We start from the raw sequence: 51,313 nt of genomic DNA on the forward strand, positions 1-51,313 counted from the left end.
CATAAACCATAAACTCATAAACCATAAACTCATAAACCATAAACTCCCCAAAAAACTACTCCAAATTCTGCTCATTGATTCTGGCAATTAAACCTTGTAAAACGGCTTGACGTTCGGGCGTACTTTCTGGGTATTCCATTTTCAATTCTTTCATCTTTTCCAAAATTATACTACTGATAATCAACCGCATATTCTTTTTATCATCGGCAGGAACTACATACCAAGGAGCATTTTTTGAAGCCGTCTCATTCACCATTTCTTCATAAGCTTTCTGATATTTTTTCCAAGAATCTCGCTCTTTTACGTCGCCTTCTTCAAATTTCCAGTTTTTGGTTGGGTCTTGTATCCGTTCAATTAAACGTTCGGCTTGAACTTCTTTCGAGATATTCAAATAGAATTTAAGAATAACCGTTCCGTTTCTTGATAGATATTTTTCGTAGTTATTAATATCTTCATAGCGTTGTTCCCAAACTTTATCTAAATCTTTGGTAAACTCAGCAGGAATCTTTTGGTAATTTGTCAAGATTTCGGGGTGAACTTTCACCACCAATGTTTCTTCATAATACGAGCGGTTATGAATGACTAATTTTCCTCTTTCTGGCATTTTGAGGGTATTTCTCCACATAAAATCATGGGCTAATTCTTGCTCAGACGGGCGTTTAAAACTATGTACCTCCACCCCTGCTGGATTCACGCCTGACAATACTGCTTTGATGGTACCGTCTTTACCCGCTGCATCAGAAGCTTGAAAAATCAGAAGCATCGAGTAACGGTCATGGGCGTACATAAGGCTTTGATATTTATCCATTTTATCATGGAGTTCAGCCATCAGTGTATTATAATCTTCTTCTGATTCATAAAAATCCTTAATTTTAGTATCAGATTTTTTAATATCTAATTTTTTATCACCTGTAAATTCAAAATCTTTAATATCAATTTTCATATTTTTGTTTTATTAAGTTAAATAATAGCGAACGAAAGGCGACTAATGAAAGCAAATCAATTTGCTTTCTATTGAATTTGGCAAATATAGATACATAATCATATCACCACTTTTCATCAATCACATTTCACTTGTTATACATAAAAGCAATTTAACCAAAATTCTTAAACTTTTCTTACAATGACTTTACGAGACATTTTTGCCAATATTTCCGCTAATCCTTCTTTGCTATTATGGTTTCTTTTGTGTGTACCCTTATTGACATTCCTGAGTAGTATTTGGCAAAATCCAAATACGCCTCCGCAACAAAGTCCGAACCGTCATGTCTATGCTATTTTGGCTTATTTGGCGTGTATTCCCGGAATTTTTGCTATTACTTTAAATATGTATCTTTTCCTTTTTGAGCGTCAGAGCATTTGGGATATGAACCTTGTAACACAACTTTTACCAATCGTTACGATGGTCGGAACGCTCATTATTATTAAACGAAATATTCCTTTTGAATACGTACCCGCTTTTGGTAAGTTATCGGGCTTTGTCACTTTGGTTTTTGCCATGATTGGTATCATGTGGTTTGTAGATAGACTGCGTATATATGCCATTACTTACGTTCCCTTTCAGTATATCGCCATTGGTTTTATCGGAATGTTATTACTGATTCGTTTTGGATGGAATAAGATGTTTTAAATATTAACATTTATTAATTTATTTCGGAAAGCAACATTTGTTAAGGTTGAGTTACAAAATTATCTCTTATCTTTAAACGTATAAACTCTAAAGAGATGCCGCCACCTTAATCAATAAATATGCGTTTCCTCTATTCAACTATTGTTACGTTATTGTTATTTCAAAGTATTTTAAATGGTCAGACTAAAAAAGACCATTATATTTTTCATTTTGGGCTTCGTTCTGTTGATGTTCGTAGCGATAATTCCTTGCCCACCAGTTTCAAACCTGTTGTAGATGTGGGTTTTGGCATCAACTATCAACTTAGTAAAAATCTGCAATTTCAACCTGAAGTACGTTATACTCCACGTGGTTATCGAGCAAAAACTAATCTTTCAGATTCTACTTTTATAAGCAATTCCTTATCATTACATTATCTTGATTTGTGTCCAAATTTCAATTATACTTTTGGAAATCCAGCTTATAGTTTTACACATTTATCTGTTTGGGGAGGTCCATATTTAGGTATAGGTATTGTTGGGCAATCTGTTACGTCTGGAACAATCTTGAACAAAACCGAAACAAGAGCAGATAGCACATTTTCACGAACAAACGCTACTTTTGGCAATGGACTAAACAGAATTGATTATGGCTTAAATCTTGGAATTGGCTTACAATTTGACCGTTTGGCTCAAGTTGGTATATCTTACAATATGGGCTTTAATAATGTTTCAAGTTTTGCATCTTCACCACTATACAATCAGTCTTGGGGCGTGTATGTGAGAGTTCTTTTTGATGAAATATTTTAATTCAATTGCTCGATGTTGACAGAATATTAGCCCAACATCGAGCAACTAAAATTATCCTGCCCAATTCTCTCTATCCAAACTTCTATACTGAATAGCTTCTGCGATATGTTCCGTTCTGATGTCTTCTGTCCCTGCCAAATCCGCAATCGTTCGGGCTACTCTCAAAATACGGTCATAAGCACGAGCAGATAATTGTAACCGTTCCATAGCACGTTTCAGCAATAAATTACCAACTTCATTAATTACACAAATTTCTTTTACCATCTGAGAAGGCATCATGGCATTAGAATATATTTCTGGAAAATCTTTAAATCTATTCGTCTGAATTTCACGAGCTTTAATCACTCTTTCTCTAATTTGTTCTGACGATTCCGATTTCCGATTAGAAGATAATTGCTCAAATTTCACAGGCGTAACTTCTACGTGCAAATCAATTCTATCTAAAAGTGGGCCTGAAATTTTATTCAAATATTTTTGAACGACTCCCGGTCCACAAACACATTCTTTATCGGGATGATTATAATATCCACAAGGGCAAGGATTCATACTGGCAATCAGCATAAAACTTGATGGAAATTCAACTGCCCATCTTGCTCTTGAAATTGACACTTTTCTGTCCTCCAAAGGCTGACGCATCACTTCCAATGCCGTCTTTTTAAACTCTGGCAACTCGTCCAAAAACAAAACGCCATTATGTGCCAAAGAGATTTCACCGGGTTGTGGATTACTCCCACCTCCTACCAAAGCAGCATCAGAAATAGTATGATGCGGAGAACGATACGGTCGGGTAGAAACCAAAGTGGCTTTTGTGCCTAATTTTCCAGCAACAGAATGAATTTTAGTTGTCTCTAATGCTTCATGAAGAGTAAGCGGTGGCAAAATAGACGGAATACGCTTCGCCAACATGGTTTTCCCTGCTCCGGGAGGCCCAATCATAATGGCATTATGCCCACCTGCTGCGGCAATTTCTAAGGCTCTTTTTATATTTTCTTGTCCTTGAACGTGAGAAAAATCGGCATCATAATCATTTTGAGAACTGGCAAAAATATCTCGTGTATCCGTAACTAAAGGTTCAATTTTCAGAGAACCTCTTAGAAAATCAATCGCTTCTTTTAAGTTTTTTACGCCGATAATATCCAAATTATTCACAATAGAAGCCTCCATTGCGTTTTCCGTAGGAAGAATAAAACCTTTAAATCCTCTTTTGCGGGCTTCAATAGCTATTGGCAAAACGCCTTTTATTGGGCGAAGCGACCCATCGAGGGCTAATTCTCCCATGATAACGTAATTTTCTAATTCTTTCAAATTAGCTTGTACCGAAGCATGGACAATCCCCAAAGCAATGGGTAAATCATAAGCAGAACCCTCCTTACGAATATCCGCAGGGGCAAGATTTACGACAACTTTTGTTCTTGGAAAGAAATAACCGACTTGTTTAATGGCAGACTCCACTCGTTGTTCAGATTCTTTGACGGCTCCGTCTGGCAGTCCCACGATGTAGAAATGTTGTCCTTGTCCTTCGCTAACTTCCACAGTTATTATTGTAGCATCAACGCCGTGAACGGCACTTCCGAAGGTTTTAGCGAGCATAGTTGCAGTGTTTTAAATGTTAAGAAATTTGTCAAATATACAAAGAAAATCACCTTGTCACAATCATTTTCCAAGAACTCAATCCACCACAATTTGTATTGATATAAGGTAAACCAATCCAACAAAATGCCTATATTTGACTATCAATATCATTCAAAATTACTCGATTGAATCATGCAAGTTGACCATTGGCAGTTTCTTCAAAATTATACTCCTGCACGTATCGCTCGTGGGCGGGCTGGTCATAGTTTTCCAACAAATGAACTCCTAAAATTTCAAGCAGACCACGCCCAAGCTCGTGATGCTGTTTATTCAACCCTTAATATTCCTGCATTATCAGAATCCCTACAATTGACTTTAGATTTACCAATCATTCACCTAAAAAGTGGTATAGAAAATCGTTCTCAATATTTACAAAGACCTGATTTAGGGCGAACATTAAGCCAAGAGTCTCGGGAAGTCTTGCAGACGATGAAAGCAGAGGAGTCAGATGTTTGTTTTGTCGTTACAGACGGACTTTCTGCTGAGGCTATCAATCAAAATATTGGTTCAGTTTTAGAAAATATTATAGCAAAACTCAATAAAATTAATTGGAAAATTGCATCTATTTGTCTTGTAGAACAGGGACGAGTGGCAGTTGCAGACGAGATTGGCTATCTACTAAAATCCAAAATTGTGGTAGTATTTATTGGTGAACGTCCAGGACTGACTTCCCCCAATAGTATGGGAGCGTATATCACTTTTAATCCTCAAGTAGGCATAACTGATGAGAGTAGAAATTGTGTATCCAATATCCGCCCTGAAGGCATGAATCCTGAAACAGCTTCTGATAAAATCATCTACCTTTTAAATGAAATGAAAGTAAAAAAGATAAGTGGAGTGCATTTGAAAGATGAAGCAAATGACTCAAAATACTTGAATTAACTCCTTAATTCTTAGTATTAGACTTTAAAATATTAATAGAAGAGTGTCAAATTGTTAATGTGAAAACAGAAAAAACATACTCATTCTTTTTTATCCTTTTTTTCATGCAACTGAGAAACAGAATTCTTTGCTCATGTAATTTTTGCTAAATTTAGGCAAGTTTTAGTCTTAATTATCTTGCTTTCAAGTGCAGTTTTCCTATTTTTGTCATGCGTTTTAATAACGCAAATTTTTTTGACCTAATAAAGTGGCGGCTTTATTAGGTCTTTTTTTATATCTATACGCACAGAATTACTTCTTTTTGACTAAAATATTTTTGGCAACTTCGTGGCTAATAAAATAATTTGAGTTTCCTCCATTATTTATGGTCATTGATTTATCAAAATCATTGATTTCAATTATGGTAACATTCGCCCCTAAATTCATTCCAATTTTTGCCAAATATTGCAAAAAACTCGTTGAATGTTGTGCCACTCCCATCATCACTACCGTTTGATTAATGGCAATACCAGAGAGATTTTTATAACCTAATTCTGGCATTTTTCCATCTTTATCTGGAATTGGGTCACCGTGTGGGTCAAACTGTGGATAATCTAAAAATTCATCTAAGCGTTGCACCAACTCTTCCGAATTGATATGTTCCAATTCTTCTGCAATTTCGTGTACTTCATCCCAATTGAACCCCAATTTATTCACTAAAAAAACCTCCCAAAGACGGTGCTTTCGGATAACCTTCAAAGCCACTTCTGCCCCTTTTTCAGTTAGTCGAACACCCTGATACTTTTGGTAACTCACCAACTGTTTTTCAGAAAGTTTTCTGAGCATATCAGTCACAGAAGCCGCCTTCGTTTGCGTCAGTTCTGCCACGGCATTGGTACTGATTTCGCTTTCTGTTTCAGCAGACAGTTTATAAATAATCTTTAAGTAGTTTTCTTCAGTAAATGAAATCATGACTTTGTGTTTAGGTAGTAGAAATTAGGTTTTAGGTTTTGGGAATTAGGTTTTAGAAATTAGATACCTAATCTTTAAAACCCTAAAACCTAAAACCCAACCCCTAATCCCAACAATAAACAAAGATATTATTTTTCAACATAATAAATAAATTTTAGACAAGCCTAAAAAAATATTTTGAATTACAAATATTTGAAAATACTTTTGTGTAACTTACAGTAATACAAATTGATTAATGTAAAAATGGAAATACAAGGCAACAATACAAATCATTCATTACCAGAAGTATATGCGTCGATAAATGTCCCTAAAAATGGCTCGTTTTGGCGTAAATTATGGGCTTATACAGGGCCGGGACTGATGGTGGCGGTTGGCTATATGGACCCCGGAAATTGGGCAACAGATATTGCAGGAGGTGCTAAATTTGGTTACACGCTTATTTCGGTTATCCTAATTTCTAATCTTTTTGCGATGTTACTCCAACATCTTTCTTTAAAATTAGGTATTGTCTTGGGGCAAGATTTAGCCCAAGCCTGCCGAAATGCGTATTCTAAACCGACGGCAATTATTCTTTGGGTTTTATGCGAAGTTGCCATTGCAGCTTGCGACTTAGCCGAAGTTATTGGCTCAGCCATTGCCCTTAATTTGTTGTTTGGACTTCCGCTGACGGTTGGCGTTGTGATTACGGTATTGGATGTTTTAGTTTTACTTTATTTTCAAGGAAAAGGATTCAGAGCATTAGAAAGCATTGTTGGTTCATTAATCTTCATGATTTTTTGTTGCTTTGCTTACGAAATTGTTGTTTCTCAACCGTCCGTTTCTCAAATATTTGGTAATCTTTTACCGAAAACAGAAATTGTAACCAATCCAGCAATGCTTTATGTGGCTATCGGGATTTTGGGAGCGACTGTTATGCCTCATAATTTGTATTTACATTCAAGTATTGTACAAACTCGAAATTTTGAGAAAAATGCAGAAGGAAAGCGTTCGGCAATATATTTCGCAACGATTGATTCTACTTTGTCTTTATCACTTGCCTTTTTTATTAATGCTGCTATTTTGATTATGGCAGCCGCAACATTTCATAATTCAGGAAATCAAAATGTTGCTGATATTCATGACGCTTATCATTTGCTCGACCCTGTTTTGGGTGTAAAATTTGCAGGTATTTTCTTTGCCGTTGCTCTTTTAGCATCAGGACAAAACTCCACGCTTACGGGTACGTTGGCAGGGCAAATCGTGATGGAAGGTTTTTTGAATATTCGCCTAAAACCTTGGCTCAGACGTTTAATAACTCGTTTAGTAGCCGTTGTGCCAGCACTTATCGTAACGATTCTTTACGGAGAACAAGGCACAGGCGATTTATTGGTATTGAGTCAGGTTATTTTATCGCTTCAACTGAGTTTTGCGGTAGTGCCGTTGGTTATGTTTACGAGCGATAAATTGAAAATGGGTGAATTTGTAAACTCAAATCTGTTAAAGATTATGTCATGGATTATTGCCGTCATTATCATTAGTTTAAACGGATATTTGCTGTGGGATACGCTTTTTTAATCGGAACAATAAAAGGTTTTTCACAAGACAAACGATAGACCACAGATGAAACGGACTATACTGATTTTCGCTGATTTTTCTTGATTTTATCCGATTGTGTATCCCAGTGTAAATCTATAAAATCTGTTCAATCTATGGTCTAAATTTGTCTGCGACAAATAGTTTATAGTTTCGTTTTTAATTAATTTTATTCCATGAAAATATTAGACCCAAACGGATTGGTTGACAATCTGTACAAATACGTCCAAACCAATATCGAAATTGCCAAGGTAGAGGTTCAAGAAAGAATTGAAGATACCATCAAGAAAGTAGCGATTATTGCTATTTTGGTATTGTCTGGAGCAATGTTTTTCATTTTTGTTTTACTTACATTGGCTTTATTTTTGAATCATGTTTTAGCAAGCAACTATCTCGGTTTTTTGATTGTTACTATCCTATTAGCCATTATTATAGGCATTGCTTTTTTAGTTTTAAAACGCTTTTTACCAACAGCACAACAAGAAGATGATATTCTGAAAGATGAAGAATTCTAATTGTTAAAACCTGTTTAAGAGCGTTAATCGAAACTTTTTTTTCCATCGAAAAGGCAATTTTTGTACTTTTGGGTAGTTTTTATCTTACAAAGAGATTAAAACCATTACAATTATGTTTCCAACCGTAAGCCCGAAAAAGACCTCAGAACGTAAAATACAACTACACAAAGAGGCACAAGCATATAAAAAAACGATTGATGGTCAGGTAAATGACCTCAAATCTGAAGCCGCTCGTATTGGCACAACCGCCCTCATTGTGGGTACGGCATTGGCAGGAGTTTATGTGATTTTTAGTTTATTTACCTCCGATTCTAAAAAGAAAAAAACAACACAAGTTGTCGTTGAAAATCCTAATTTACCTGTTGTTGTAAAGAAGGAAAAAGACAAAGAATCGTGGTTAGTTTCGTCAATCAAAAGCTATATGATTGCGTTTGTAATGGCAGTTGCCAAAGACAAAATCATGGAAGCATTGGCGATTTTAAAAGAAAATAATGACCCAAAATCTACTAAATAACCTTTACGAACGAAAAGCTCAAGGTCAAAAATCTTTTGCCGTTTTGATTGACCCCGACAAAGTAAATCTTGATAACTTTTCTAACTTATTGAATCTCTGCACGGAATATGGTGCTGATTATATCTTCGTGGGTGGCAGTTTGATTACTAATTATGTAATTTCAGAAGTGATTGCCCAAATAAAAAGAGAAACGAATATTCCCGTTATTTTATTTCCGGGAAATAGCCTTCACATTGACGTACAAGCAGATGCCATTTTGTTGTTATCTTTAATTTCGGGTAGAAATCCAGAGTTTTTGATTGGACAACACGTTATTTCAGCCCCTCTTTTACGGAAAAGTGGTTTAGAAATTCTCCCAACAGGTTATATGCTAATTGATAGCGGAAAGCCAACAACGGTTTCTTATATCTCCAACACAACACCCATTCCACACGATAAAGCAGGGATTGCCGCCTGTACCGCAATGGCTGGAGAAATGTTAGGATTAAAATTGACTTATCTTGATGCGGGTTCGGGAGCGATGAATCCTGTTTCGCCAGAAATGATTGCGGCAGTCAGACAATCTGTCGATACGCCAATCATTGTAGGTGGGGGAATCAATACCGCTAAAAAAGCAAAAAATGCCCTTTCAGCGGGTGCTGATGTCATTGTGGTAGGCAATGGTATTGAGCAAAATATTGATTTATTGAAAGAAATAGCTATATCAGTGAACAGTTATCAGTGAACAGTTATCAGTTAACAGTAAGCAGTTATCAGTAGCTTTAATTTGGTAATTGTTCGATGATAATTGATTCATTGAAAGAAATAAATTTGACAGTGAACAGTTATCAGTAGCTTTAATTTGGTAATTGTTCGATGATAATTGATTTATTGAAAAAAATAAATTTGACAGTGAACAGTAAACAGTTATTAGTAATTTTATTGTTCACTGATAACTGTTCACTGATAACTGCCAACTGCTAATATCCTCCTCTAAATTTATAAGTATCCGAAACCTTCTTAATCGCTACGATATACGCTGCAATTCTCATTGGTACGTTAAATTGTTGAGACGTCAAGAAGACTTTATCAAAAGCATCCTTCATAATTCTATCCGAGCGACGGTTTACTCTGTCCAACGTCCATTTATAACCAATTCTATTTTGTACCCACTCGAAATACGAAACCGTTACACCTCCTGCATTTGCCAAAATATCAGGCACAACCAAGATACCTTTGTTGTTGATAATATCATCTGCTGATGCCGAAGTAGGGCCATTTGCCCCTTCAACAATCATTTTAGCTTTGATATAAGGAGCATTTTCATTGTTAATTACGTCTTCTTTTGCCGCAGGAACTAATACGTCCACGTCAAGGGTAAGTAATTCATCATTGGTGATTTTCTCAGCTCCGGGGAAGTTTTCTAAAGTCCCTTTGTTCAAATCACGATATTTGATTGCTCCTTCAATGTCAATTCCATTTTCATTGTAATACGCTCCCGAAATATCGGAAATAGCTTTTACCATCACGCCACGCTCGTGCAACAATACCGCTGCGTGCGAGCCTACATTTCCAAAACCTTGCACCGCAGCCGTTGCTTTATACGGATTGATTTTTAATTTATCCATACCCGCCAAAGCTGAAGTCATTACGCCACGTCCAGTTGCTTCGGTACGTCCCAACGAACCACCCAAAACCAAAGGCTTACCTGTTACTACGGCATTTACCGTCATTCCTTTCGCTTTTGAATATTCGTCCATCAACCAAGCCATTTCACGAGGGCCAGTTCCCATATCGGGAGCAGGAATATCACGGTCAGGACCAAAAACGTCCAACATCGCAACGGTGTAAGCACGCATAAGGCGTTCCATTTCTCCTGCCGACATCTCACGAGGATTACAAGCAATTCCACCCTTTGCTCCGCCATAAGGAATATCCACAACGGCACATTTCCAAGTCATCCATGCTGCCAAAGCACGCACTTCATCTAAATTAACATCTGGGTCAAAACGAATTCCGCCTTTACCCGGTCCTAAAATATTAGAATGTAATACTCGGTGTCCTTCAAAAACTCGAATCGAGCCATTATCCATCGTGATAGGAAGCCCAACTGTAACTTGGCGAGCTGGTACTTTCAAGATATAATACATTTCATCAGAAATTCCCAAAAGTTCAACGGCTTTATCAAAGCGTTGCATCATGGATTCCAATGGATTTTCTTTGTCCTTAATTGGAGCAGGTTCTATGTATGTCATGTTTAAAGAAAACCATCTGCAACTGCCTATTTATATTCTATGAAATGACAAATAGTTTGATTAAAAACATAAATTATCATAATTCATAGAGGCTGTTATCTCTATATTTGTAAATCTCGACTAATTGACCAAAGACTACAAACAAGCAATTTTAGATGTGTTTGTTGATGATTTGCACAAACTTACAACCTTTGAAATGAATAAATCAAGTGTTTTTATTTTAAGTAGAAATACTTGATTTTCAGGCAAAACAGACAAATTTGAAGTGTTTTTGTATTTTACTTTTTAACTTTATTGAAGATTAGCGTTTTCACCAAATAATCATTGGTAAAACATAAGAATTAAGAAATCATAAAATTTTAAAAAAATTTAATTAATTCTTGAAATATTGATATTTAAAACATTTTGATTTTATCTTTGTGAAAATTTTTACGGACAGACGATTCCAAAGTCAATAGAATCCTTATTCTTGAACCCACAAACCCTATTCGAAAGTTAATATGGAGACATTAGTAGAACAAAAAACCAGATACTCGAGTGAAGACCTTAAAGAATTTGAGGTATTAATCACTAAAAAGTTGGATGATATTCGAGCTGAATTAAACTACATTCGTGAAGCACTTCATAAACGTAATGACCCAGGTACTGACGTAACAGGTGGAAGTTCAAAATTGATGGAAGACGGAGCTGATAGTTCAGAAAAAGAAAGTATGAGCCAATTGGCAGCACGCTTACAGAAGTTTGCTACACAGTTAGAAAATGCCCTTATCCGTATCAAAAACGGAACTTATGGCGTGTGTATTGATACAGGAAAATTAATTCCGAAAGAACGCCTCAGAGCAGTTCCTCATACACAACAAACCATTGAAGCGAAATTAATGAAGCAACGATAATAAAAAAGAGTAGCCAACTTCAAAAAGTTGGCTATTTTCATTTTAAAACAAACTCATCTGCTCGACTTTAGGTAAAAATTTAGGCTCTTTAATGGAAAGTCCGCAATGTAAATTGATTTGCTGAATCCAATAATTAGCCATTTCTGGAGCAATCGTATTTTCACAAATATGAACAAAAAGCCAAAGTTCTTCTAAGCCTAAATCCAACCAAGTTTTTATTCTTTGAACCCATTCATCAATTCGTTTATAATCTGATGGATGTTCATTGCCGACCCAACGTATAACAGCCTTCGGTAAAGATAAACTTTGATGGGCAACATCACGCCTGCCCGCCACGTCTGTAATGACCGTTGCGTGTCCCAAACTATTCAATAAAGCTAAAGCATCTTGCCAAGCCTTTTCGTTTTTAAACCAATCTTCATTTCTAAATTCAACAGCAATTTTCAGATTATCAGGCAATTGTCTCAAATATTTCTCAAAAACGGCAAACTGTCTTGGCGAAAAATACGGAGCTAATTGCAAGAAAGGCATCCCTAATTTCTCCTCTAATTTCAAGATTTGGCGACAAAATTCGTCTGTCAAACCTTCAGCATTTTGCAATAATTTATCGTGAGAAATTATTTGTGGAAATTTAGTACAAAAGGTAAAATTGGGGCTTGATTCTACTTTCCAACGCTCAATTGTTTCATCATTTGGGATTTGATAATGCGTTACATTCAGCTCAATTGTATTAAATTGTTGAGAATATAATTTCAGAAAATCGGGCGTTTTTGCATTGTGAGGGTAGATTTTCCCGTTCCAATCTTTATTCGACCAAACAGGACAACCAACTTTAATAACAGGTTTTTCAACCTTTGCCCCCGACAATACTTTTGCATTAAAAGCATTGTCGGGTTTCAAGGTAAAATCTGTTTTTTCTACATCATATTTTGAAAGTTTTCCAAAATCCATTGATTAATTTTAACCGTTTTTAACACTACTCACAAAAGCCTTAATATCACCTGCTAAATCTGTTGACTGACCAATCAATTTGATAAAGGCACTACCAATAATTGCTCCTGCTGCTTGTGAAGACGCCTTTTTAAAGGTTTGATTATCAGAAATTCCAAAGCCAATCAAACGTGGATTTTTCAAATTCATAGCATTTACACGAGCAAAATACGCTTCTTGGTCAGTGGAAATACTTGATTTTGCCCCCGTCGTACTCGCAGAAGAAACCATGTAAATAAAACCATCGGAAATACTATCAATGTGCTTAATTCTCTCTTCTGAAGTTTGTGGCGTAATCAAAAAGGTATTCAAAATACCATATTTATCAAAAGTTGCTTTGTATTCTTCCTCATAAACGCTGGCTGGCATATCTGGCAAAATCAAGCCGTCCACACCAACTTCTTGGCATTTTTGGCAGAAATTTTCAACGCCAAATTGAATCACAGGATTTACATATCCCATCAATAAAATAGGTACAGTAATGCCCGCTTCACGAATTCCTGAAAGTTGTTCAAAAAGTAATTTTACCGTCATTCCATTATCCAAAGCAATTTGGTTCGACTGCTGAATAGTTTCGCCATCCGCCACAGGGTCAGAATACGGCATTCCGATTTCTACTAAATCAGCTCCACCGTCTTGAAGAGCCTTTAAAATCACGGTTGTATCGTCTATTTTTGGAAAACCTGCGGTAAAATAAACGTTAAGAATGTTATTTGTTTTTTCTTGGAAAAGTTGTTTAATACGGTTCATGTTTTTGTTACCCGACGCTTCCGCATCGGAATTTATTTTTAACGAACGAACTGAAAGTTCGTGTTACACACAAGCTACAAGCATATTTACAAAAGGTAAGGTTTTTGAATAATCCATTGTATCATATTCAAAACCAATGCGTTGTAGATTGTGATAATATTCGTTTTTGTTTTGGTAATAATATTTTTCTGAGGGAATTTGCCAAGCTTTATCCCCTAACTTTGAAGCTAAAAACCATTTTTCTAAAAGCCTTGCAGTTCGTCCATTTCCATCATTCAGCGGGTGAATATTTAAGAAAATAAGATGCAATAACGAAGCATAAAAAAAGGTTTCTCGAATGCTTAATTCATTTTTCAAAAGCAGTGATAAATCGGCAAAAAATTTTACAAGCTCCCCCTTCACTTGCTCGGGATTGGTGGCAACGTACAATATTCTTTCTCCACCCATTACAAACATAGGCGAAACTCGCCATCGTCCTCTTTCTGAGGCTCTTAGAAAGTTTTTAGTGATGAATTTATGGGCTTTCAAAATATTCTTTTCATTCAGCATATTATTTCTTGCAAAGGAATATGCTTCAAATAAATCATCGGCTTTTTTGGTATAATCCACCAAAAATTTAACGCCCAATAATTTATGTTTTAAGTACGAATCCAACTCAATTTCAACGCCTTCAATCTTGGAAGAATACACGACCGAACTGGACGTATAAAAAGTAAAATCTTGAATGGTATTCTGAAATTCTTGCAAATCAGCCATGCGTTTCCCCAGCTCATCTTCTTGAATAGAGAAATGAGGTAAAAGGGTATCGGATGGAAGAATTTTGAATTTCATTGTTTGTAACCCGATACTTCCGCATCGGGATTTATTTTTAACGAACTAAAAGTTCGTGTTACATCAAAATTGTTTTAGCTAATTCATTAAAATCCAACCCACCAAAAGTCCCAGAAGACATCATTAATAAATTAGCATTACGCCAAGATTGAGATAACAAAAACGCTTTCAGCGATTCGTTATCGGTAAAAACTTGTAGATTTGGATTATTGAAATGTACTTTAATATCTTCGGGCGTGATGGCAGGCAACTTTTTATGTTCCAGCGTTTTTGGACTAAAATACACTACTGGCACATCCGCTGCATTTAATTTATTAGCGTATTCTCCCAAGAAATCTTTGTTCAAACTACTAAATGTATGCAATTCTAAACAAGCTATTAATTGACGGTTCGGGAACTGAGCTTTTACGGCTTTGGTCGTTGCCTCAACCTTAGAAGGAGCATGAGCAAAGTCTTTATAAATTACTGTTTCGGCATTTTGACCCACTAATTCCAAACGTTTTGCTGCTCCTTTAAATGATGGAATCGCTGCATAAAATTCTTCATCTTCAATGCCAATTTGAGAAAGTACAAACTTTGCACCGTTCAAATTTTTGAGATTATGTTCTCCAAAAACTTCAATTTCAAGTTCTTTTTTATTCGATAAAATCAAGAATGTTTTGCCATCACGTACTTTACTTGGGTGAGCTTGATACGGTAATTTTCTCACGGCTTCACGTTCTACCGAGCCAATTTTAGCGACTAAAGCGTCTGTTTCATCATAGATAAAACTTCCTGCTTTGGGTAATTCATCGGCTAATAATTCAAACTGATGAACGTAATCGTTGAAATCTGGATAAACATTGATATGGTCCCAAGCAATGCCCGACATCAACATGACGTGTGGATGATAATGCAAAAATTTAGGCTGACGGTCGATTGGCGACGATAAATATTCGTCTCCTTCAATCACAATTACAGGTGCGTCCGACAGTTTCGCCATCGTATCAAAACCTTCAATTCTTGCTCCAACCATATAATCAAATTTACGCTTATGGTATTTCAGCACATGTAAAATCATCGAAGTAATGGTTGTTTTCCCATGACTTCCCGCAATGACAACTCTTTGTTTATGAAGACTTTGTGAATAAATAAATTCTGGATAAGAGTAAATTTTTATGCCTAATTCTTGAGCTTTAGCCAATTCAGGATTGTCCACACGAGCGTGCATTCCCAAAATTACACAACTTAAATCAGCCGTGATTTTCTCAGGAAACCACCCCATTTCAGCAGGAAGAAGTCCTTTATCTGCTAATAATGTTCGTGAAGGTTCATAAATTTCATCATCTGAACCCGTAATGACAAAACCTCTATTGTGTAAATCAATAGCTAAATTGTGCATGGCAGCACCGCCAATGGCAATGAAGTGAATTTTTTGCATAAATAAAATTTAGCGAATTAGCGATAAGCGAATGGCGATAAGTTGAGTATAGAATCGCTATCCACTAATTACATTTCGCTATCAATAAACTAATTTGCGTTTCAGAACGTTAAATATAAAATAAATACAATTTATTTACTTGCAAAGGTCATACTTTTATTGCACTTTTGCACGCTTTTTGTAGGAATACTTGGCAATCGATTATCAGTAATCGGGTGTCAATTTCTGAAACAATTTGCCCCAGAAAATTTTTAAAATCCAATAGCCGAAAGCTAAAAGCTGAAAGCTATACTAACAAACAATTTATGCTTTTTAGCTTAGGATGAAGAACTACATTGACCTGATTGACCAAACGATTGAATTCCCAACGTTGGAATTTAACATTGACCAAGATAATGAACTTTTGTTCAATAATGTGCCTTTAATGGACATTATCAAACAGTACGGTACGCCCCTCAAAATAACGTATCTTCCCAAAATTGGTGAGCATATAGAAAATTCAAAACGTCTTTTCAAGAATGCCATCAAAAAGTACAATTACAAAGGAAATTATACTTATTGTTATTGTACAAAATCTTCTCACTTTAAGTTTATCGTCGAAGAGGTTTTGAGCCATAATGTTCACCTCGAAACATCTTCAGCTTTTGATATTTCAATTATTAGAGATTTATATTCAAAAAATAAAATTTCTAAATCAACTTATATTCTTTGCAACGGATATAAATTGCCCCTTTACACACAGTATATCAGCGAATTAATCAACGAAGGCTTTAATTGCGTTCCCATTTTAGATAACCTAAAAGAGATTGACTTCTATGATAAATCGGTAACGGCTGAAACGGTAAATTTAGGAATTCGTATTGCAACAGACGAAGAACCAGACTTTGCTTTTTATACCTCACGTCTTGGACTCAGATATTCTGATGTCATGGATTTGTACAAAAATAAAATCCAGAATAGTGAGCGTTATAAATTAAAAATGTTACATTTCTTCATCAATACGGGTATTAAAGATAGTGCCTATTATTGGTCAGAATTGAGCCGTTTTATTTATAAATATTGCGAAATGAAGAAGGTTTGCCCAGACCTTGATTCTATTGATTTGGGTGGCGGTTTGCCAATTCAAACTTCATTACAATTCAACTATGATTATCAGTCAATGATTGATGAAATCGTTGAATCTATTTCATGGATTTGTAATAAAAATAACGTTCCTGTTCCAAATTTATTTACGGAATTTGGTTCATATACTGTTGGAGAAAGTGGTGCAGTTTTGTATGAAATCATTGACCAAAAATTACAAAACGACAAAGAGCTTTGGTACATGATTGACGGTTCTTTCATTACGCAATTACCCGATTCGTGGGGAATGAACCAAAAATACATCATGTTGCCTGTGAATAACTGGGGAAGTCCATACCAAAAAGTGAATTTAGGAGGTTTGACTTGCGATTCGATGGATTTTTACAATACAGAAGCACACAGTTCAGATTTATATTTACCAATTTACGAAGAAGGTCAAGAGCGTCAATTTGTAGGATTTTTCCATACAGGAGCTTACCAAGAATCTTTAGGTGGTTACGGTGGAATTCAGCACTGTTTGATTCCTGCTCCAAAACACGTAATTGTGGACAGATTAGAAGACGGAACAATCACAACACGTTTATTTGCCGACGAACAAGGTAAAGAAGGTATGATGACGATTTTGGGCTATGGCGACAAAGTTCAAGAGCAAGAAGAAAAAGTATTAGTGATTAGTCAAGAAGATATGGCATTGGCTGAGCAAATGTCATTGGTTGAGCAATAATAAAAGAAATTAAGAAAAACTGAGGAAGGTGCATTTCACTAACCGATTGAAAATTAATTACTTGTAGAACAATAATTAAAAACGTTTTTCGTAATTTTGTTATGTAATTAATCCTTACACAACCCATACTAATACTGAATCATGAAAAAATCGACCATCATTTTTGGATTATTAGCAGTGCTTTCATTGGCATCATGTGCAAGAAAAAACAATTGTCCTGCTTACGGAAGTACAAGCATAGAAAAGCCTGCATATAAAGGTAGAAACTAAGACCTTGACTATAAAAAAGGCGTTAGAAATGATTTTATTCATTTTTAACGCCTTTGATTAACTTCCCGAAAGTTTTAGAACTTTCGGGAAGTTTCATAAATTCTCTTAACTAAACAACATTGGGTTTAACTCTAAAACCTAACACCTGTATTAGTTCGTTTTCAATAACTCAACTTCAAAAATCAAAGTAGCTCCTCCAGGAATATCAGCACCTGCACCACGCTCGCCATAAGCCAAATGATGAGGAATAAACAACTTGTATTTGCTTCCTTCTGGCATTAATTGCAAACCCTCTGTCCAACCCGTAATTACTTGGTTTAAGCCAAAGCTAATAGGTTCGTTACGCAAAACGCTACTATCAAAAATAACGCCATCGATAGTCGTTCCGTGATAGTGCGTCAATACTTTCGCTCTTGGTCCACTTGGTTTCTGTCCTTTTCCTTCTACAATAACTTCATATTGTAAACCGCTTTCTGTTTCAGTAACTTCTGGTCTTTTTTTATTTTCTGCTAAAAAGGCTTGTCCTCTTTCTATTTCAGCTTTTAAGATTTCTCTCATGTGTCCTTGTTGTCTTTCAAAAATATTCATGATAATTGATAAAATAATCGTTCAATTTAAACGTCAAAGATAAGGATTATTCATTCCTTTTTAATCATCAAAGCTTTAATTTATGGTCAGAGAAATCATGGAAATCATCTGTAAAAACCTTAACTTAGAGTAAGTTTAAAAGAGCAAAGCATTTATTTAAAACTATTATTCAATCACGATATGTACGCACTCAAAAATGGCAAAATATTCACTTCTGAAGAAATCATCGAAGACAAAATCATACTAATTGAAGGTAAAAAAATCAGCAAATTCATTGTAGAAGAAGATATTGAAGATATTGACACAGACATACAAGTTATTGATTTAAAACACTTTAATATCGCTCCAGCCTTTATAGACATTCAGATTTATGGCGGTGGTGGAAGTTTATATAATTCAAAAACAACAGAAGAAACGATTAGAAAAACTTACCTTGAAGTTCGTCGTCAGGGAACAACCTATTTTCAAATAACGCTTTCTTCAACGCCTTTAGATAAAATATTAGAAGCCATTAAAGTAGCTAAAGATTATCTGAAAAATGGCGGAAAAGGCTTAATTGGCTTACACCTTGAAGGACCTTTTTTTAGTTTTCCAAAGCGTGGAGCTCACGTAGCGGAGTTTATCAGAAAACCGACCGATGAAGAATTACAAACCATTATTGAGGCTTGCAAAGGTTTACCCACTTACATGACTGTTGCTCCCGAAGAATTTACCGATGAACAATTACAAATGTTGTTGAGCAGCGATATTATTCTTTCGGCGGGTCATAGTTCTGCCACTTACCAACAAGCGATGGGAGCTTTTGAAAAAGGCATCAAACGTGTAACGCATTTGTTTAACGCCATGTCACAATTTCAAAGTCGTGAACCGGGTTTGGTTGGAGCAACTTATGATTCTGACGTTTGGGCAAGTATCATTCCCGATGGCATTCATGTGGATTTTAATAGCGTTAGAATTTCTAAGAAAATGATGGGGAAACGATTATTGATGATAACAGATGCCGTAACCAATGATGTTTCGGGCGACTACAAATTTATTCATGCAGGAACACACTATACAGACACCAAAGGGGTTCTTTCGGGTTCAGCTTTGAGTATGATGCAAGGTGTTAAAAATTGTGTTGAACAAGTAGGAGTTTCATTGGAAGAATCTCTCCGAATGGCATCTACTTATCCCGCAGAAGCAGTAAACGCAGGTCATTATCTCGGAAAAATAAAACCTGACTACCAAGCAAATATGGTCATTTTTGATGATAATTTTGTGGTGAAAGGTATTATTGAACATGGCTGCCTTGAATGGTTTTAACAGAAAAAAATTAGGAATGAACATTACCTCAAAACAACCCAATACAGGAACCACTATTTTTACAGTTATGTCAAAGTTAGCCGCAGATTGCGGTGCATTAAACCTATCGCAAGGTTTTCCTAATTTTGATTGTTCTCCCAAACTGACTGATTTAGTTACGCATTATCTCAAAAAAGGCATGAATCAATATGCTCCAATGGCAGGGATTCAACCATTTCGAGAAGTGATAGCTCAAAAAATTAGTGATGCTTACCAAATCAATTATCATCCAGATACAGAAGTAACCATCGTTTCTGGAGCAACTGAAGCTCTTTACGCTGCCATTGTTGCCGTAGTTCATCAAGGAGACGAAGTGATTTTACTTGAACCTTGTTATGATTCTTACGCTCCCGCCGTTACGCTCAACGGAGGCACGCCTGTTTATGTAACGCTCACGCCCGAAAATGGCTATAAAATTGATTGGAACGTAGTAAAATCTAAAATTACGGAACGGACAAAACTGATAATTTTAAATACTCCACATAATCCAACGGGAACCGTTTTGAGCGAAGATGATTTAACACAATTAGCAGAAATTGTAAGAGATACCAATATTTTCTTGATTGGTGATGAAGTTTACGAACACATTATTTTCGACGGAAGAGAACATTGGTCTTTACTTAGAAATCCTATTTTACAAGAACGTAGTTTTATTTGTGGTTCATTCGGGAAAACCTTTCATGTAACAGGCTGGAAAATTGGTTATTGCCTTGCCCCTAAAGCCCTCACCGAAGAATTCAGAAAAGTACACCAATGGCTAACTTTTAGCACCGTTACACCCATTCAATACGCTTTGGCTGATTTTCTAAAAGAGCCTGATAATTATTTATCCATTCCAAAATTTTATCAAGAGAAACGAGATAAGTTTTTAACATGTATCAAAGACTCTCGTTTTACGTACACGCCCGCACATGGCAGTTTTTTTCAATGTGTTAACTATCAAAATATTACAGACGAAGGAGATTATGATTTAGCCATAAGACTAACCCGTGAAATTGGCGTAGCGAGTATTCCTGTTTCGGTATTTTATAATCAGAAAAATGACTATAAAATTTTGCGTTTTTGTTTTGCCAAAGACGATGAAACCTTAGAACGTGCAGGAGAACATTTATGTAAACTCTAAAAAAAACGATATTTGAGCTTAGATTTATAAAAATTCTTATCTTTACTTATATTTTTTTTATACAATTTAACCAATTATCATTATGAAACTCTTATATAAAATCTGTATTCTTTTCTCAACAGTATTGTTGAGTATGAGTTGTAGTAAACAAAGTGTTACTTCAAGTTCAAATAATAATAACAATTCAGCAATGTATGGAGAAGTCCAACACTCCAGAAATAATACAGGCTCAACGGTAGTAATAGAAGAAAATAATACCATGCAAAATGCCACGATGGACTATTATCTTCAACAAGTTGCGGGCGTAAATATTACAGGAACAGGGGCAAGTGCCAATGTTACTATTAGAGGCATTAACTCATTTGTTTCAAATCTTGAACCCTTATTTTTAATAAATGGTCAGGCAATGAACAACTTCTCTACTGTTTACTATTTATGTAATGCTAATAACATAAAATCAGTCGCAGTTCTAAAAGACGCAGCCAGTTGCAGTATTTATGGAGCTCGTGGGGCTAACGGTGTTATTGCTATTACCCTCAAAAAATAAATACTCCCAAACATTCCTGATGATAAATTGACCTTGTAGAAGCAATCCTCTATTTCATTTACTTAACTTTGTGTAATGTTATAAAATAGACTTCTTGCAAGAAGTCTAATGCAAAATCAAGCAAATGAAAATCAAATACATATTACCCATGTTCTTCTTAGCAACCGCTTGTACCAAACAGCCTAAGTTAGAAGGACTTGACCTCGAAAAATGGAAAGCCGATAAAGGCGGGTGTTCGGGCGAGCGTACCAAAAATATTGAAAAATTAAAATCTTTGAAAGAAGAGATAAAAGGGGTTAGCTCAAACGATATTGATGATTATTTGGGAAGACCAGACGTTCAACAATTAGCCGACCGCAATCAGGAATATTACATTTATTTTCTTGAAAAAGGAAAACATTGCGAAACCCTACAAGAAAAGTCTGATGCACAGTCTATGGTTTTACGTTTTTCAGCAATGGGAATGGCTACCGAAGCAACTTTTCAAAGAGGAGTACCCAAATAAAAGGATTAGAAGCAAAAAAGTCCTCACGTACAATGTACATGAGGACTACAAATATTTATTTAAAGTAAGGATTTTCGACTACTTAGAATTTTATTGGTAAAACATAATAAGATGCTACCTCAATTCCTTGAATTTTTGCTGGATTCCAAGAACCCATCTTTTTCACCACCTTAATGGCTTCAGCACTTAATTGTGGGTCAGAGCTACTGGCTAAAACATGAACTTTACTGATTTCTCCGTAACGTTCAACCATAAATCTAACTAAAACAGTTTCCCCTTTTGAACCTTTCGGGCGAACAATATTTTGACTAATGAATTTCTTCAATCCGTCTTGTCCATCTGGAAAAGATGCTGGCAACTCTACATCATAATACGTTGAATCTCTATCAACAGTCATATTCTTGAAACGACTTGCTCTGGCTTTATCTTTATCAATTAAAAGACCTAATTCACTATCACTATCTAATACACTTGCAATTAACGCTTTATCTTTATCAGAGAAAGTGGTTGGCACTAATACACTCTTTTGTGATTTGCCAGAAAATGCTACAAATAGCATTAACATTAGGGTAAAGTTTTTCATGACTCTTATAAGTTTAAAAATTTCCACAATTAAGCATTGAGAAACGTAACTACTTGAAACGAAAACAAGATTGAATATTTTTAAATTTTAAACAAACTTGGATTCTCGACTTTCATGGCGGTTACGGTCAAGCAATCTTAACGTGAAAATTTTTCTTATACCAAATCATGGCTTATAGGAATAACTTCACAAAGTAAGGATTTTCAAAAAGTATGCCAACTTTTTGTTTGGTGTACAAAGATATAAAATTACAATTCATAACTCCAAACATTTTGCCAAAAATATTTTTCATCTATTTTGTTGAAAAACAGCAAGTTATACCTTTTCACCTAAATTTATTATTTAATATAAAATATCAAAAAGGGGCTGAATAAAAATAAAAAATAGAAATATTCTGTGTTCGTGTAAATAAAAAGCGTGTTAAAAATGACATTAGCTCATTTTTAACACGCTTTTTATTTTAATTTTAATATTTCTATTAGGACTTTTTCAAGAAATTAGTCTTTATCCAAGAACCATCCCAAAACAGTCGATAGAAAAGAAAGTCCAAAACTAAAGATTAATGGAGGAATAAAGCCTTGAACTGTAAAGCCTTGTATAAAATGAGCAACAACGTAAACAACTATTACGTTGATTACCAATAAGAAAAGTCCAAGCGTTAGAAAAGTGATTGGAAAACTTATAAATTTCAAAATTGGCTTTACAAAAGTGTTCGCAAAACCCATTGCTAAAGCTACTAAAACGGAAGTTTGGAAGCTATCAATTTTAATGCCAACAATGTATTTTGTACCAAACATTATTACTACGGCAATAATTAAGTATTTGATAATAAAATTTACCATAACTATTTGAAGGTTTTATTTGTGTCTTTTACGAAGTACGTCAATAATTTCGTCAAAGTCAATGCCTCTTTGTTCCAATAAAACTAAGTAATGAAACAGTAAATCGGCAGCTTCTCCTTTGAATAAATCATCGTTAGAATCCATTGCTTCAATGACTAATTCTACGGCTTCCTCTCCTACTTTCTGAGCAATTTTATTTGTTCCTTTTTCAAAAAGACTTGCAGTATATGATTTCTCAGAAGGATTATTTTTTCTATCACGAATGGTAGATTTTAAATAATTTAACCAGCCTGCTTGTCCTTCATTAATCTTTTCATTCCAACAAGTATCTGCACCTGTATGACACGTTGGACCATCTGGATTAACTTTTATCAGAAGCGTATCTTCATCACAATCGTTTGCGATGCTTACCACATGAAGAAAATTGTTTGACGTTTCACCTTTAGTCCATAAACGTTGTTTAGAACGACTAAAAAAAGTAACGATTCCGTCTTTTTGCGTTTTTTCAAAAGCCTCTTGGTTCATATAACCAAGCATCAGCACCTTGTCTGTTTTGGCATCTTGAATAATGGCAGGGATAAGTCCGCCTTGTTTATTAAAATCTATGTTCATGTTTAATTATAAAATGCTTTCGTCAAAAAAATTGGTGAAGCCTTTCGAAATAAGATGATTTTTCAAAATAACATCTCGTGTCCAAAGTGGTACATTTAATTCGAGTGAGAGAGCAACAAATGGAGTGTCCTTATCATCTACATCTTTGCATAAATAATAAGCATCTATGAAATTTTTAACTGAAATTGTGGATTCATTTACGAAATATAACTTTTCTACAACTTTCTCAAAAAGAGTATGAGTATCTTCTTGAGTGCCTTTTGATTTTTCAAGAATCATATCGTGATGCAAAAATGTTTCATAGACAAACAAATTTGGAGTCAAAAAGCTATAATCTTGTTGAGAAAAGAAGAATCTGGCACTTTTAGCTTGATTTTTATGTAGAAAAGCAAAAACTAAATTTGTATCAATGATTACTTCATTATTCATCTTTTATGAATTTATGCTTATTTCTCTCCCACCAATGTGATTTCATTTCGTTGCCAATTGTTTGAATTGAATCATCGAAATCAACTTCATCAATTAATAATTTTACTTCAAGCCATTCTTTAAATTCTTTAAGAGTAGCTTCTGAAATAGGACGTTTAATTCTAAATAAAACCTCCGTTGGTTGATATTCTATTGTTAAAGCTCCCATATTACTAATATTTTATTTTCGTAAAGATACCAAAATTATCATAATCTTATCGCAACGCCTTTTTCTTTCAAATAGGTCTTTAAATCAATAATGTCTATTTCTTTAAAGTGAAAAATGCTGGCGGCAAGTCCTGCATCGGCTTTTCCTTCTGTAAATACGTCGTAAAAATGTTCCATCGTTCCTGCCCCACCCGAAGCAATAATTGGAATAGATGAATTTGCTGAAATAATAGAAGTTAGCTCATTGGCAAAACCAGCTTTTGTTCCGTCAGTATCCATTGAGGTCAAAAGAATTTCTCCTGCTCCTCTATCTTCTACTTCTTTTGCCCATGCAATGGTACGTAATTCGGTTGGTTTGCGTCCGCCATGTGTATGAACGATATGTTCACCTTCAACAAAACGTGTATCAATGGCAACAATAATACATTGAGAACCAAAATTTAATGCTAATTCGTCAATTAATTCTGGTCTTCTAACTGCCGATGAATTGATAGAAACTTTATCAGCACCTGCATTCAATAAAGCTGAAACGTCTTCAATTGATGAAATACCACCGCCAACAGTAAAAGGAATATTTACGTGTCTGGCTACATTTCTAACTAAATCAATTAATGTTTTACGATTGTCAACGGTAGCGGTTATATCCAAAAATACCAATTCATCAGCTCCTTGTTCAGCGTAAATGGCTCCCAATTCTACGGGGTCACCTGCATCACGAAGATTAACGAAATTAGTGCCTTTTACGGTTCTGCCATCTTTTATATCAAGGCAGGGAATTATTCTTTTTGTAAGCATGATTGCTAATTAATAGTTGATAGAGAATAGTGAACAACTTACCTTAATTAAAGCTTCTGATTCTAATGGATTGTGAAAAATAACGACAAACTCCATTAGCATTAAAACTATTCACTTTTATCTGTTAAACTCTGCCAATTGTTTCAACGTAACTCTACCCTCATAAATGGCTTTCCCGACGATTACTCCGAAAATATTCATTTCGTTCAACTTTACAATATCGTCAAAAACGGCAACGCCACCACTGGCAATTATGTGCAAGTCTGGGAATTTATCTTGCATTTTTTTATATAAATCAAAACTTGGCCCTTGCAAAAGTCCGTCTTTGGCTACATCTGTTGAAATGGTATATTTTGCTCCTTTTTCAATATATCCTCCTACAAAATCATAAACGGAGGCTGTTGTAGCTTCTTCCCAACCCGAAATAGCAATTTTCTCATCTCTGGCATCTGCTCCTAAAATGATTTTTTCACCACCATAACTTTTCAACCAACCTTCAAATAAGGTCGGATTCTTTACCGCAATGCTTCCGCCTGTTACTTGTTTTGCTCCTGAATTGAAAGCAACCGTAATCATTTCGTCTGATTGCACACCACCGCCAAAATCAATGTGTAAATCGGTTTTAGTAGCAATTCTTTCAAGCACTTTATGATTTACGATTTTCTTTTGTTTTGCTCCGTCCAAATCCACTAAATGTAGGCGAGTGATTCCTGCATCTTCAAAAGATTTAGCAACCTCCAAAGGGTCTTCGTTATAAATTGTTTTTTGGGAATAATCGCCTTGTGTAAGACGAACACATTTGCCATCAATAAGGTCAATGGCTGGAATAATTTGTATCATTTGATTTTGAAGGAATTTTATAAAAGCTATTTCCCTCTGTTATAGCTTTCTATCAGTTTTAAGAAAGCGGTAGAAATTTCTACCTTATAAGGATTTTTTTCCTTAAAGATAATTGAGACAGGAAACAATTGATGATTTTCATCTTTAATGATGGCATCCATTTTTAGGAAATCATCATTAGTGAAATACAAAAACCATTGTCTAAATTTTCTATGTCGAACAAGTTGCCTTTCGTCAGAAGAATCACAAATATAAATCGTTAAATATTCATCGCTTTGCTCATAAAAATCTCTAAAAATACCCGCAATTGTATAAGAAGTTCTTGCGTCAAATATTGGGTTTTTACTTGTAGGATTGTCTGCAACGATGATTGAAAACTCATAAGTATTTTCATTAAACAATACTTCGTTAAACAAATAATCTGTTGGGGTAAATCTTACTTCGTAAAAAATTTCTTTATCAGTTTCAAAAAAATAGCTATTACTTCTCCCACCTCTAAATTCAAATTCATATCCTTGGTATGACAATTCCTTTTTTTGCTTTTTTTTCCCGAAGTCTATTTTTTAATTCTTGAAATTCTGGTGTAAGAGCAAATTCTTTACTCTCTTGCTCATTTTGTTTTTTGCGTTCTTTCCATTGTTTAATGAAATTCTTAGCATTTATCGAGGTATTTTTTTGTATCGTTTCCATCTGATTTTACCTTTATTGTTAACTACAACTCTTACAAACACCCTGTACTAAAAGATTGGTTTCAACACGCAGATAACCTTCTGGAAGAATAATACTTGGAATCGTCACGTGGTCTAAACAAGTTGTTAGCCCGCAAGTTGTACATTTAAAATGTACATGGTCATGATGATGTTTGTGGTCTTCTGTATGGCAATTCGCTTTGCAAATGGCATATTTTACGCCACCTTCATCATCTAATACTTTATGGATTATGCCTTTATCTAAAAACGTTTTTAGGGTTCGATAAACGGTTACTCGGTCAAACTGCTCGGTCAATTGCCCTTCCACATCCGCATGAGCGAGTGCATGAGGCTTGCTCATGAATACCTGCAAGATTTCTTCCCGACAATCTGTTTGACGGAGTTTATAGTCTTTGAGTATGGTTTTTATTTCGCTCATTACTTTTCGGCAAAAGGGTGAACGGTACACAGCGAACGGTAGTTTTCAAAACAGAAATACGGAAAATTTACCGTCAAATCCGTTTACCTTTTACCGTTCACCATTCACCGTTTAGAATAATTTATCCCAAGGAATACGACTTAACAAAAGAACAAGTCCTAAACCGAAGAAAATCAAGGCATTTTTATGTCTTACTGCTGAATCGGTTGCTCTTTTATTTTTTGAATAACCCACTGTAATTAAAGCAATGGCAATGATATTTGTAAAAATATGCTCAACTGCAATTTTACGATATTCAGCAATTTTCATTACTTCTGAACCTAATTCTGTAAAGGCTTTTAGTCCAAAAGGGCTTAAAAATAAATATAAAACCAAGCCAATCAATAATTGTGTGTGATTTGAAATCAAGAAGAAAAGACCCAATTTACGGTCTGTTTCAGTAAATTCAGATTTTGAACTAAGTCCCATTGCGGCTTTCACCAAAACAACCAGACCTAATATCATCACAACAAAAAAAAGTGTCTTGTGAATAAGTTGAAAAATTTCGTACATAATCTTGGGATTTTGATTTATTATTTTTCATCAAAGATACAAAACAATGTTTTCAATGACCATGTAATATTGCAAAAACAGTAAAAGTTAGCCTATCAATGACAATAAAGATGAGCCCCGATGTTACCGATTTTCCTTTGAAATATTCAAAATTATCATATCAGGAGAATCTTTCCTGCATTTGTGGTGTTTCTTCAAAACAGGAAAGATTTCTGTGGTATTTCCAATATTAATCTGCCCACTAACGTTCATTCTAAAATGATTATAGAGCGAATTTTAAAATAACTAATTTACGTTCCGTAACTTTGCAGACACAAAAACAACAAGAGAATAGACTCTATTACAATGCAATTTTTCAAAACCACACTGCTTTTTTCTATTTTATTGACATTCAATATTTTAGCACAAAAAAACAAAAATACAGTACCCAGTTCAGCCGAACAATTTCCGATTCCTGCTAAAACTCCAAATCAATTATTTTATATTCAGCGTAGCTCAAACATTAATACTATAATCTACGATGCCAACTTAGGTTCTGACAAAAAATTAGACCCTAAAAATCCTGTTCATACTTACTGGATTCGTTATACAGAAGGCAATAAAAAACAAGAGCTTACGGGTATTCAACGTTCATTGGCTTATGGGTTGCACACCAAACCTGTGGTGGGAGAAGTGAATAGTTATGATGGCTACTTTTTTGCTTACCGTAAACGTAGATTTGTCGTAAAACAAAACGCAAAAGGCGAACCAATTGCTTTATTTCCAATCAATGGGAAAATGCAAATCTTAGAAAAGGTTTTTGTCAAAGTAGATGAAAGCGGTATGATGCCTTCGGTAATTTATATCGAACTTTGGGGACGTGATACCAATACAGACAAAGAAGTTTACGAGAAGTTTAAGCCGTAAAAACCTCCTATCCATTCAATATCCCTTTGAACACATAAAAACAATTTTCAAAACTGAATAATTTATTTTTGAGTTATAAACAATAATTGAATAAGCAGATAAGAGTAAAATCCTACGAGCTATTCTCTTTAATTTGTACAACCAAAACTTAAAAATAATATGTTACAATTTCTGAAATATGTATTTGCAACCATAATAGGGTTACTTCTATTTACAATTATCGGGGTTATCATTCTGGCGGGTATCGGAGCGGCAGTAGGTTCTTCTGAGGAAGCTACATCTTTAAAAGATAAATCTGTTCTAAAATTAGACCTTAATCGTCCAATCGTTGAAAATGCTTCTGATGACAACAATCCTTTCAAAAGCTTAGGAGGTCCTTTTGTAGAAGATACCGAAGAAATGGGTTTAGTTCAAATCAGAGATGGCTTAAAACGTGCTGCTGCTGATAGCCATATCAAAGGAATTTATTTGCAAGCCCATTATCCACAAGCAGGTTATTCAACTTTAGAAGAAATCCGTAATGCTCTGATAGAATTTAAAAAATCAGGAAAATTCGTTTATAGTTATGGCGAAATGTTCTCTGAAAAAGGCTATTACTTAACCTCTGTTGCGGATAAAATCTACTTAAATCCGTCGGGCGGAATGGATTTCAACGGTATCAGTGCTGAAGTTAGTTTCTTTAAAGGAGCGTTAGATAAATTAGATATTAAACCTGTTATTTTCCGTGTGGGCGAGTACAAATCAGCCGTTGAACCGTATTTACGTGAAAATATGAGTGATGCCAACAAAGCACAATATACTTCGCTTTTAGGTTCTTTGAACGACCATATTTACGGTCAAATTGCTAAATCGAGAAATCTTCAAGTTGCAGATTTAAAGAAAGTTGCGGACGACTTAATCGCTTATAAACCACAAGGTGCATTGGCTTCTAAATTGATTAGTAATGTTGGATATTACGATGAATTTGAAACTGCTTTAAAGAAAGAATTGAAAGCGGATGAAGACGATAAAATTGAATTTGTAGGTTTAAGCAAGTTTTTAAAAGCAGAATCAGCTATTCCTTATAATGATTCTGAAAATAAAATTGCGGTAATTGTGGGTGAAGGTGCAATTGTGGGAGCAAAAGCCGACAAAGGAAATATTGGTTCTGACGACTGGGTGGCTGAACTTCGTAAAGCTCGTGATGATAAGAAAATCAAAGCTATTGTTTTAAGAATTGATAGCCCTGGTGGTTCGGCATTGGCTTCTGACGTGATGTGGAGAGAAGTGGAATTAGCGAAAAAAGTAAAACCTGTTATTGCTTCAATGGGTGACTATGCCGCTTCTGGAGGATATTATATGGCAATGGCTGCCGATGAAATTGTGGCTCAACCAACAACGATTACAGGCTCAATCGGGATTTTTGCTCAGTTTTTCAATTTTGAGAATTTCTTGAAAAATAAATTAGGAATCACTCACGACCGTGTAAATACCAACGCTCACTCAGATTTCCCAACGGTTACTCGTGACATGGACGAATTTGAAAAAGCATGGTTTCAGAAAAGTATTGAAGCAGGTTACGAAACCTTTACTTCAAAAGCAGCAAAAGGTCGTAAAATGAGCATTGACAAACTGAAATCGCTTGCAGGCGGACGAGTTTGGTCTGGCATTGAAGCAAAACAAAACGGCTTAGTTGATGAATTAGGAGGTTTGGAAGATGCGGTAAAACTGGCTGCTAAAAAAGCAAAATTGAAAGATGGCGACTTCAAAACAAGATTTTATCCACAACCTAAAAACTTCTTTGAAGAGTTTTTGGATAAAAAAGAAGATGAAGCCGAAGCAAAAATCTTACAAACACAATTTGGAGATTTAGCCCCTTACGTAAAACAATTGAAAGACTTAAAAGCACGTGAAGGCGTAATGATGTTGATGCCAGAAGTGATTGAATTTAAGTAATTTTATACTCGCTTCTTGATATTTTAAATATGGTGATTAGGTATTGGTAATTAGAAAATTGGTAAAATGCTTATTTCTAATTTATCATTCTCTTGAAAATTTATTTAAAATATCAAGAAGCGTTTTTTCTACTATCATCTAAAATTATACTTACATGAATAATTCTATCCAAATTCACAATCAAATTTTTGAAATTGATTACCATCCTGCTACGGTAGTTCAATCAGACAAATATGAAGAAAGTAGTTTTATCACCAACAATTCATGGTCGCATACACCTAAACATGACTTAGCTTTTCGTCTAAAAAATACTGACCAAGAGTTCTTCTTTACAACTGAATATAGTGCAATAAGAGCATACGTTGGGCAAGAGGTACATTTGATAACTTTAAATAAAAAAATCATTGGTTTTCTAAACACTAAAAGCAACGATTATTATTATCTGACCAATAAATTTGCTCGTATTTTGGGCTTTGGAGTTAGTTGGAAATGGATTTTATTGATTGAAATATTATTAGGAATAGCTTTATTTTCTACAAAAGAATATTCTCCAAGAAGTACCATTATACTTGCTCTTTTTATTGTTCCAGCTATCTACTGGATATTGATGCGAATTTATAATTTATATCTTGAAAAGAAGATTGATAAAGTTGTATCAAATGGCTAAACACTCCGTAAAACAATTGTCTAAATCCAATTATATTTCTATCTTTAACATCATTTTATCTCCTATAAACGCATTTACTCAACATGACGGAAACATTAGAATCACCTAAACAAGACTTACAAAGTACGTGGTTTGATAATTTTGTGGCTAAATTGAGAGTCCACGAACTGGCTTTAGAAACCAATACTGCTTCAGAAGAAGTAAGAAGTTTTTATGATACTATATTCTCTGGTAATATTGATTCAATGGCTTTGATGAATAAAACGCATATTCAAAAACATTTTGTTGGTAAAATTATTGTGGATTATGTCAAAATTATCCATCAAAATTCGCCCCTAAAATTAGCATTTGACTATAATGACTCAGAAATATTAGTATGGGCTGAAATTCCAAACGATGATGAAGCTATGGAAAGAAAATTGATTATGGCGGAAGCTAAAATCAATGCAAAATACCATGAGTTTGGGTTTGATATGACTACTACTATTGTTGAAGCTCGTGATTTTATGGCTATTCCAAATCATTATAAAACTTTCATTGATTAACCTAATTAATTCTACTCCAATCATTTGGCTACTTTTGAAGAACACATTAATCAAGCAAAACGAAATCTTGCTTTTTTAGAATCCATTAACCATAATATCAAAGATTGTATTGACTGGCAAGTTACAGTTTGTTTTTATACGGCTTTACACCTCATTAATGCTCATTTGGCTACATTTGACCTTCAATATCGAAAGCACGTTGATGTAAAAGATGCCCTAAATCCTGAGCGAACATTATCCATTTCTAAACTTCCCGAAGATGAATACATAGCTTATGCAGCCTTGCAAATGTTATCACGTAGGTCACGTTATTTAGTCAATGAAAAAGATAGACAAATAGGTGCAACTACTGCATTTTTAACCCATGATATTCATTTGGCAAAATCAATTAAACATTTGGATTGTTTAGTAACATTTTTTCAGAATAAATATAGTGTTTTTCTTCCTTCTGTATCTATCCAATGCCCTGATTTGAAAAGTCAATCATTGAAATATTTTACAAAAAAAGTCTCCTAAAACTTCACCCCAAAATCTAAATAAAACGCTCCATTTTTGGTAACTAAATCGCCAAAGGTGCGACTTCTATTTATTTCAACTAAACCTCTTTGATATTGAATCCCAAAGAAAAAGGCATCTCCTCCTCTACTTATGGACTTTTCGCCACCAATTCCTAATAATAACCCGACATCGCCAAAAGCAAAAATACTTTGTGAACTCGCCAAACGTTCTTGATATTGGAAAAGAGGATTACGGGTTTTATCTAAAGGTTTTTCTGCAATTTTCACATCAACTGTACCGCCGAATTGCAAATAAACTGGAGTGTCATCTAAAATATTATCGCTAAAGATTTTCATCGTCAATGGCAATTGCAAATACTGTAAATTGAAATTAGCTTCCGTTCCTCTAATCTCATCGGCTGTCAGAGGTGTCGTTTTGAAAAGTTCATTATCATAAAAACTCCCGTGCATCGAATAATTTACACTTTTAACGGTGTACCAAAGTCCTGTACTGAAAGCATATTTGTCGGTAATATAAAAATCGGCGATTGGTCCTAAACTCAAACGTACATTTGCTCCGTTCGACTCAAAACCTTTAAAGGCTTTTGAAGCCTCCACGTAATTAATCATAATACCGGGAGAAAACCGAAAACCCATTTTCAGTTTATAAAATCTACTAAAGAAGCCTCCTCCATAATTTGCATCGGAATTATACCGTTGTGAAAAACCTTGAAAACTCACTAAGAGAATAAAAAGGCCTATTAATACGTTATTCTTCATATTTTTGTACAAGTAAGGTTTGCTTTAGGCAAAAGCTTCAAGCCTTAATTTCTTCTAAAATCTCAAATAAAAAATACAATAACTCTTTAAAATTATCGCCAATTGCATACCGCATAAGGCTCAATGCAACCATGAAATATACGTTCCTTTTACTCTTTACGTGCCTTGTATGTGCGTGTACACAAACACAAGACAATCAAACCAGTTCTGACCCCGATGTTAATAACGTAAAAGTTACGGTAAATATTCAACGACTTGATAAAGAATTATTTGCCTGTAAAAGCAAAGCAGAGTTGTTGACGCTCTTCACAAAACAACCTACCTTCTTTTCTAATTACTTTCAAGTTCCTGCCGCTGGTTTCGACAAATTAGCTGACCAACTTTTACCTTTAATTCAAAATCAAGGCTTACGTGATTTTTATAATCAATCGCAAGAAGCAGGATTTTTTGGCAATCAAAACTTGGAAAAAGACTTTCGTACTGCTTTCCAACATCTTAAATATTACTATCCAGATTTTAAAGAACCCAAAATCTATACCATATTTTCGGGTTTCTATGGACAAGGAACTTTACCTAACCGTGAATTGATAGTTTCTGATACGGCTATTTATATTGGTTTGGACTATTTTATGGGCAAAAAGGGGAAATTCATCCCCGATATTTATGATTATCAGTTAAGAAAAGCCACACCAGAAGCCATCGCTCCACTTAGCATACTTTTATTGTCAGAGAAGTATAATCTTACAAATCCGAAAGATAAAACCTTATTGTCTGACATGGTTTGGTACGGTAAAAGTTACGTTTTTGCTCACACAATGTTGCCCGAAAAAGCAGATACTTTATTTATCGGTTACAGTGGCGAACAGTTAGCTGGAAGTTACGAATTTCAGAAAAATATTTGGGCTCATTTTATTGATAGTCAATTACTTTACAATACGCAAGACCCTATTAAAGCCAAATATGTTGGTGAACGACCATTGACTCCAGAAATCGGAAAGGATTGCCCCGGAAGTATTGGCAGATGGTTGGGTTGGAGAATTGTGGGAAAGTATTTTGACGAAAACGAAAAACTAACCATTCAAGACTTAATGAAACAGACAGATGCTCAGAAAATTTTTGAGACATCAAAATACAAAGGTTTGCCTGACGAGGAATAAATAACACAACACATGAAAAAGCACACTATCATTCTATTAATCTCATTTTTAAGCATTAGTTTTCTGTCAAATGCACAATTATATAAATCCGCATTGGGTATCAGATTGGGGCCAACAAACGGAATTACGTATAAAACTTTCGTGAATAGAAATGCCGCTATTGAAGCAATTGGTACATTTCGTTATCGAGGTTTTGGTCTGACGGGACTTTATGAAGTTCATGGCAGAGCCTTTAATTCAAGAGATTTTAATTGGCTAATTGGCGGTGGTGGACATATTTATGTTTGGGGAAATGACCGTCCAAGTTTTTTGGATAATAATCAAAGAACCGTTTTGGGCTTAGATGGAATTTTGGGCTTAGAAGCCAAGTTAAGAAATGTTCCATTAGCCGTTAGTTTAGACTGGAAACCAGCTATTAACATAATCAATTATTCAAGTTTCCTGAACGATGAAATAGCCCTTTCCGTTCGCTATACTTGGTAATATAGAATAGTTTTTGCTTGTATTTTATATGTTTGTTTTCATATTTGTAATACAAGAATATGCTCAAAATAGCCAACTCTTGAAGGGTTGGCTATTTTGCTTTAACATCAAATCTACTCGTATTAAAATGGCAAAAAAAGAACACTATTACACCCAGTTTGAATCAGAAAGGTTTTACCACATTTATAATAGAACCATTGATAAAGGAAAGCTATTTACAAATGAAGGTAATTACGCTTTTTTCTTGAAAAAATATGACGAATATCTTTCTGGATTTTTAGATACTTATGCTTACTGTTTACTCGGAAACCATTTCCATTTATTGGTCAAGGTTTTACCAGAATCTACTGTAAGAGAAAATTTACAAAAATTTGAATCTTTTAATTCTGCAAAGATTTTAGCCCAAAAAACTATTTCAAAAGAGAAAACAATTCATGATATTATTAGTCATCAATTAAAGAAATTTTTTCAATCTTATTCAATGGCTTACAATAAACAGCAAGATAGAATAGGCACATTATTTCAAAAACCATTTAAACGTGCTTTGGTGGATAATGAAAAATACTTCACCAACATGGTTTATTATATTCATGCCAACCCTCAAAAACATGGCATTGTATCTGATTTCAGAGAGTACCAATGGAGTTCTTTTAAACGAATCTTAATAGAAAAGCCAAGTAAATTAAAAAAGTCAGAAGTGTTAGAATGGTTTGGAAATAGAGAACATTACTTACACTTTCATAATATTAATAACGGTTTCAACTTTCCCGAAAATTGGAATTTAGATGAATAATCCAAAGAATTACCAACTTTTTAAAAGTTGGTAATTCTCATCTTAAACAATCAATAACATTATGCAAAACACATCATTCAAAGCTCTTCAAATTTCAGAAAACACTGAAAAACAATATATTAGAAATATCATCCAACGCCAAGTATCAGATTTACCTTCGGGCGAAGTTCTCATAAAAATTCATTATTCAACCCTCAATTATAAAGATGCACTTTCATCAATTGGGAATAAAGGTGTAACTCGTAATTATCCGCACACTCCCGGAATTGATGCCGCAGGGATTGTAGAACAAAGCGATTCGCCCGACTTCAAAATTGGAGACGAAGTCATTGTAACCAGCTACGATTTAGGCATGAATACCTCTGGCGGATTAGCCGAGTACATTCGAGTACCTGCCCGTTGGGTTGTTCCCATGCCCGCAGGTTTATCCATGCGTGAAGCCATGATTTTTGGAACAGCGGGTTTTACGGCAGGTTTATGTATCAATGCACTGATAAACAACGGATTATCTCCCGAAAAAGGAAAAGTTTTAGTAACAGGCTCAACAGGAGGAGTTGGTACTTTATCTATTGCCATTCTTAAAAAATTGGGTTTTGAAATAACTGCCGTTACAGGTAAACCTAATGCCATTGAATTTTTAACAAAAACTGGTGCAAGCGAAATCGTTACGAGAGAAGCACTTGATGACCAATCGGGTCGCCCGATGTTGAAGTCGATTTATGCAGGCGTGGTGGATACCGTTGGAGGAAATATTTTAGCCACCGCCTTAAAATCATTAAATTATGGCGGAGCTGCCGCAGCTTGTGGTTTAGTAGCTTCACCCGAATTACATACTTCTGTTTTTCCTTTCATACTTCGTGGCAATACGCTTTTTGGGATAGATTCAGCAGAATGCCCGATGCCATTACGCAAAGAAATTTGGCATAAATTAGCTTCTGATTGGAAGCCATCAGATTTAGAATCATTAGCTACCGAAATCAGTTTGGAAGACGTACCTCAAAAATTAGATTTAATCTTGAAAGGTGGAGCTTTAGGTAAATTTTTGATAAAATTGTAAGTTTCTAAAAAAAGTCGATTATATTGTATAAAAAATAAATCAATACTTTATACAAAACATGATTTAACAAAATTCCTAAACTTATTTAATGACTTTTACGTTATGTTATCGTATTGATTATGAAGTTATTACAAGAAGCATTAACTTTGCATTATTATTAAACAACATTATTTATTTAACCACCAAGTCACCGCCCATGAAAAACACTCCAATCATCCTGACGCCAGAATCAGTTGAAGCGTTAGTAGCGAATATCGCTGAGGAATTATTAAAAGGTCATAATACATATAAGTCTGAGACCGCAGCATTAAAGAAGAAAATTAAAATTGGAATGATGAGAACCCTTTCTTATCAGGAACTTTCAAAAAAACAGTACGAAAACGTAGCAACGATTGCCTAAGTAGATGAATTCCTGAGCCTTACCGCCATAAGGTTCTTTATTACCCACATTTGTTAATCTATTCTCTCTGATTTCCTTCAGCTCTTCTAAAGCCTATCAGGCTTCCCCAACTGTCTCAAGTTATAGTAATATATCAATAATTTTATAGATTTTTTTAGGCAAAATAAGGTATCTTTATTTTCTTATTTATATCCCAAAAACAATCTTATGCAACATCAAACCACTATTCTGGATTCTCAGAAATTATCAAATTTACAATTATCCACTATTTTAATCTGTTTTTTAATGAATATGCTCGATGGCATGGATGTCATGGTAATATCTTATGTTGCCCCACACATTTCGTCGGCTTGGTCAATTAGTCCACAATCTTTAGGCGTTGTTTTTAGTGCGGGACTTTTAGGAATGTCTGTCGGGGCTATGTTTTTAGCTCCTTTTGCTGATAAAATTGGTAGAAAAACCATGATTCTGATTTGTGGTTTATTAATGGGAATAAGTGTTTTTGCTACCATTTTGGCGAATACGGTAGAGACTTTAATATTTTTTAGAGTTATCAGTGGTTTAGGTATCGGTGGAATGTTGGCAAGTACTGCCACCTTAACTGCCGAATACGCACCCAAACCACAAAAGGATTTTTGGGTTAGTTTTGTCATGTCGGGCTATCCAATCGGGGCAGTTTTGTCGGGCATGGTAGCGGCAAAAGTAATTCCAATATATGGTTGGCAAACGATGTTTCAGTTAGCTGGCATTTCCACTTTGTGTACCTTACCAATTACCTTATTTTTCTTGTCTGAATCTCTTGATTTTTTGTTAAAAACTCAACCCAACAATGCACTAAATAAAGCCAATTCGATTTTAAGTAAAATGGCATTACCTGTCTTGGCAAGTTTACCAGAAGTTAGCCGTGAATCAAAAATTAAAGTTTCGGTGACTTCTTTATTAATTTCAGAAACTAAAACGGCTACAATTCGCCTTTGGATTGCTATTTTTATGGCTTTTGCAAGTTTATATTTCCTCACAACTTGGATTCCTAAATTAGCTTCTGCCACAGGTTTATCAGTAGAATTAGCCATTTATGCGGGAACAATTTTCAACTTGGGTGCATTTTTAGGTATCATCTCACAAGGCTATTTATCAAGTAAATTTGGGCTAAAAAAGACCATTTGTGGCTTTCTGATAGCAACTGCTTGCTTAATGTTAATCTTTGGTTTCTTCTCTGGCTCGGTTATGACTTTAATCCTTTTTGGGCTAATCGGTTTTGGTATTCAAGGTGGTTTTGTGGGTTTATATTCCGTGGCAGCACGCATTTATCCAACCGAAATACGTAATACGGGCGTTGGTTGGGCAGTTGGTGCAGGAAGAATTGGGGCTATCGTTGGTCCACTGTTAGGAGGTTTATTAATTGGCTTGGGATTATCAATGACGATTAATTTTATCATTTTTGCCATTCCTACACTCATTGGAGGAGTGATTACGTTATATATTTCGTAGGGCGAACTCCGTTAATGATGTCTTCGTTTCTATGCAATTTGGTCTTGATAGCGACAACTAAACCTTTTCATCAATTTTATATCAAAGTAAATTGGGGGCGGGATTTAGGTGTTAGGATTTAGTAATACGATAAACCTGATTATCAATCATTTATAAAACACCAAAGCACTTTATTTTGTCTCATTACTTAGAAACTGAGCTTTAAGGCTAACTCAATTATGCAACGAATATTTTACCAAGCACTTTCCATACTTACAGGCTCATTTCTGATGATTTCGGCTTGTACCAAAAACGCTATTGACGATACAACGCCTGCGACGGTTTCAAGTTTTGGCTTAATGCAAGACCGAATTCTTACGCCGACTTGTGCTACGTCGGGTTGTCATGCTTCAACTGCTGATGCTACTTTCAAACAACATGGTTTAGTTTTGGAAAAATCGGTTGCTTATGAAAATTTGGTAGGAGTTGTACCATACAACGCTCTCTCAAAAGCTGATGGACATTGGCGAGTGAAAGCCTATAAATCATTAGAAAGTCTTTTGTATCATAAACTTAATTGGGACGCTGCCCACCACGGCGGGAAACAATATGGCTCACCAATGCCTTTGGGAAGCACCGCTTTGACGGTTGGACAAATTGAATTTGTGCGTCGTTGGATTGAAGCTGGAGCTCCCAAAACTGGTGAAGTGGTTGACGCTAAACTTTTGGACGACAAAACGCCAAGTGTTTCAACGAATGATGACTTTAAGGCAATCGGAACACCACAATCAGAAGGAGTTGCTGGTTTTCAATTGAAAGTTGACAAATTTGCGATTCAACCCAATTTTGAACGTGAATTATTTGTGAGAAGAAACATCGGAAATACGGCTGATATTTATGTAAATCGCATCAAATTACAATCTCGTGCTAATAGTCATCACATGGTTTTATATGACTTTAATGATAAAACAACTTTGCCTGCAATCGACCAAGTTAGAGATTTACGCAATGCAGATAATACGTTAAATGGATTGACTTTTATCCAAATGTCAAATCATATTTTTTTAGGTGGTGGCACACAAGCTAATCAAGAATATACTTTCCCAGAAGGCACTGCACTTTTATTACCCGCAAATTATTCGATTGATTTAAACCCTCATTATTTCAATAAGACAACGGGAAATCTTTACGGTGAAAACTATGTCAATTTATATACAACCGACAAAGCAAAGGTTAAAAATATAGTCAAAACCATTAATTTGAATCATACCAATTTTAGTATTCCTGCTAATACAAAAACAACGATTACGAAGGATTTTAAATTTGATAAGAATGTAAAAATTATCATGCTTACTTCGCATACGCACAAATACGGAGAAAAATTTGTCATTAAAATAAAAGGAGGAACACGAGATGGAGAGGTTGTGTATGAAAATTTGGATTGGGAACATCCTGCAACGATAAACTTTAGTACACCAATATCTTTGAATAAAGGGGAAGGATTAACTTCAATAGTAACTTTTAATAATACTTCTGCTCAGAAAGTATCATTCGGTTTAACTTCTGATGACGAAATGGACATCATTTTTGGGTATTATTATGAACAGTGATTTTTTTAGAGAATAGGTTCATAGAGAATAGATTATAGAGAATAGAGAATAGAGAATAGAGAATAGAGAATAGAGAATAGAGAATAGAGATTTGGTTTTAGAAGTTACGAGGTATTAATCTAACATCTATTATCTAATCTCTATTATCTAACATCATTGTTTATGAATATCCGACCCACCTGTTGAGCTTGATTTTACCACTCTTGCACCGCCTTTGTGATAAACGTCGCTTCCGCCTGTGGCAGAAATGCTGATTTCTTTTTCAGCCCAAACGTAAGCGTCAGAACCGCCCGTTGAAGAAACTGAACAAAAATTGGTTTTCAAATTACTGGCTTTTAAGTCAGAACCGCCTGTTGAAGATGCTTTAAAAACCGTAGCCGTTCCTGCCAAAATCACGTCAGAACCTCCTGTGGTTGAACATGTTAATTCATCCGCATCTAACGTAAGTCTAATATCAGAACCTCCCGTAGCTCTAAGTTCTAATTTTATTAAATCTAATTTATTTTCCGTATAAACATCAGAACCACCTGTTGCAGAAAGAGCATTAAGGTCTTTTACGGTAACATAAACTCTCATTTCTTTTGCTTTTTTCCATTCAAAATCAAACCAATGTTTAGACGATTCTACATAGATTTTCAAGATTCCTCCTTCATTTTCGGTAATAATTTTATCCATTCTATCTTTATCAGCAACAACTTTTACCGATTCAGTAGAACCTTGTCTTAAATACAAATCAATTCCACCAGAAATTTGAATGCCTTTAAAGTTTGAAACTTTACGTATTTCCTCCGAATTCTGAGAATAAGTATCTGTAAAACAAATAGTTAAAAAGAAGATAGCTAAAAAGTTGAATAATACTTTCATAATATTATGTGCTTTGCACGGTTTGAGTTATTGATAATATTCAGATGAAAAATCTATATTTATGAGATGCAATCATACAGCAAAAGGTTGCATCAATATTAGACTTCCTGCGAAAATGTTTTAAGTCGTAAAACAACATCTTTTCGGCTACCAATAGAGAAAATTTTTCAACCATAAAACACTTTCGCAGGAAGTCTATTAAAACTTACGAATTAAAATAACACCAATAATTAAAAATACTGCCCCTATAATTCTACCCAAAGAAATCTCTCGAATAGACGTATCCAAAATTCCATAATGGTCAAATAGAATAGAAACTGCCATTTGTCCTGCAACAATAAGCCCGAAAGTCAAAGCAAAACCCAAACGTGGAATCAGCACAATAACTGTACTGATATAAAATGCTCCTAAAAGTCCCGCAAACCACACATACCAAGGTGCATTTCTACAATTAGCAAGCGTATGCAGTGGAATACGAGCAATCACGGCGTAAATAATAAGTCCAATCAATCCTGTAAAAAAAGAAAGAAAAGCCGTCAGAATTGGATGCTCAACGTGCTTGGTCATTTGGGTATTCAGACCTGCTTGAAGCGGAAATACTGCCCCACAAAGAAAGGCTAAGAAAATTAGGAAATATTGCATTGAGGGGGTTTGATGAATAAGTTTATATTTATCCAAAAGTAAAATTTATTCATGAAAATTCGGGTAGAATTGGTTAAAAAGATAATTTGACAGAAGTTTTGGCGAGATATAAAATTTATATGTCGCCAAAAGTTATATTTTATTAGTAGTTTTGGCGACTTATAAAATTTTAGACTCATGGAAATAATTGGCAGAGCATCAGAAAAGGATATTTTAAATCAACTTTTAGCCTCAAAACAAGCTGAATTATTGGCTATTTATGGAAGACGAAGGGTTGGTAAAACATTCTTAATTAGAACATTTTTTGAAGAAAATCTTACCTTTGAACTTACAGGTATTCTTGATGGTTCGTTCAAAGAGCAACTTGAAAATTTTGCCATTACTTTAACAAATTTCTCCAAATCCCCTATTCCAATAGGTGTTCCCAACAATTGGATTCAAGCGTTTCAGTTATTAAAATTGTACTTAGAATCTATTAATTCCAATGAAAAACAAGTCATTTTTATTGATGAATTTCCTTGGTTAGATTCTCGAAAATCAGGCTTTTTATCAGCATTTGACCATTTTTGGAATAGTTGGGCATCCCGAAGAGATAATATCATCGTGGTAATTTGTGGTTCTGCGGCTTCATGGATGATTCAAAATATCATTGGCAATAGAGGTGGATTACATAACCGCATCACGCAACGTATTAGATTACAACCTTTTAGCTTAAAAGAAACTGAATTGTATTTAAAAAGCCAATCTGTTAATCTTGACAAATACCAAATCTTGCAAATTTTTATGGTGATGGGCGGAATTCCACATTATTTACGTGACATTCGCAAAGAACAAAGTTTCGACCAAAATATTGATAGAATGTGTTTTTCAAAAGATGGTATTTTACGAAATGAATTTCAAAATCTATACCCTGCTCTTTTCGACAAACCTGAAAGACATATTGCTGTTATCAAAAGTTTAGCCAATAAAAATGAAGGGCTTACACGCACCGAAATCATAGAAAGTTGTAATCTATCTTCTGGAGGAAGTGCAACTAAATTATTGGACGAATTATTGGAATCTGGATTTATCACAAACTATATTCCTTACGAAAGAAATTCCAAAGATGTAATTTATAAACTCACCGATGAATATTCTTTGTTTTACTTAAAATTTGTTGAACAAAGTAAAAACTACGGAGACGGAACTTGGTTACAAAAATCTACGACTGCTTCTTGGAAAAGTTGGAGTGGCTTTGCTTTTGAAAATATTTGCCAAAAACATATCCGAAGCATCAAAAAAGCCTTGGGAATTGGAGCAATTTATACTGAACATTCTGCTTGGAGATATGTTTCTAAATCAGAAGATAAAGGCTGTCAAATAGATTTACTTATAGACAGAGCCGATAAATGTATAAATATTTGTGAGATTAAATTTTCAAATAAAGAGTATCTCATCACCAAAAAATATGCTGAAGAATTATCCTATAAACGACAAGCATTTCTTCAAAAAACGAATACAAACAAGACATTATTTTTGACGATGATTACTACTTATGGCATTGTGGATAATGACTATGCAACTAATTTAATTCAGAGTAGTTTAAAAATGGATATGTTGTTTGACGAATAGAATAAACAACAAATTATCATTCCAATTATCTTTACAAAAAATCATCAACCTAAAATCACCAAAATGAAAAATAGAATTTTACTCTGTGTGGGGCTTGCTTTGACTTTTTCGGTAAATGCTCAGAAAAAGAAAAAAGAAACCCCAACACCTCTTATCAATCAATCTCTCAATAAAACTACTGCTACTGAACGTCTCAAAGCTCTGGAAATTCGTAAAGCATTAGAAGCTAAATCGTTAGTTAATAATGTAAAATTCCGTTCGATTGGTCCAACTGTCATGTCGGGGCGTGTAGTTGATGTGGACGTAAACAACCAAAATCCAACAGAATTTTATGTAGCTTATGCTTCAGGCGGACTTTGGAAAACTGAAAATAATGGCATTAGTTTTTCGTCATTATTTGATAATGAAGCAGTTATGACCATCGGAGATATTGCCGTAGATTGGAAAACCAACGGCAAAACTATTTGGATTGGTACAGGCGAAGCCAATTCTTCTCGCTCATCTTACGCAGGTGTAGGTATGTACAAAAGCGAAGACGGCGGAAAAACTTGGCAACACAAAGGCTTGAATGAAACGCACCACATTGGCAAAGTGATTTTGCACCCAACCGACCCCAATACGGTTTGGGTAGCGGCTTTAGGAAGTCTTTATTCTGCCAACAAAGAGCGTGGACTTTTCAAAACAACTGACGGTGGTAAAACGTGGAAACAAACACTTTTCATTGACGAAAACACAGGCGGAATTGACCTCACAATCGACCCAAGTAACCCCAATACTTTATATGCAGGAATGTGGTATAAAACTCGTTCTGCTTGGAATTTTGTAGAATCAGGGAGAACAACGGGCGTTTACAAATCAACTAACGGTGGCGATACTTGGACATTAATCACAGGTGAAAGTTCGGGCTTTCCACAAGGTGATGGTAACGGTCGTGTGGGCGTGGGAATTTCTCCGAAAAATCCAAATATTGTTTATGCCGTTTTAGACAATCAAAAGAATCGTCCTGACGATGGGAAAAAGAAAGAAGAAGACAATCTTTTGACCGCTAAAAAATTGCGTAGCATGAACTCAGAGCAATTTTTGGCTTTATCAGAGAATCAAATTTCAGAATATTTAGACGAAAAACGTTTTCCAGAAAAATACACCGCTAAAAGTTTGAAAGCGGACATAAAAGTTGGAAAAATTCAAGTGATGGATATTGTGAAATTCACGGAAAATGCCAACGATGATTTATTCGACACACCCATTACAGGAGCAGAAGTTTATCGTTCGGAAGACGGTGGGAAGTCTTGGAAACGTACCCATAAAGATTATTTAGATTGGGTTTTCAATACTTATGGTTATTATTTCGGAACGGTTTTCGTTGCTCCAGACAATGCCGATAAAATTGTCATTCCGGGTTATCAACTCGTTAAATCTGACGATGGAGGAAAGACTTTCCAATCTATGAATGCCGAAAATGTTCATGCCGACCACCATATTGTTTGGATAAATCCGACCAACTCAAAACACCAAATTTTGGGAAATGATGGCGGTATCAATATCACTTACGACGATGGGAAAACGTGGTTTAAAGCCAATACACCAGCCGTTGGGCAATTGTATGCCTTGCAAGTAGATATGGCAAAACCTTATAATGTTTACGCTGGATTGCAAGATAATGGCGTTTGGTTCGGTTCTTCAACCAATAAACCAAACTATGAATGGTACGCAGAAGGAGCTTATCCGTTCAAGTCAATCATGGGTGGCGACGGTATGCAAATTGCCGTGGATACTCGTGATAATCAGACGGTTTATACAGGTTTTCAGTTCGGAAATTATTTTAAATTGAATACTGCGAATGGCTCTCAAAAATATCTTCAAATGCCACAAGAAGTTGGCGAAGTAAAAAACCGTTTCAACTGGCAAAGTCCGATTTTATTATCACGTCATAATCAAGATATTATCTATTTTGGTGGAAATCGCTTTTTTAGAAGTTTAGATAAAGGCGAGACTTGGAAGGCACTTTCGGGCGACTTAACAAAAGGTGGAAAAGAAGGCGATGTGCCTTTCGGAACACTTACAACCATTGACGAATCTCCATTAAAATTCGGGCTTTTATACGTAGGAACAGACGACGGTTTAATCCATATTTCAAAAGATGGCGGTTATACTTGGGCGAAAATTTCGGACGGTTTACCACAAAACCTTTGGGTTAGCAGAGTAAATACTTCAAACCATGCCGAAGGAACAGTTTATGTATCATTAAACGGCTACCGTGACGACCATTTTAACAGTTATGTGTATCGTTCAACAGATTACGGAACAACTTGGCAAAAATTAGGCGAAGACCTCCCTGCCGAACCCGTAAACGTGGTAAAAGAAGACCCTAAAAATCCTAATTTATTGTACGTTGGCACCGACCACAGTTTGTATATTTCCGTGAATCAAGGAAAATCATTTATGCGTATGTCGGGTAATATGCCAGCGGTAGCAGTACATGATTTAATTGTTCATCCACGTGATAATGAATTAGTTGTGGGAACACACGGTCGTTCAATTTATATTGCCGATGTAAGTTTAGTGCAACAATTAACAGATTCGTTAATGAATAAAGATTTGCATTTATTCACGATGAAAACTATCAACTTGAATCCACGTTGGGGTAAAGTTGATGCTTCAAGAAAATACGATGAACCCGAAAAAAGAGAGTATTTTATTTCATATTTTACTAAAAATACAGGCAAAACGAAAGTAACAATCGCTACCGATAAAGGCTTGGTGTTGAAAGAATTAAGTGATGATAGCGAAGCAGGAATAAATACCGTTGTTTGGAATTATACCATCAATCCTGCGGTTGTGACAGACTATGAAAAGCACTTAAACGATACCAAGAAAAAAGACGATAAAGCTATCAAGGTTGAAGAAGGTGAAGACAAAGCATTTTACATCAAAGCGGGCAAATACAAAATCACTTTTGAAACGGCAAACGGTGTAAAATCAGAGAAAGATTTTGAGATAAAAACTCCTGAAAGACGTTCGAGAAGAGCAATGATTCCTTCAGCAATGAACTCGCCAGAGGCATTTGAAGAATGGATGGAAGAAGAAGGTTTGGAAGGGAAGAAGTAGATTGGTGAATGGTTATTAGTGAATGGAAACTGGCATTAATCAGACAATCTACTGTTTATCGCAAAGCAAAATAGCCCACAAGTGAAACGGATTTAACAAGTTTTAGGCTCAGCTTCCCGAAAGTTTGACCCCTAACGGAGTTATTTCGGGAAGCTCCTATTCCTATAAGTTATTTCATTCTCTATAACTCTGTGGAAATCAGTTAAATCTGTACAATCTGTGGGCTATTTTAAATCTTAATTTCATTAAATTCTGCTCAAAATCTCTGCACCGATAGCATCAGTACCCAAAATCATATCTTTTGGCGTATCTTTGGTAGCGATGTCACCTGTACGGAAACCTGCTTTCAATACTGCATCTACTGCTGCGATTACGGCATTTGCTTCTTCTTTCAAGCCAAAAGAAATATCTAACAACAACGCTGCTGACAATACAGAAGCCATTGGGTTAGCTAAACCTTTTCCTGCAATATCGTGTGCAGAACCGTGAATTGGCTCATAAACACCTGTACTGTCTCCAACTGAAGCTGAAGCTAACATTCCCATTGAACCTGCAATTTGAGAAGCCTCGTCAGTCAAAATATCTCCAAACAAGTTTCCTGTAACTACTACGTCAAATTGTTTTGGGTCTTTGATTAACATCATCGCTGCCGAATCTACAAATTGGTGTGTAACCTCTACTTCTGGATATTCTGGAGCAATGGCTTGTACAGTTTCTCTCCACAAACGACTTGATTCCAATACGTTTGCTTTATCAACTGACATTAATTTTTTACCACGAGTCATGGCTGCTTCGAATGCTTTACGGGCAATACGTTCAACTTCGTATTTGCTATAAATCATGGTATCGTAAGCGGTATTTCCGTCTTCGATTCTTTCTCTTTTTCCGAAGTAAACATCTCCTGTTAATTCACGGAAGAAAAGAATATCTGCTCCTTTCAAAATTTCTGGCTTGATAGAAGATGCTTCTAACAATTCATCAAATAATTTGATTGGACGAAGGTTTGCGTATAAGCCTAATTCTTTACGCATTTTCAATAAACCTTGCTCTGGACGAACTTTTGCGTGTGGGTCGTTATCGTATTTGATGTGTCCAACTGCTCCGAAAAGGATAGCATCAGAAGCACGCATTTTTACTAATGTTTCTTCTGGAAGTGGGTCGCCTGTTGCTTCAATTGCTACGTGACCGATAAGAGCTTCGTCATACGTAAATTCATGTCCGAATTTCGCTGCGATTTTCTCTAAAACTTGTTTACCAACGGTTGTTACTTCTTGCCCAATTCCGTCACCTGGGACTACTAAGATATGTTTTTTCATTTTTTTTATTTTTGAGGGACAAAGGAACAGAGGGGTAAAGGAGCAAAGTGATTTTGAGGGACGGGGAATTTAAGGAACAAGGTGACAAAGTGTTTGCTACACTTAACATCGCTTGCTGTACTTCCACTTTGTTTCTTTGCTACTCCGCTACTTTTCTCACTTCACTCCTCTGCTTCTTTGTTACTTAACTCCTCCCTCTTTTCTAATTTTCAATTTTTGTATTAAACTTGATAACATTCTGTCAATCTCACGACTTTTTTCAAAAATTATTTCAAAGTCTGCTTGACCGATAAATTCTAAATTTAATGCTATCTCTATTTGTGTTTGTAATTCAAATAAAGACCCAACTGCAATGTTTAAGAACCGCAAATAATCTCCTGTTGATTGGCGACCAAAACCTTCTGCAATATTACTTGGAATGGATATGGCTGCTCTACGAATTTGTGATGTCAATCCGTATTGTTCTTGAACAGGAAAAGACCGTGATTTAAGGTATATTTCAGTAACCAAGACCATTGATTTCTGCCAAACCAGTAAATCTCGATGCGTTCTAATTGGGTGCATATTTTGTTTTTTGTTATGTAAGTGGCAAAGGAGCGAAGGAGCAAAGTTATAGAATCTCCTTGTCTATTAATTTCAAACGCTATTACTTTACTGCTCTATTCATTTGACACTTTGCTACTTCAAACGTCATATCTTTGCTCCTCTGTTCCTTTGACACTTTGCTACTTAAATCAAATTAAGCATTTTCTGCGTTGCAATGATAGCCGAAACAGTTTGGTCGGAGTCAAGTCCACGAGTTTTTAAACTTCTACCATTATATGCCCAAGTAATAATCGTCTCACAAAGGGCATCGGTTTTTCCTCCTGGTGGAATCCTTACGGCATAGTCCGTCAGTTGTGGAAGTTCGATATTCTTTTGACAATATATCTTTTTCAAAGCATTCATAAAGGCATCGTATTGTCCGTCGCCTTGAGCAGATTCTTCAAAAATTTCTTCGCCAATTTGTACTTGTAAAGTGGCAGAAGGTTTTAGATTTTTAGAATGTGTCAAAACGTAATTCAGTACGACAACTTTTTCTTCAATGGCACTACTATCCAAAATATCCGAAATAATATACGGCAAATCTTCACGAGTAACGGCTTCTTTGCGGTCGCCTAATTCAATGATTCTTTGCGTAACTTTTTTCAAATCGGCATCGGCTAAAGTGATTCCTAATTCTTGCAAATTTTTCTCAATATTTGCTTTTCCAGAGGTTTTCCCTAAAGCGTATTGACGCAATCGACCGAAACGTTCGGGCATCAAATTATTGAAATAAAGATTCTTCTTATTGTCTCCATCTGCATGAATTCCAGCCGTTTGCGTAAATACATTTTCACCCACAACTGGCTTATTCACTGGAATTCTGAAACCCGAGAAAGTCTCTACCAATTTACTGACCGAATACAATGATTTCTCAACAACTGCCGTTTTTACATCAGGCATAAAGTCATTGATAACCGCAATGGTACTTGCCAAAGGTGCGTTTCCTGCACGTTCACCCATACCATTTACGGTTAAGTGCAAGCCTTGTACCCCCGCACGAATAGCCTCCATTACGTTGGCAATGCTTAAATCATAGTCGTTATGAGCATGAAAATCGAAATGCGTATTTGGATAACGCTTTACGATAGCATCTAAGAAATCAAAGGTTTCTCTCGGAGTCAAAACGCCCAAAGTATCAGGCAAAAGCACTCTTTTGATGGGTTCTTTGGTCAAGAAATCAAGGTATTGAAAAACGTATTCGGGAGAATTACGCATTCCATTACTCCAATCTTCTAAATACACATTACATAAAATGTCCTTTGAACGTGCTAAAGCAATTACCTGTGCGATTTCAGAAAAGTGTTGTTCGGGCGTTTTTTTCAATTGGTGCGTCAGGTGATTCAATGAACCTTTTGTGAGAAGATTCATCACTTTCGCCCCTGCTTCCAACATCCAGTTTACAGAAGTTTCGCCATCAACGAAAGTCAAAACTTCTATTTTATCCAAACAATCATTCTCCGCTGCCCATTCTGTAATTTTTTTCACCGCATCAAATTCTCCCGCAGAAACTCTTGCAGAAGCCACCTCTAATCTATCCACCATTACTTCTTTTAAAAGTAACTGAGCAATCGTTAGTTTTTCAGAAGCCGAAAAAGACACTCCGCTGGTTTGTTCACCATCACGGAGTGTCGTGTCCATTATTTCGATATGTCGCATATTCAATTGTGAATGAGCGAATGATGAGTTATGAATTGTGAATTGTGAGTTGTGAATTATGATTGTGAATTTTTTATGAGTTTTTTCTCATAAATTAATAGTTCACTACTCATAATTTACTGCTCATTAACTCTCAACTCACAACTCACAATTCACAACTTCTTAATAAAGACTCTTCTCTGCAAATGTTGCAATTTCACCTTTCATGCTTTGTAGATAATCAATATCATCAAAGCCATTGAGCATATTGTGTTTTTTGTATCCATTGATGTCGAAACCTTCGCTTTCGCCAGTGGCAACAATTACAACTTTTTGCTCAGGAAGGTTTACTTCGATTTCAGCTTTTGGGTCAGCTTCGATAGCAGAGAAAATTTTGTGTAAAAATTCTGGGCTAACAGTTACTGGCAAAATACCGATATTCAAGGAGTTACCTTTGAAAATATCTGCAAAGAAACTTGAAATTACACAACGGAAACCGTAGTCATAAATCGCCCAAGCAGCGTGTTCACGGCTTGAACCTGAACCGAAGTTACGACCACCCACCAAGATTGAACGGGGCGACCCTTCGTCTGAGTAAGTTGGGTTGTTCAACACAAAATCTTGTTTTGGAGATTCGTCGTTGTTATAACGCCAGTCTCTGAATAAATTATCGCCAAAACCTTCACGTTTCGTAGCTTTCAAGAAACGAGCAGGAATGATTTGGTCAGTATCGACATTTTCTATTGGAAGTGGCACTGCTGTCGAACGAAGTACCGTAAATTTATCGTATGCCATTATTTTATTGTTTAACCGCAAGGACGCTATGTCGCAAGGTTTTTTCACCGCAAAGAGACTATGACGCAAGAATTTAAATAAATTAGCGTACTTCCGTCCTTGTGGTTATTTTAATTTCTTAGCGTTTTTCCGTCTTTACGATTGAAATTTATTAGTAATTATTTACAAATCTTCTAAAACCACTTTTGATAATTGGGACATTAAAATTTATTAGAAACCCTAAACGTTTATCAGCCAATTTTAAATATGAAATTATTTGTGCTTCATGAATTGGAAGTAAAGTATCCAGGGCTTTTAACTCCAAAATAATCTCTTTTTCTACCAAAATATCTATTCTAAAATCTTTCGATAATGAAAAACCTTTATAATCTAAAGGAATTGATACTTGACTTTCAGTGAAAATATTTCTGAGTTGTAATTCTTTCATTAAGCATAATTCATAAACAGATTCCAATAAGCCTGGTCCCATTATCTTATGAACTTCCAAAGAAGCAAAAAATACTTCTTTTGCAATTCTTTCATATTCTTCTTTTGACATGATTAGTTTTTTACCGCAAGCACGCTATGACGCAAGATTTTTAATGTCCTGTCTTTACGGTTTATTTTTTTTAGCGTCCTCTCTGTCTTAGCGGTGATTCTATTTTTTTAACGTCCTCCCCCTCTTAGCGGTGATTCTATTTTTT

56 protein-coding genes are annotated in these 51,313 nt (G+C 35.3%); 28 read left to right on the top strand and 28 right to left on the bottom strand.

Translation table 11 applies throughout. From position 1 onward, the window contains the following. Positions 1-55: 55 nt before the first annotated feature. The gene (locus tag LV89_RS01790; protein WP_109741148.1) at positions 56-943 is read right to left on the bottom strand and encodes a PPK2 family polyphosphate kinase; all 888 of its coding nucleotides are present in this window, start codon (positions 941-943) and stop codon (positions 56-58) included. Between the two features lie 180 nt (positions 944-1,123). Between LV89_RS01790 and LV89_RS01795 the strand changes: the two genes are divergently transcribed. Together LV89_RS01795 and LV89_RS01800 are read left to right on the top strand one after the other, a co-directional pair. Next, positions 1,124-1,630 carry a hypothetical protein gene (locus LV89_RS01795; protein ID WP_109741149.1) on the top strand — a complete coding sequence of 169 codons (507 nt, stop codon included), beginning with the start codon at positions 1,124-1,126 and terminating at the stop codon, positions 1,628-1,630. A gap of 119 nt (positions 1,631-1,749) precedes the next feature. Beyond that, positions 1,750-2,418: a porin family protein gene (locus tag LV89_RS01800; RefSeq protein ID WP_109741150.1), complete on the top strand. Its 669-nt coding sequence runs from the start codon at positions 1,750-1,752 to the stop codon at positions 2,416-2,418. 51 nt (positions 2,419-2,469) lie between these two features. On the opposite strand, the gene LV89_RS01805 is transcribed toward LV89_RS01800, so the two are convergent. After that, positions 2,470-4,008 (bottom strand): YifB family Mg chelatase-like AAA ATPase, encoded by a 1,539-nt coding sequence (locus LV89_RS01805; protein ID WP_109741151.1) that lies wholly within the window; start codon positions 4,006-4,008, stop codon positions 2,470-2,472. A gap of 174 nt (positions 4,009-4,182) precedes the next feature. Between LV89_RS01805 and eutC the strand changes: the two genes are divergently transcribed. Next, on the top strand, positions 4,183-4,932 hold the full coding sequence (eutC, locus tag LV89_RS01810; RefSeq protein ID WP_109741152.1) for an ethanolamine ammonia-lyase subunit EutC: 750 nt from the start codon (positions 4,183-4,185) through the stop codon (positions 4,930-4,932). Positions 4,933-5,223: 291 nt separating this feature from the next. Here eutC and LV89_RS01815 read toward each other — a convergent pair whose 3' ends face one another. Next, complete coding sequence (locus LV89_RS01815; RefSeq protein ID WP_109741153.1) at positions 5,224-5,883, bottom strand: metal-dependent transcriptional regulator; 660 nt, start codon at positions 5,881-5,883, stop codon at positions 5,224-5,226. Between the two features lie 243 nt (positions 5,884-6,126). Between LV89_RS01815 and LV89_RS01820 the strand changes: the two genes are divergently transcribed. From LV89_RS01820 to LV89_RS01835, 4 genes are all read left to right on the top strand, one after another. Further along, complete coding sequence (locus tag LV89_RS01820) at positions 6,127-7,437, top strand: Nramp family divalent metal transporter (protein WP_109741154.1); 1,311 nt, start codon at positions 6,127-6,129, stop codon at positions 7,435-7,437. Between the two features lie 194 nt (positions 7,438-7,631). Next, a complete protein-coding gene (locus LV89_RS01825; RefSeq protein WP_109741155.1) occupies positions 7,632-7,970 on the top strand; it encodes a phage holin family protein in 339 nt (112 codons plus the stop codon). A gap of 112 nt (positions 7,971-8,082) precedes the next feature. Beyond that, positions 8,083-8,484: a hypothetical protein gene (locus LV89_RS01830; RefSeq protein WP_109741156.1), complete on the top strand. Its 402-nt coding sequence runs from the start codon at positions 8,083-8,085 to the stop codon at positions 8,482-8,484. Then, positions 8,462-9,208: a phosphoglycerol geranylgeranyltransferase gene (locus LV89_RS01835; protein WP_109741157.1), complete on the top strand. Its 747-nt coding sequence runs from the start codon at positions 8,462-8,464 to the stop codon at positions 9,206-9,208. Before LV89_RS01830 ends, LV89_RS01835 begins: the two co-directional genes overlap by 23 nt. A gap of 235 nt (positions 9,209-9,443) precedes the next feature. On the opposite strand, the gene LV89_RS01840 is transcribed toward LV89_RS01835, so the two are convergent. Further along, the gene (locus tag LV89_RS01840) at positions 9,444-10,718 is read right to left on the bottom strand and encodes a Glu/Leu/Phe/Val family dehydrogenase (RefSeq protein WP_109741158.1); all 1,275 of its coding nucleotides are present in this window, start codon (positions 10,716-10,718) and stop codon (positions 9,444-9,446) included. 500 nt (positions 10,719-11,218) lie between these two features. Here LV89_RS01840 and LV89_RS01845 point away from each other — a divergent pair, with 500 nt between their 5' ends. Further along, positions 11,219-11,611: a TraR/DksA family transcriptional regulator gene (locus tag LV89_RS01845; protein WP_109741159.1), complete on the top strand. Its 393-nt coding sequence runs from the start codon at positions 11,219-11,221 to the stop codon at positions 11,609-11,611. Positions 11,612-11,653: 42 nt separating this feature from the next. Here LV89_RS01845 and LV89_RS01850 read toward each other — a convergent pair whose 3' ends face one another. The 4 genes from LV89_RS01850 to LV89_RS01865 form a co-directional block, all read right to left on the bottom strand. Further along, positions 11,654-12,562, bottom strand: a complete 909-nt coding sequence (locus LV89_RS01850) for a DUF72 domain-containing protein (protein ID WP_109741160.1) — start codon at positions 12,560-12,562, stop codon at positions 11,654-11,656. 9 nt (positions 12,563-12,571) lie between these two features. Continuing rightward, positions 12,572-13,351 (bottom strand): tryptophan synthase subunit alpha, encoded by a 780-nt coding sequence (gene trpA / locus LV89_RS01855; protein WP_109741161.1) that lies wholly within the window; start codon positions 13,349-13,351, stop codon positions 12,572-12,574. A gap of 63 nt (positions 13,352-13,414) precedes the next feature. After that, positions 13,415-14,182 (bottom strand): Fic family protein, encoded by a 768-nt coding sequence (locus tag LV89_RS01860; protein WP_109741162.1) that lies wholly within the window; start codon positions 14,180-14,182, stop codon positions 13,415-13,417. A 58-nt stretch (positions 14,183-14,240) separates the two neighbouring features. Beyond that, positions 14,241-15,602, bottom strand: coding sequence for a UDP-N-acetylmuramate--L-alanine ligase (locus LV89_RS01865; RefSeq protein ID WP_109741163.1), 1,362 nt, complete (start codon positions 15,600-15,602; stop codon positions 14,241-14,243). Positions 15,603-15,924: 322 nt separating this feature from the next. On the opposite strand from LV89_RS01865, the gene LV89_RS01870 reads away from it, so the two are divergent. Next, positions 15,925-17,409: a type III PLP-dependent enzyme domain-containing protein gene (locus LV89_RS01870; RefSeq protein WP_109741164.1), complete on the top strand. Its 1,485-nt coding sequence runs from the start codon at positions 15,925-15,927 to the stop codon at positions 17,407-17,409. A gap of 141 nt (positions 17,410-17,550) precedes the next feature. After that, positions 17,551-17,679: a hypothetical protein gene (locus LV89_RS25785; protein WP_262509845.1), complete on the top strand. Its 129-nt coding sequence runs from the start codon at positions 17,551-17,553 to the stop codon at positions 17,677-17,679. A 150-nt stretch (positions 17,680-17,829) separates the two neighbouring features. Here the strand turns inward: LV89_RS25785 and LV89_RS01875 are convergent, their stop codons facing one another. Further along, positions 17,830-18,267, bottom strand: a complete 438-nt coding sequence (locus LV89_RS01875) for an FKBP-type peptidyl-prolyl cis-trans isomerase (protein ID WP_109741165.1) — start codon at positions 18,265-18,267, stop codon at positions 17,830-17,832. Positions 18,268-18,447: 180 nt separating this feature from the next. Here LV89_RS01875 and nagA point away from each other — a divergent pair, with 180 nt between their 5' ends. The 4 genes from nagA (at position 18,448) to LV89_RS01895 (ending at position 21,786) form a co-directional block, all read left to right on the top strand. Beyond that, on the top strand, positions 18,448-19,572 hold the full coding sequence (gene nagA, locus LV89_RS01880) for an N-acetylglucosamine-6-phosphate deacetylase (RefSeq protein WP_109741166.1): 1,125 nt from the start codon (positions 18,448-18,450) through the stop codon (positions 19,570-19,572). Between the two features lie 16 nt (positions 19,573-19,588). Beyond that, positions 19,589-20,734 (top strand): methionine aminotransferase, encoded by a 1,146-nt coding sequence (locus tag LV89_RS01885; RefSeq protein ID WP_109741412.1) that lies wholly within the window; start codon positions 19,589-19,591, stop codon positions 20,732-20,734. Between the two features lie 82 nt (positions 20,735-20,816). Further along, the gene (locus tag LV89_RS01890) at positions 20,817-21,281 is read left to right on the top strand and encodes a TonB-dependent receptor plug domain-containing protein (RefSeq protein ID WP_109741167.1); all 465 of its coding nucleotides are present in this window, start codon (positions 20,817-20,819) and stop codon (positions 21,279-21,281) included. A 124-nt stretch (positions 21,282-21,405) separates the two neighbouring features. After that, complete coding sequence (locus LV89_RS01895; RefSeq protein ID WP_109741168.1) at positions 21,406-21,786, top strand: hypothetical protein; 381 nt, start codon at positions 21,406-21,408, stop codon at positions 21,784-21,786. A gap of 82 nt (positions 21,787-21,868) precedes the next feature. On the opposite strand, the gene LV89_RS01900 is transcribed toward LV89_RS01895, so the two are convergent. The 11 genes from LV89_RS01900 to LV89_RS01950 all read right to left on the bottom strand — a co-directional run bounded on the left by LV89_RS01900 (position 21,869) and on the right by LV89_RS01950 (position 27,774). Further along, a complete protein-coding gene (locus tag LV89_RS01900) occupies positions 21,869-22,369 on the bottom strand; it encodes an energy transducer TonB (RefSeq protein WP_109741169.1) in 501 nt (166 codons plus the stop codon). 497 nt (positions 22,370-22,866) lie between these two features. Next, complete coding sequence (locus LV89_RS01905; protein WP_109741170.1) at positions 22,867-23,211, bottom strand: phage holin family protein; 345 nt, start codon at positions 23,209-23,211, stop codon at positions 22,867-22,869. A 15-nt stretch (positions 23,212-23,226) separates the two neighbouring features. Continuing rightward, complete coding sequence (hisIE, locus tag LV89_RS01910) at positions 23,227-23,823, bottom strand: bifunctional phosphoribosyl-AMP cyclohydrolase/phosphoribosyl-ATP diphosphatase HisIE (RefSeq protein WP_109741171.1); 597 nt, start codon at positions 23,821-23,823, stop codon at positions 23,227-23,229. A gap of 6 nt (positions 23,824-23,829) precedes the next feature. After that, complete coding sequence (locus LV89_RS01915) at positions 23,830-24,252, bottom strand: PIN domain-containing protein (protein ID WP_109741172.1); 423 nt, start codon at positions 24,250-24,252, stop codon at positions 23,830-23,832. Then, the gene (locus LV89_RS01920; protein WP_109741173.1) at positions 24,245-24,460 is read right to left on the bottom strand and encodes a hypothetical protein; all 216 of its coding nucleotides are present in this window, start codon (positions 24,458-24,460) and stop codon (positions 24,245-24,247) included. The genes LV89_RS01915 and LV89_RS01920 overlap by 8 nt, the downstream gene beginning before the upstream one ends. Positions 24,461-24,498: 38 nt before the next feature. Next, positions 24,499-25,254, bottom strand: coding sequence for an imidazole glycerol phosphate synthase subunit HisF (hisF, locus tag LV89_RS01925; RefSeq protein ID WP_109741174.1), 756 nt, complete (start codon positions 25,252-25,254; stop codon positions 24,499-24,501). A 117-nt stretch (positions 25,255-25,371) separates the two neighbouring features. Then, positions 25,372-26,094 (bottom strand): 1-(5-phosphoribosyl)-5-[(5-phosphoribosylamino)methylideneamino]imidazole-4-carboxamide isomerase, encoded by a 723-nt coding sequence (gene hisA / locus LV89_RS01930; RefSeq protein WP_109741175.1) that lies wholly within the window; start codon positions 26,092-26,094, stop codon positions 25,372-25,374. Positions 26,095-26,120: 26 nt separating this feature from the next. Further along, on the bottom strand, positions 26,121-26,621 hold the full coding sequence (locus LV89_RS01935; RefSeq protein WP_109741176.1) for a DUF6169 family protein: 501 nt from the start codon (positions 26,619-26,621) through the stop codon (positions 26,121-26,123). Beyond that, entirely contained in the window at positions 26,602-26,784 is a 183-nt protein-coding gene (locus LV89_RS01940) for a hypothetical protein (protein WP_109741177.1), read from the bottom strand. The genes LV89_RS01935 and LV89_RS01940 overlap by 20 nt, the downstream gene beginning before the upstream one ends. A gap of 18 nt (positions 26,785-26,802) precedes the next feature. After that, positions 26,803-27,222 carry a Fur family transcriptional regulator gene (locus LV89_RS01945; protein ID WP_109741178.1) on the bottom strand — a complete coding sequence of 140 codons (420 nt, stop codon included), beginning with the start codon at positions 27,220-27,222 and terminating at the stop codon, positions 26,803-26,805. Positions 27,223-27,333: 111 nt separating this feature from the next. Beyond that, a complete protein-coding gene (locus LV89_RS01950; RefSeq protein ID WP_109741179.1) occupies positions 27,334-27,774 on the bottom strand; it encodes a hypothetical protein in 441 nt (146 codons plus the stop codon). A gap of 345 nt (positions 27,775-28,119) precedes the next feature. On the opposite strand from LV89_RS01950, the gene LV89_RS01955 reads away from it, so the two are divergent. From LV89_RS01955 to LV89_RS01975, 5 genes are all read left to right on the top strand, one after another. Beyond that, complete coding sequence (locus LV89_RS01955) at positions 28,120-28,680, top strand: DUF4833 domain-containing protein (RefSeq protein WP_109741180.1); 561 nt, start codon at positions 28,120-28,122, stop codon at positions 28,678-28,680. A 159-nt stretch (positions 28,681-28,839) separates the two neighbouring features. Next, the gene (gene sppA / locus LV89_RS01960) at positions 28,840-30,615 is read left to right on the top strand and encodes a signal peptide peptidase SppA (RefSeq protein WP_109741181.1); all 1,776 of its coding nucleotides are present in this window, start codon (positions 28,840-28,842) and stop codon (positions 30,613-30,615) included. A 154-nt stretch (positions 30,616-30,769) separates the two neighbouring features. Continuing rightward, positions 30,770-31,282 carry a hypothetical protein gene (locus LV89_RS01965; RefSeq protein ID WP_109741182.1) on the top strand — a complete coding sequence of 171 codons (513 nt, stop codon included), beginning with the start codon at positions 30,770-30,772 and terminating at the stop codon, positions 31,280-31,282. 83 nt (positions 31,283-31,365) lie between these two features. Further along, complete coding sequence (locus LV89_RS01970; RefSeq protein WP_109741183.1) at positions 31,366-31,827, top strand: hypothetical protein; 462 nt, start codon at positions 31,366-31,368, stop codon at positions 31,825-31,827. 24 nt (positions 31,828-31,851) lie between these two features. Next, positions 31,852-32,343, top strand: coding sequence for a hypothetical protein (locus tag LV89_RS01975; RefSeq protein WP_109741184.1), 492 nt, complete (start codon positions 31,852-31,854; stop codon positions 32,341-32,343). Here the strand turns inward: LV89_RS01975 and LV89_RS01980 are convergent. Continuing rightward, a complete protein-coding gene (locus LV89_RS01980) occupies positions 32,340-33,104 on the bottom strand; it encodes an outer membrane beta-barrel protein (RefSeq protein ID WP_109741185.1) in 765 nt (254 codons plus the stop codon). The genes LV89_RS01975 and LV89_RS01980 overlap by 4 nt on opposite strands. 131 nt (positions 33,105-33,235) lie before the next feature. Between LV89_RS01980 and gldB the strand changes: the two genes are divergently transcribed. From gldB to LV89_RS02015, 7 genes are all read left to right on the top strand, one after another. Next, positions 33,236-34,261 (top strand): gliding motility lipoprotein GldB, encoded by a 1,026-nt coding sequence (gene gldB / locus LV89_RS01985; protein ID WP_109741186.1) that lies wholly within the window; start codon positions 33,236-33,238, stop codon positions 34,259-34,261. A 12-nt stretch (positions 34,262-34,273) separates the two neighbouring features. Next, positions 34,274-34,744: a hypothetical protein gene (locus LV89_RS01990; protein WP_146199050.1), complete on the top strand. Its 471-nt coding sequence runs from the start codon at positions 34,274-34,276 to the stop codon at positions 34,742-34,744. Positions 34,745-34,871: 127 nt separating this feature from the next. Continuing rightward, on the top strand, positions 34,872-35,537 hold the full coding sequence (locus LV89_RS01995; protein WP_146199051.1) for a hypothetical protein: 666 nt from the start codon (positions 34,872-34,874) through the stop codon (positions 35,535-35,537). A 61-nt stretch (positions 35,538-35,598) separates the two neighbouring features. Further along, a complete protein-coding gene (locus LV89_RS02000; RefSeq protein WP_109741189.1) occupies positions 35,599-36,594 on the top strand; it encodes a YhdH/YhfP family quinone oxidoreductase in 996 nt (331 codons plus the stop codon). A gap of 88 nt (positions 36,595-36,682) precedes the next feature. Then, on the top strand, positions 36,683-36,994 hold the full coding sequence (locus LV89_RS02005) for a hypothetical protein (protein WP_109741190.1): 312 nt from the start codon (positions 36,683-36,685) through the stop codon (positions 36,992-36,994). A gap of 207 nt (positions 36,995-37,201) precedes the next feature. Beyond that, positions 37,202-38,485, top strand: coding sequence for an MFS transporter (locus LV89_RS02010; protein WP_109741191.1), 1,284 nt, complete (start codon positions 37,202-37,204; stop codon positions 38,483-38,485). A 218-nt stretch (positions 38,486-38,703) separates the two neighbouring features. Then, positions 38,704-40,074, top strand: coding sequence for a monooxygenase (locus tag LV89_RS02015; protein ID WP_109741192.1), 1,371 nt, complete (start codon positions 38,704-38,706; stop codon positions 40,072-40,074). Between the two features lie 153 nt (positions 40,075-40,227). Here LV89_RS02015 and LV89_RS02020 read toward each other — a convergent pair whose 3' ends face one another. Both LV89_RS02020 and LV89_RS02025 read right to left on the bottom strand, forming a co-directional pair. Further along, on the bottom strand, positions 40,228-40,938 hold the full coding sequence (locus LV89_RS02020; RefSeq protein WP_109741193.1) for a head GIN domain-containing protein: 711 nt from the start codon (positions 40,936-40,938) through the stop codon (positions 40,228-40,230). Between the two features lie 198 nt (positions 40,939-41,136). Then, complete coding sequence (locus LV89_RS02025; RefSeq protein ID WP_109741194.1) at positions 41,137-41,580, bottom strand: DMT family transporter; 444 nt, start codon at positions 41,578-41,580, stop codon at positions 41,137-41,139. 177 nt (positions 41,581-41,757) lie between these two features. On the opposite strand from LV89_RS02025, the gene LV89_RS02030 reads away from it, so the two are divergent. Beyond that, on the top strand, positions 41,758-43,191 hold the full coding sequence (locus tag LV89_RS02030; RefSeq protein WP_109741195.1) for an AAA family ATPase: 1,434 nt from the start codon (positions 41,758-41,760) through the stop codon (positions 43,189-43,191). A 63-nt stretch (positions 43,192-43,254) separates the two neighbouring features. Beyond that, positions 43,255-46,299, top strand: a complete 3,045-nt coding sequence (locus LV89_RS02035) for a WD40/YVTN/BNR-like repeat-containing protein (protein ID WP_109741196.1) — start codon at positions 43,255-43,257, stop codon at positions 46,297-46,299. 245 nt (positions 46,300-46,544) lie between these two features. Here LV89_RS02035 and leuB read toward each other — a convergent pair whose 3' ends face one another. The 5 genes from leuB to LV89_RS02060 all read right to left on the bottom strand — a co-directional run bounded on the left by leuB (position 46,545) and on the right by LV89_RS02060 (position 51,168). Next, a complete protein-coding gene (leuB, locus tag LV89_RS02040) occupies positions 46,545-47,615 on the bottom strand; it encodes a 3-isopropylmalate dehydrogenase (protein WP_109741197.1) in 1,071 nt (356 codons plus the stop codon). A gap of 180 nt (positions 47,616-47,795) precedes the next feature. Continuing rightward, positions 47,796-48,179: a four helix bundle protein gene (locus LV89_RS02045; protein ID WP_211321130.1), complete on the bottom strand. Its 384-nt coding sequence runs from the start codon at positions 48,177-48,179 to the stop codon at positions 47,796-47,798. A gap of 165 nt (positions 48,180-48,344) precedes the next feature. After that, positions 48,345-49,838, bottom strand: coding sequence for a hydroxymethylglutaryl-CoA lyase-like TIM-barrel protein (locus LV89_RS02050; protein WP_211321131.1), 1,494 nt, complete (start codon positions 49,836-49,838; stop codon positions 48,345-48,347). Between the two features lie 180 nt (positions 49,839-50,018). After that, positions 50,019-50,630, bottom strand: coding sequence for a 3-isopropylmalate dehydratase small subunit (leuD, locus tag LV89_RS02055; protein ID WP_109741199.1), 612 nt, complete (start codon positions 50,628-50,630; stop codon positions 50,019-50,021). A gap of 151 nt (positions 50,631-50,781) precedes the next feature. Further along, positions 50,782-51,168, bottom strand: a complete 387-nt coding sequence (locus LV89_RS02060) for a GxxExxY protein (protein ID WP_109741200.1) — start codon at positions 51,166-51,168, stop codon at positions 50,782-50,784. Positions 51,169-51,313 lie beyond the last annotated feature (145 nt).

The organism is Arcicella aurantiaca (assembly GCF_003148625.1).
In the GTDB taxonomy this organism is placed as follows: domain Bacteria; phylum Bacteroidota; class Bacteroidia; order Cytophagales; family Spirosomataceae; genus Arcicella; species Arcicella aurantiaca.

What these genes read in the sequence shown, in the direction of transcription:
- LV89_RS01875 (WP_109741165.1), bottom strand. Translation starts at nt 18,267, where the DNA reads ATGAATATTTTTGAAAGACAACAAGGACACATGAGAGAAATCTTAAAA.
- LV89_RS01800 (WP_109741150.1), top strand. Translation starts at nt 1,750, where the DNA reads ATGCGTTTCCTCTATTCAACTATTGTTACGTTATTGTTATTTCAAAGT.
- LV89_RS01870 (WP_109741164.1), top strand. Translation starts at nt 15,925, where the DNA reads ATGAAGAACTACATTGACCTGATTGACCAAACGATTGAATTCCCAACG.
- LV89_RS01845 (WP_109741159.1), top strand. Translation starts at nt 11,219, where the DNA reads ATGGAGACATTAGTAGAACAAAAAACCAGATACTCGAGTGAAGACCTT.
- LV89_RS01830 (WP_109741156.1), top strand. Translation starts at nt 8,083, where the DNA reads ATGTTTCCAACCGTAAGCCCGAAAAAGACCTCAGAACGTAAAATACAA.
- LV89_RS01815 (WP_109741153.1), bottom strand. Translation starts at nt 5,883, where the DNA reads ATGATTTCATTTACTGAAGAAAACTACTTAAAGATTATTTATAAACTG.
- LV89_RS01790 (WP_109741148.1), bottom strand. Translation starts at nt 943, where the DNA reads ATGAAAATTGATATTAAAGATTTTGAATTTACAGGTGATAAAAAATTA.
- LV89_RS01955 (WP_109741180.1), top strand. Translation starts at nt 28,120, where the DNA reads ATGCAATTTTTCAAAACCACACTGCTTTTTTCTATTTTATTGACATTC.
- LV89_RS01915 (WP_109741172.1), bottom strand. Translation starts at nt 24,252, where the DNA reads ATGAATAATGAAGTAATCATTGATACAAATTTAGTTTTTGCTTTTCTA.
- hisA (WP_109741175.1), bottom strand. Translation starts at nt 26,094, where the DNA reads ATGATACAAATTATTCCAGCCATTGACCTTATTGATGGCAAATGTGTT.
- hisIE (WP_109741171.1), bottom strand. Translation starts at nt 23,823, where the DNA reads ATGAACATAGATTTTAATAAACAAGGCGGACTTATCCCTGCCATTATT.
- LV89_RS01825 (WP_109741155.1), top strand. Translation starts at nt 7,632, where the DNA reads ATGAAAATATTAGACCCAAACGGATTGGTTGACAATCTGTACAAATAC.
- LV89_RS02015 (WP_109741192.1), top strand. Translation starts at nt 38,704, where the DNA reads ATGCAACGAATATTTTACCAAGCACTTTCCATACTTACAGGCTCATTT.
- LV89_RS25785 (WP_262509845.1), top strand. Translation starts at nt 17,551, where the DNA reads ATGAAAAAATCGACCATCATTTTTGGATTATTAGCAGTGCTTTCATTG.
- LV89_RS02050 (WP_211321131.1), bottom strand. Translation starts at nt 49,838, where the DNA reads ATGGACACGACACTCCGTGATGGTGAACAAACCAGCGGAGTGTCTTTT.
- LV89_RS02005 (WP_109741190.1), top strand. Translation starts at nt 36,683, where the DNA reads ATGACTTTTACGTTATGTTATCGTATTGATTATGAAGTTATTACAAGA.
- LV89_RS01945 (WP_109741178.1), bottom strand. Translation starts at nt 27,222, where the DNA reads ATGAGCGAAATAAAAACCATACTCAAAGACTATAAACTCCGTCAAACA.
- gldB (WP_109741186.1), top strand. Translation starts at nt 33,236, where the DNA reads ATGAAATATACGTTCCTTTTACTCTTTACGTGCCTTGTATGTGCGTGT.
- LV89_RS01860 (WP_109741162.1), bottom strand. Translation starts at nt 14,182, where the DNA reads ATGAAATTCAAAATTCTTCCATCCGATACCCTTTTACCTCATTTCTCT.
- LV89_RS02020 (WP_109741193.1), bottom strand. Translation starts at nt 40,938, where the DNA reads ATGAAAGTATTATTCAACTTTTTAGCTATCTTCTTTTTAACTATTTGT.
- eutC (WP_109741152.1), top strand. Translation starts at nt 4,183, where the DNA reads ATGCAAGTTGACCATTGGCAGTTTCTTCAAAATTATACTCCTGCACGT.
- hisF (WP_109741174.1), bottom strand. Translation starts at nt 25,254, where the DNA reads ATGCTTACAAAAAGAATAATTCCCTGCCTTGATATAAAAGATGGCAGA.
- LV89_RS01885 (WP_109741412.1), top strand. Translation starts at nt 19,589, where the DNA reads ATGAACATTACCTCAAAACAACCCAATACAGGAACCACTATTTTTACA.
- leuD (WP_109741199.1), bottom strand. Translation starts at nt 50,630, where the DNA reads ATGGCATACGATAAATTTACGGTACTTCGTTCGACAGCAGTGCCACTT.
- LV89_RS02010 (WP_109741191.1), top strand. Translation starts at nt 37,202, where the DNA reads ATGCAACATCAAACCACTATTCTGGATTCTCAGAAATTATCAAATTTA.
- LV89_RS01795 (WP_109741149.1), top strand. Translation starts at nt 1,124, where the DNA reads ATGACTTTACGAGACATTTTTGCCAATATTTCCGCTAATCCTTCTTTG.
- LV89_RS01950 (WP_109741179.1), bottom strand. Translation starts at nt 27,774, where the DNA reads ATGTACGAAATTTTTCAACTTATTCACAAGACACTTTTTTTTGTTGTG.
- LV89_RS02030 (WP_109741195.1), top strand. Translation starts at nt 41,758, where the DNA reads ATGGAAATAATTGGCAGAGCATCAGAAAAGGATATTTTAAATCAACTT.
- LV89_RS02025 (WP_109741194.1), bottom strand. Translation starts at nt 41,580, where the DNA reads ATGCAATATTTCCTAATTTTCTTAGCCTTTCTTTGTGGGGCAGTATTT.
- LV89_RS01865 (WP_109741163.1), bottom strand. Translation starts at nt 15,602, where the DNA reads ATGCAAAAAATTCACTTCATTGCCATTGGCGGTGCTGCCATGCACAAT.
- nagA (WP_109741166.1), top strand. Translation starts at nt 18,448, where the DNA reads ATGTACGCACTCAAAAATGGCAAAATATTCACTTCTGAAGAAATCATC.
- LV89_RS01965 (WP_109741182.1), top strand. Translation starts at nt 30,770, where the DNA reads ATGAATAATTCTATCCAAATTCACAATCAAATTTTTGAAATTGATTAC.
- LV89_RS02000 (WP_109741189.1), top strand. Translation starts at nt 35,599, where the DNA reads ATGCAAAACACATCATTCAAAGCTCTTCAAATTTCAGAAAACACTGAA.
- sppA (WP_109741181.1), top strand. Translation starts at nt 28,840, where the DNA reads ATGTTACAATTTCTGAAATATGTATTTGCAACCATAATAGGGTTACTT.
- trpA (WP_109741161.1), bottom strand. Translation starts at nt 13,351, where the DNA reads ATGAACCGTATTAAACAACTTTTCCAAGAAAAAACAAATAACATTCTT.
- LV89_RS01995 (WP_146199051.1), top strand. Translation starts at nt 34,872, where the DNA reads ATGGCAAAAAAAGAACACTATTACACCCAGTTTGAATCAGAAAGGTTT.
- LV89_RS01980 (WP_109741185.1), bottom strand. Translation starts at nt 33,104, where the DNA reads ATGAAGAATAACGTATTAATAGGCCTTTTTATTCTCTTAGTGAGTTTT.
- LV89_RS01920 (WP_109741173.1), bottom strand. Translation starts at nt 24,460, where the DNA reads ATGGGAGCTTTAACAATAGAATATCAACCAACGGAGGTTTTATTTAGA.
- LV89_RS01835 (WP_109741157.1), top strand. Translation starts at nt 8,462, where the DNA reads ATGACCCAAAATCTACTAAATAACCTTTACGAACGAAAAGCTCAAGGT.
- LV89_RS01850 (WP_109741160.1), bottom strand. Translation starts at nt 12,562, where the DNA reads ATGGATTTTGGAAAACTTTCAAAATATGATGTAGAAAAAACAGATTTT.
- LV89_RS01990 (WP_146199050.1), top strand. Translation starts at nt 34,274, where the DNA reads ATGAAAAAGCACACTATCATTCTATTAATCTCATTTTTAAGCATTAGT.
- LV89_RS01900 (WP_109741169.1), bottom strand. Translation starts at nt 22,369, where the DNA reads ATGAAAAACTTTACCCTAATGTTAATGCTATTTGTAGCATTTTCTGGC.
- LV89_RS01905 (WP_109741170.1), bottom strand. Translation starts at nt 23,211, where the DNA reads ATGGTAAATTTTATTATCAAATACTTAATTATTGCCGTAGTAATAATG.
- leuB (WP_109741197.1), bottom strand. Translation starts at nt 47,615, where the DNA reads ATGAAAAAACATATCTTAGTAGTCCCAGGTGACGGAATTGGGCAAGAA.
- LV89_RS02060 (WP_109741200.1), bottom strand. Translation starts at nt 51,168, where the DNA reads ATGTCAAAAGAAGAATATGAAAGAATTGCAAAAGAAGTATTTTTTGCT.
- LV89_RS01890 (WP_109741167.1), top strand. Translation starts at nt 20,817, where the DNA reads ATGAAACTCTTATATAAAATCTGTATTCTTTTCTCAACAGTATTGTTG.
- LV89_RS01895 (WP_109741168.1), top strand. Translation starts at nt 21,406, where the DNA reads ATGAAAATCAAATACATATTACCCATGTTCTTCTTAGCAACCGCTTGT.
- LV89_RS01940 (WP_109741177.1), bottom strand. Translation starts at nt 26,784, where the DNA reads ATGGAAACGATACAAAAAAATACCTCGATAAATGCTAAGAATTTCATT.
- LV89_RS01820 (WP_109741154.1), top strand. Translation starts at nt 6,127, where the DNA reads ATGGAAATACAAGGCAACAATACAAATCATTCATTACCAGAAGTATAT.
- LV89_RS01805 (WP_109741151.1), bottom strand. Translation starts at nt 4,008, where the DNA reads ATGCTCGCTAAAACCTTCGGAAGTGCCGTTCACGGCGTTGATGCTACA.
- LV89_RS01840 (WP_109741158.1), bottom strand. Translation starts at nt 10,718, where the DNA reads ATGACATACATAGAACCTGCTCCAATTAAGGACAAAGAAAATCCATTG.
- LV89_RS01970 (WP_109741183.1), top strand. Translation starts at nt 31,366, where the DNA reads ATGACGGAAACATTAGAATCACCTAAACAAGACTTACAAAGTACGTGG.
- LV89_RS02045 (WP_211321130.1), bottom strand. Translation starts at nt 48,179, where the DNA reads ATGCACCCAATTAGAACGCATCGAGATTTACTGGTTTGGCAGAAATCA.
- LV89_RS02035 (WP_109741196.1), top strand. Translation starts at nt 43,255, where the DNA reads ATGAAAAATAGAATTTTACTCTGTGTGGGGCTTGCTTTGACTTTTTCG.